The organism is Gracilibacillus timonensis, from assembly GCF_900086715.1.
GTDB lineage: Bacteria > Bacillota > Bacilli > Bacillales > Amphibacillaceae > Gracilibacillus > Gracilibacillus timonensis.
On the sequence record NZ_FLKH01000012.1, the window covers coordinates 2,018,501 to 2,076,171 of the forward strand.

The window sequence follows — 57,671 nt, forward strand, 5'->3', positions numbered from 1 at the left end:
TTTTCTGAAAAATCAGGATAATATTTAATTCATAAGAATTATTTAGGTGAATGGAATGAGAAAGGGGTTTGCTAAAAATGAAAAAAAATCTACTTTTCGTTTTTTTAGTAATGAGTATAAGTGTTCTTTTAGTTGCCTGTGGAGGAAATAGTGGGAGTAGCGCTAATGCTGTCGATTATTATTCAGACTTAGCCGATGATGGGCCAATTATTGAGCAAATATCCGAACAAATGGAAGAAAAAAATGATTTATCAATAAATTTCACGGGTTACTCCGATGGACAAGCTTATCAAACAGCTGCTTCCCAATCTTTAGGGAAAGAAGATTCACCAGGGATTTTCAAATGGTGGAGTGGTTATCGCTTAAATAATTTAGCGGCTACTGGTGAAATTGCTGATTTAACGGATGAATGGGAAGACTATTATATTGATGCAGGAATTAATCCAGAATTAGCTGAGGCATTCACAGTAGATGGGAAAATATATGGAGCCCCATTATCTGTTTTATATAATGTCGTTTTCTATAATAAGAATGTGTTTGATGAGTATAATCTATCACCACCAGAAACGTTTGATGATTTCTTAGAAATTTCCGAAACGTTAAAAAATGAAGGGGTCATTCCATTAGCCGTAAAAAATGATGGATGGGCTAGTTTTGTTTGGCTGCAACTATTCCTTGGTGCTTATGATCCTGACCTTTATACCGATTTAGTAGAGGGTAATGTGTCATATGAGGATGAGCAGGTTGTCGAGGCATTAAGTGTTTGGCAATCCATGATTGAAGCAGGATACTTCGGTGAACCGGTAAAAGCTGAAAACCAAACCAGACAGTTTGCAAAAGGTGATGCTGCCATGGCGTATGAACCGCCGATCTTCATCAAGGGATTAGAAGAGGATTATGATATGGAAGCAAATGAAGATTACGGCATGTTTGTTGTACCTTCGATGGACGGCTCTACGAAACCAGCCATTTTTTATGAAGCGTCTCCTTTAGTTGTTTCAGAAGCAAGTTCTCAAAAAGAAGATGCCAAGAAAGTATTGAGAGAAATAGAGACAAAAGACAGCTTTGAAATTTATGCCAAAGAATCTAAAGCAGCATTTGTAGAAGGTGTGCAAACAGGAAATGCCATAAGTGATGAAATTAATGAAGTGGCCAATAGTGATGACTATACTTTGAAATTACGATATTACGAAGCAACACCTTCGGATATTGTAGATACGGCGACGGAAAATTTATGGGAGTTTTTCTATAATCCAAGTGAACAGAGTCTTAGAAATGCATTAGAAAATATTCAGAAGGTAGCAGATGAAGCAGAGTTTTAAAACTATTGAATGAAATATCTTCTGAAGGCTTTGTAAACATTATCGCACGGGGCTAAAGCATTGGTTTATGTAAAACATATCAAGAAGAAAAAATGTAATCGAATTCAATGGTCCTAATCTTGACTAGTGTAAACCATTGTTCCGTGCGATTAAGTTTAACTATGGAATGATTCATCTTTATCGAGCTTGTATCCAATGATCCTTTTGATCAAATAAAAAGGGTTTCATCAACAAAGCGTAAATCTTAATAAAGAAATTTTCGACAACACCTTGCATAATGAAGGAGGCTTAAAGAATGGAAATCATAAAATCTAAACCTTCGTCCAAACTTTCCACGAAAAGAAAAATAGAAAAAATGACACCCTATTTATATTTACTTCCTGCTGTGATATTAGTTGTTATTTTTTGTATATATTCTGATTTCTTCTCGTTAATTGTAAGCTTTACAGAGTGGGATGGATTAAATGAGATGAGGTTTATTGGATTTCAAAATTACATTCAAATGTTCCAAGATCCCAATTTTTTATTATCATCTCTCAACACATTAATTTGGGTCATTGGTACCTTGCTCATCCCGGTCTCCATCGCTTTGATTTTTGCGATTGCGATTACACATGTCAAAACACAATCATTTTTTAAGATTGTATTTTATCTACCAAATGCGTTGTCTCAAACCATTGCGGGGATTATTTTAACCACCATCTTAAGCACGTATGGCTTACCGCATTTACTTGGGGTGATGGGTTTTGAGAGTTTAGCTAAAGACTGGCTCACTGTGCCTTATGTCAACACAGTGATTATGGTTGTTTCTAGTGGATGGCAAGGAATTGGGTTGAATTTAATCTTATTTATCGTAGGGTTAAATCAGATTCCAAAAGAACCGATCGAAGCGGCAATCATGGAAGGCGCGAAGGGTATTAGATTATATACAAGAGTAGTCCTCCCGTTATTAAAGCCTATTATGCTTATTGTACTACTCATGTCTTTAGTTAATAGCTTTAAATCATTCGATACCATTTGGGTAATGACAAATGGAGGCCCATTCAGAACGTCAGAGACATTGGCAGTAACTATGTATAAAGAGGCATTTGTGAATAATCAGTTAGGCTATGGGTCGGCAATTGCCATGTTGTTATCTGTCACTGTATTAATTATTTCATGGTTCTTATTGCGCGATACGTTTAAAGGGGAGGAGTGAGAGTACATTATGAAAACCTATACGGAGAATAGTAGATTAACTATTAACATACTACTTTCGTTTTTTGCTTTTTTATGGTTTCTCCCATTTTTGTTTGTCGTGGTAAACAGTGTAAAAACGAGGAAAGAATATAATTTGGGTGAGTTTTGGGACTTTCCGCAAGGTTTTTCGGTTTTGGAAAATTTTGAATATATCAATACTCGTATCGACTTTATGATGGGTTTTTTGAATAGTTTGTTATATGGTGCGATCGCAACGACATTGGCTATTTTATTTGCTTCTTTAGCAGCTTATGCTATTTCGGCATTAAAGATAAAGTGGAAAATGTTTTGGTTTATGTTGATATATAGCGGAACGATTTTTCCATTTCAAATGTATATTATTCCTATCTTTCGCATGTACTCAAATGTTGACCTGTATGACAGCAAAATAGGGCTTTTAGCCGTCTACACAGCGCTTTGTATCCCTTTTTGCTTATTTGTATTAAGAAACTATTTTTATTCGATTCCTAAAGAGCTAGTAGAGTCTGCCAAAATGGACGGTGCTACTGATTTTAAAATCTTTGTAAGTATCTTTATGAAAATGGCGAAAGCGCCGATTGCTGCATGTTTTTTATTTCAATTTACATGGGTGTGGAATGACCTTCTATTTGGTCTGACGCTGTCGAAATCAGCAGAGGCAAGGCCTATTATGAGTTCCTTGTCTTTACTAAATGGAGCTGCAGGAACCAATGATGTCCCTTCTGCTCTACTAGCGGCTATTCTGGCTTCCATACCAACTTTCTTTATCTTTTTAGTTTTAAATAAAAGTTTCAATTATGGTTTCCCAACCACATCGAAATAAAATAAGAAAAGGCAGGGATAATAATGCCAAAGAAAATGAAAATCTATGTTGTTCATCATTCTCATACCGATATAGGCTATACAGAACGTCAGGAAAAGATTGAACGCTACCATGTGGATTTTATCAAGCAAGCGATTGATATTTTGAATTTGATTCACCAAGGACGTGCTCCAGAGTGGGAAGGGTTTCGCTGGACGTGTGAGAATACGTGGCAAGTCGAAAATTTTATGAATTCGGCCAGTCAAGTCTATATAAACGATTTTAAAAAATATGTGCAGAGTGGAGAAATCGATGTATCTGGAAATTATTTAAATATGACAGAACTCGTTGATCAAGCAGTGTTGAATCAAAAATTGGAAGAAGGTTTAGAACGAACGGAGTCTTTAGGATACAGACCTACTAGCGCCATGACAGCAGATATTAATGGGTATGCCTGGGGCTATGCAGAATCATTGTATCAAAATGGAGTGGAAAATTTATTTTCATGCATCCATCCACACCACGGCTTATTTCCGCTGAATCAAAAGCAAACCCCATTTTATTGGGAATCGCCAGAAGGGAATAAGGTGTTAGTCTGGGTAGGAGAACACTATCATCTCGGAAATGAATTAGGAATCGTTCCGAATGGGGGTACCAGTTATACGATACGTGATGAACTGGCCTTGAACATGCATACAGAGCCTTTTCAAGTCGCAGAGAAAAGAATCTATCGATATATCGAAAATTTAATGAAAGAAGATTATCCATTTTCTTTTGTTCCCATCATGGCGTCAGGGGTTATTAGTGATAATGCCCCTCCAAACGCAAGGATCATCGAGTTTATTGAGGCATGGAATGAAAAACATCAAGCGAATATAGAGATCGAATTGGTAACGTTAAAACAATTTTTTGACGTTTTACGTGAAAGCAATGTTGATATTCCAACTTACAGAGGGGACTGGAATGACTGGTGGGCAGATGGTGTAGGTTCTACTCCACTTGGCGTGAAACAGTTCCGCGAAGCCCAAAGGAAATATAGATTAAGTCATAAATTAGATCCCCAGTGGAAGATAGATGACAATAAAAAAATGGCACAATATGTAGACAACAGTTTGAGATATGCAGAGCATACGTGGGGCTATTCCACCTCTGTTTCTGAACCTTGGGATAGTCTGGTGAATAGCTTACAGCAACGCAAAGCGGGCTATGCAACAAAAGCGGATGAAGCCATTTCGGAACATTTAGATGTCATCTTGGCTGAGAATGGAGAGGTCTCCCTTATTCCTGATCGTCCTAAGAAGTATAAGGTAATCAACCCTCATGTAGAGCAGGTCACAGATACAGCAACGGTATTCATTGGTCATTGGGAAAAATTTGATAAGATGCAGTTAAGAGACGAAGAGTTGAATACCCGTCTGGAAGTAATTGATTCAGCTACCAAGGAAGTACTGCCATATCAAATCGTCCCAACGGCAAGCAATGGCTACCATTGTGAATTTGTGATTACGCTGGAAGCAAAAGAAGAGAAAAATGTCGAGATACGTCTAAGAGAAAAGCCAGATTACTATACGATAAAAAACTATGCCCATATCGGCGCAGAAGGCATTCAAGATATTCAACCAGTAGATTTAGAAAAGCGCAAACATCATGTCTCTCCACATAATCTAGAAACAACTTATTATAAAATCACACTGGATGAAACAGTGGGAATCAAAAGTATCATTGACAAAAGTGATCATACGGAATTGCTTCGAAATGATTTGGAATATGCCCCTTTTATGGGAATTTACGAGCAAACGGAAATAAAAACAACCCCAACGGCAGAAAGAAGAGTAATGGGAAGAAACAGAAAAAATATATCCACCAAAAGATATGCAGCAAGTCTTAGCGATATACAATTGCACGAAACCGGGGATGTCTATTCCCTAGTGGAACTCTATTATGTATTGGAAGGAACCAAACATTATTCCGTTCAATTAAAAGTTTACCATGACTTACCAAAAATTGCGGTAACATTAAAAATTCATAAAGACAGCTATTGGGAACCGGAAAATCTATATGCCCCTCTTCCATTTACAACGGGACAGGAGGAGCAATTATATGTGGAGAAAACGGGCTGTATGGTCCGCCCAGGTATTGATCAGCTCCCTTATACCAATCAGGAATTTTATTTGTTACAAGATGGATTAGCCTATGTAGGTCAACATAAAGGTGTCGCTATTGCGTTACCAGATGTTCCTTTAATTAGTATGGGAAGCTTGAAACATCATTTAATGGAATTATCAGAGTCAGAAAATCATGAAAAAAATCAAGAACCAGTCTACAGCTGGATCATGAATAACTTTTGGGAAACTAATTTTAATGTTGATTTAGCAGGTTTCTATGAGTTTTCATACTATATTGCGACGTCCAACCGTTACAATCAAGCGGAGGAGGCCATTAACGCTTGCCGAGTGTTAAATGAAGGGTTGGTTGCCATTAATATTAGCGATGACACCACGAACATTCAACAAAAAGGGACCATTCTTCCATAAGAATTGATTTTGTATAAAAGATGAGTTAAAACTTGAGAGGGAACAAATATTTTCTCTCAAGTTTTTCCATTAAACAGGAGTGTGAGAAGTTGGAATGACAACATTTGATAAATACCCTACCGTAGTTGTTTCTGAGCATAAAAAAGGAGTATGGGAAGGGGCCAAATCGATTGTAAAACAGCTGGAAATGCTGGCCATGCAACATCGTCTTATTGCGATAGAATGTTATCCAGGAGTAGACATACAGAAACTATATCATGATATCATTCAACCTTTACCTGTAGATGAAGCGATTTGTACCGAGAATCTATTTTACAATGAGGAGACCATTACGGATATGATAAAAAATAATCTAACCGATGATGACGTATTTGGCAGCTTCTCCCCGCATTCACTGGAGGAATTTTTGGATAATAACAAAATAAAAGCGGTCCAAGAGAAAATTCGAAACAATCAGAAGAAAAGTATGATTATTTATGGCGTAGGAGCAAGCCTCCTTGCAGAAGAAGGCGTTCTTATTTATGCAGATATCACAAGATGGGAAATCGAGCAAAGATTCCGACGAGGTATGTCGAATTGGAAAGCAAATAATCAAGAGGACACGATGTCACGAAAACATAAACGTGCTTATTTTTTTGAATGGCCATTAGCCGATCGTCTGAAAAAAAAATGGTTACATAAAGTTGATTTTTGGATAGATGGGAACCAGATAGATCATCTTAAATTAATTTCTCAAGAAAAATATGTACAAGGATTAACCCAAGTAATTTCGCAGCCATTCCGACTCGTTCCTTTTTTTGCTCCAGGAGTGTGGGGAGGAGAATGGATGCGAGAGGCATTCGACTTGGATAAAGAGGAAGTGAACTTTGCGTGGAGTTTCAATGGCGTTCCTGAAGAGAATAGTGTCTATTTACAGTACGGCGATTGCACCATTGAGCTGCCTGCAAATAATCTAGTTTTTTATTATCCAACAGAATTGTTAGGAAACAAAGTGTACGGCCGCTTTGGCAGGGAATTTCCGATCCGCTTTAACTTTTTAGACACGGTCCAAGGACAAAATCTCAGTTTACAGGTACATCCAACGACAGAGTATGTTCATGAGGCATTCGGAGCGCATTATACGCAAGATGAAAGCTACTATGTCTTACAGGCAGAGAAAGAAGCCGTTGTTTACTTAGGGGTGAAAGAAAATGTAAAGAAGGATGAAATGATAGAGGATTTAAAAGAGGCAGAGGCAGGAAATAAGACATTTGATGATGAGAAATTTATTCATCGTATGGGCATCCAAAAGCATGACCATTATTCCATTCCGGGAGGGACCATTCACTCGCAAGGAAAAAATTCTGTCGTTTTAGAAATTAGTTCGACACCTAATATCTATACTTTTAAGCTATGGGACTGGGAAAGAGTCGATTTAGATGGAAAACCAAGGCCGATACATTTACATCATGGGTTAAATTCTATTCAATGGGCAAGAGATGAAAAATGGGTAAAAGACCATTTACGTTCTCCCAATCAATTAATAGCCAAGGGAGAAGGGTGGTATGAAGAGAAGACAGGCTTACATGAGCTAGAATTTATTGAAACGAGACGACACTGGTTTTCCACCACTGTATATCATGAGACACATGATAGCGTCAACGTGCTAAATCTAGTAGAGGGGGAAGAAGCTATTGTAGAAAGTATCAATGGTGAATTCGAGCCATTTACTGTTCATTATGCGGAGACGTTTATTGTACCTGAGCATATAAAGAACTATTCGATTAGACCGCATGGACCTTCAGAAGGGAAGACGATCGCTACGATTAAGGCGTTTGTCAGGGTGTAGGGATTACCAATATGGACGAGGAGAGTAGTGCTGAACATTTAGTGTGTTTGGCATATTTCCTCGTTTTTTTTTGTTTTAAAGAATAAATGGATTTATAAGATCAACTTTTGTGTTATATGTAAAATGTCACGCTCGGAATATATAAGTAATGTCATCTATTCATATAGTGCAGTTACTATATATTCCTTCTATTTTCAGAAGGTATTTCTGATTGGAAACAATATCTAAAGCAGTTGGAAGATAAGTATGGTATACGATACCTTATGATGGAATTTGTAAAAGGGGATAGTATAAGTCAATTACAGGAAGATGTACAAGCGCTGCGTGCTCTGAATGGAAGTTAAGATAACTAGGTTCATTATAGAAAAACATGGCATTAAAAAAAGGTATCATAAATCATAAAACTATGATATCATTATTTTTACAGCAACTTAATATATTAACTGGTTAACTGGTTAGGAGGTTATCTTATTTCTATCCCAAAGTATCAGCAAATAAAGCAAAGTCTTCTTTACAAGATTAATAGCGGACAATTTCTCCCAGGTGACAAATTTTATAGCGAAGCAGAACTAAAAAAGGAATATAACGTAAGCGGCATCACTGTCATTAAGGCCATACAGGAATTGAAGCAGGAAGGCTATTTAGTGCGCTATCAAGGTAAAGGGACCTACGTTTCGAAAGGGAAAAAGGCGAAGGTTGTGCGATTTTCAGATCAGGAAAAGTATCAAGGAATGCAGGAGTCTACTCGTGTATTAACGGTGGAACGAATGACGGATCCATCGATCGCCAAAGAATTAAATATTAGTGAAGAAGAGCCGTTTTATTTAATTAAACGTGTACGTATGATTGACAACATACCATTACTTGTACAGTATTCGTATGTTTTGGCTGAATTCATTAGAGAAGAGGATGTAGAGAATTTGGAAGCCTTTTCCTCTATCTATGAAAAGATCAAAGAAGATTTTCAAATTAATTTGTTCCAGGCGGATTCGACCGAAGTAACCGAGATTTGTTTCCCAATCCCGTCAGGAGAAAGTGATTTACTTGAGATTAAAAAGGATGAGCCTACTGCTTTTATCCGCAGACATACCTATCTACCGGGTAATAGAGTGGTTGAATATATCGAGACTTACAAGCGTTGGGAGTATTTCAGCAATAAAATAGAGCCTTTATAGGAGTGAGACCATGAATGTTTTATTAGTATCCCATCAAGGGGTAGCAAGTGGTATGAAAGAAGCAGTTCATATGATTACAGGAGAGCAGAAAAATCTCCATACGATCGAATTGACGGAAACGGGCGTTGGCGAATTTTCCACTGCGTTGACATCTTATTTAGAAGAAAGAAAACATACAGATCAAGCATTACTTGTTTTGGCGGACTTAAAGGGTGGAACGCCTTACAATCAAGCCGTTGCACTAGTTCATAAATTAGATTTGGAGCAATTTGTTCATGTTGTAAGCGGAGTCAACTTACCGTTAATTCTTGAAACGCTTTTTATGGACGACAGCAGCTTTACAATCTCTGACCTTGAGCGGGTCATTACGTCTTCTAAGGAAGCTATTTTTAAGGCCGGTCCATTAGAACAGAATAATAATGATTTAGATGAATAGGGGGCAATAAAGATGGATATCGCTTGGTGGCAAGTACTTTTGTTAACGTTGTACTCAGCGTTTGCAATTTACGATGGAAATAACACAACCATGGGATTTGTAAAACCGACCATGGCAGGTTTCTTTGCAGGATTGATTCTTGGAGATATTGAGACCGGTTTAATTGTCGGAGGTACATTAAACTTACTGGTATTAGGAGTTGGAAATTTCGGTGGGGCATCGATTCCTGATTATATGACAGGGGCCTTAATTGGTACCGCATTTGCCATTTTTTCAGGTGAAGGCGCTCAGTTTGGGATATCGTTGGCTATTCCGATTGGTTTATTGATGGTGCAACTGGATGTACTAGCCCGTTTTACCAATACGTATTTTCAAAATAGAGCAGAGCGGTTTATCAAGCAGGGTGATATCGACAGGGCCTCGAGGATGGGGCTTTGGGGCATAATGCCAACCTCCCTGTCCAGAATGATACCTGTAGCATTGGCGCTTATTTTCGGTTCGCAGTTTGTGGAAAGTATCGTTGGTTATATGCCGGATTGGTTGATGAGTGGTTTAGAAGTTGCCGGCGGGATGCTGCCTGCATTAGGTATAGCTATATTGTTACGATACTTACCGGTAAATGAGAATATTCCTTATTTAATCATTGGATTTGTAGTAGCAGCTTACTTAGATATAACCGTATTAGGAGCTGCACTGATTGGATTAGCCTTGGCCATTCTAGGTTATCAACGATTGACGAAAAACAATGATGATTCCAATGATCCCAATAACGCAGCAGTAGCGAATGGAGGGATGGGCGATGAGTAAAAATCGAAAACTGGATCGTGAATTAAGAAGTGTATTCTGGAGATGGTTTTTCTTTGGACAAGCCAGCTGGAACTATCAAAAATTTCAAGGTTTAGGTTACTATTTTAGTATTTTGCCGTTGTTAAAAAGCTTGTATAAAGATCCGGAAGAGCGCAAGACCGTGGCCATGACGCACATGCAATTTTTCAACACCAATAATACGATGGCGCCGTTGATATTAGGTGTGAATACGGCGCTGGAAAGAGAGAAAAGGATTCAGTCGATGGAAGCCGTGGCTTCATTAAAGACTGGTATGATGGGGCCATTGGCTGGAATTGGTGATACGCTATTCTTTGTTATTCCAACGACGATTGTCGGCTCCATTGCTTCTTATTTAGCACTGGAAGGGAATCCAATCGGTCTTGTTCTTTGGATTGTGTTTGGTCTAATCCGTCTTGGTGCGATGCGTTTCTTCGTTTGGTCAGGTTATCAAGAAGGTGTCAGATTGGTCACAGAGATTGGCGGCAGGTTAAAAAACTTAACGCAAGCTGCTAATATATTAGGGATTACCGTTGTTGGTGCATTGATACCGACCGTTGTTACAGCAACATTTGGATATGAGTTTCAGCAAGGAGAAGTAACGCTATCCATACAGGAACTGGCAGATCAAATTTTACCTTCATTAGGACCAGTGCTAGTGGTTGGGGTAACATACTGGATGCTTGGCAGAAAAAAATTAAACTCTACACGAGTGGTATTTATTCTTATGGCATTGGGGATCATTGCTTATAACTTACACATATTCACCAACTAAGCTTGATGTTTCAACGTTTAACAGGGTTGGGAGTCCATCAAAAGGGGCTCCCATGACCAATATATTATACGAGGAGAGATAGATATGGAAGGAATTGTACATGTAAGGGTGGATGACCGTTTAATTCACGGACAGGTAGCTACTCGTTGGGCTACTGGACTTCGCGTAAATCGAATTATGATCATAGATGATATTATTGCCGTAAATGATGATGAAAAAGCCGTATTACGAATGGCAGCACCAGCTGGTGTCAATACATCGATTCTGCCTTTCGAAAAAGCAGTTGCCAATATTAAGGCAGGCAATTACAAAGGACAGCGGGTATTGCTAGTTGTAAAATCACCGGAGATCTTGGTTCGACTGCAGGAAGAGGGATTGGAGCTGCCTCAAGTTAATGTAGGGAACCTTTCCAACCGGTTCGATACGATACAAATTAAGAAGTCGGTCAGCCTGACAAAAGAGGAAGAGCAGGCCATTCAAACACTAATGGATTCCGGCATAACCGTAACGGCTCAAATGGTGCCCGAAGATCCAGAAACGAGCATTGAAGTATTTTTGAAAAAAGCAAAGCGATAAATGAGGGGTGTATATAGTGAGTTATGTCGACCAATTCTACGCAAAAATTGATCGGATTTTACAACAAATAAGGGATGAACAACGAGAGAATATAGAAAAAGCTGCCGACATTCTTACAGAAACAGTAGAGCAAGGGGGAATCATTCAAGCTTTCGGTTCAGGTCATTCTTTCGCAGCGACCATTGAAGTCGCTGGCCGCGCAGGAGGATTCGTTAATTCCAAAGCGATTAAAGAATTTTATGGTACGAATGGCTGGTTTGAGGTAATTGAAGGGGTTGGTGATACGTTTATTCGATTAGTAGACCAACGAAAAGAGGACTGCTTTATCTTTATATCCAACTCTGGAAAAAATCCCTTGCATATAGATATGGCCAAATATATCAAAGAACAAGGCAATAAGCTTATTGTGGTGACCAACTTAACGGATTCTCAAAATGCTAAAAGCCTTCACTCAAGCGGTAAGAAGCTATATGAATTTGCTGATGTGACGTTAGATAATTGCGGCGATCCGGGAGATTGTGCGATAGACGTACCAGAGTATGGCATGAAGACCGGTGCTACTTCCTCTATCGCAGCAGCGTATTTATTGGATAGCGTGGTGTTACAGGCAATTGAGAATTTGGTGAATAAGGGAATAGAACCACCTATTATGAAAAGCGCTAATATCGAAGGCGGTAGAGAGTACAATGAATCGTTACTTGAAAAATATAATGACCGGCTGAATCGAGTATAATAAGGATGTTCAAAAAGCCCAACAAAAATGACGCATCGAATTTCTGCGTTGGCTTGCTTTTCCGTTCCTCACGTATTAAAAGCATACGTTCCGGTACTCAAAACTGCACCGCCTTGAACTTCTTGGTCCTTTTCGTCGAGCTTTTTGAACACGTATTATAATAAGCCTTAGGTGATTATATTTACAGAACATGTCTGATCGCTAAATTCATTATTCAAGGAGGCTTTCCATGATAACTAATTATTATCAAAACATACAAACGCAGTTAGCCAATGTCTTTGATAAAGAAACAAATACCATGCAGCAAGTTAGTGAAGTGATTGCGGACAAAATAAATAAAGGTGGCGTCGTCTATCTATTTGGATGCGGACACTCTCATATTTTAACGGAAGAAGTTTTTTACCGTGCAGGCGGGTTAGCTCCGATAGCTCCTATTTTGATTGAAGAATTGATGCTTCATCAAGGAGGCGCTGCTTCCTCACAAAAAGAGCGGAAGAATCATTATGTTCGTCCTTTCTTAGAGGAATATCCTATCACAGAAAACGATGTGTTGATTGTGATTTCCACGTCAGGTATCAATCCGGTTCCAGTGGATGTGGCCCTTTACGGGAAAGAACAGGGAGCCACAACGGTAGCATTAACGAGTACGGCATATACGCAGTCGCAATCTTCCAGACATGAAGATGGCTGGTATTTGAAAGATGCCTGTGATTATGTGATTAATAACCATGTGCCAGTGGGCGATGCGACATTATATGATTCCGCTTCAGGGGTTACATTTGCTCCATCATCGTCTGTAATTGGTATCTCCATTTTGCAGGCTATACTGGCAGAGGTCGTGTCTCTACTTCTTGAAACTGGAGAAACTCCTCCTGTGTTTTTAAGTGGAAATATTGCAGGTTCTGATCAACATAATAAAAAACTGCTTGCCACATACGAAGAAAAGGTGCCATTACTTACAAAAAATATGGAATAACAGAGCAACACCGTACAGGAAACGTCCAAACAGTTTTAATTCGTTGACGACGTTTCCTTTTTTACATACCTGCTAATCCATCGCGCAAAGATTGTATTTCCGAAATTGAGAATTTATTCTCTTAGCAATAAGACATTAAATAGAAAGCAGCGTATGCTAAACGTATGGAAAAATATCAAACATCACGAAAAACAACCATGATTCATTTTAGTCATCTAAAAATTTTTGGGAAGACGCATGTTCATCTGATTCAGTCTTACGGTTTGTTTTTACTAAGCCTTTTCAGTATGGGGCTGGGTATTAGCTTGGTTACTTTGGCGCACTTGGGAACGACGCCGATTACGAGTCCTCCTTATGTGCTCAGTCTATATCTGCCCATAAGTTTTGGCATGCTGACCATGTTATTTAATTTCCTGTTTGTCTTTGTGGAAATCCTATTATTAGGCAAAGACTTTCCCAAAAAGCAGTATTTGCAATTCATCGTAGGCCCAGTGTTGGGGCTAGCAATTGACTTTTGGTCTTATCTGATTCGCTTTTTTCCGCAGACCGACTATTGGCTGCAGCTAAGCATGGTGATCGTTGGCTGTGTCATTATCACACACAGTACGATTTTGCAGATCAAGGCACAGGTAATAAATAACCCGGCTGAAGGCATTGTAAAAGCCATTTCCAGTAAAGTTACCAAGGAGTTTGGTGAGGTTAAGCTTTATTTTGATGTTGGTTTAGTGGTTATGGCAGTGGTTATTTCAATACTAGCCTTCGGAACTGTCCAAGGTATTCGGGAAGGAACGATCATTTCTGCTTTGATGATTGGTCCATTGATTAAAATATGTCAAAAGCAACAAATAATGAAGAGAAATGGGTGAAAACATGAAAAAAGCTTTGTTTATCATGGATGATCAGTTATTTGAAACGGTGTATTCTCCTGCTGTACAAAAGGAGATTGCGCAATATGTGGATATCATCGGGCCCCCATTAACCAAACGTAACTGCCAAGAACATGTTGAGTTATTACAAGAGGTCGACGTCATTTTCTCAGGATGGGGAGCCCCGGTATTTGATCAAGCTTTTTTAGACAAAACCCCATCGTTGGAAGCCATTTTTTATGCGGCGGGAACGATGAAGAAGTTATTGTCTGAAGAGGTTTGGTCGAGAAGAATCAAGATTACGACAGCTAATCAAGCCAATGCGATTCCAGTCGCAGAATTCACGTTAAGCGAGATACTATTTTCCTTAAAAAATGGTTGGGAGCTATCCAGACAATTGAAAGAAAAGAATTATGTAAATGGCATGTATCAGTCTCTTGTTGGCGCTTATCAATCGACAGTTGGCATTATTTCTTTGAGCCAAATTGGCAGGAAAGTCATCGAGTTGCTGCAGCATTTTGACTTAAAAGTATTGGCTTATGATCCATTTGTCAGTGCGGAGGAAGCCGAGCGGTTAGATGTCGAATTATGTTCCGTGGAGGATATGTTTAAAAGGTCAGATGTTGTCTCATTGCATAGCCCACTGTTGCCTGATACAAAGGGAATGATCAAGAGAGAACATTTCCAATCGATGAAACAACAGGCAACCTTTATTAATACAGCCAGGGGAGCGATTGTGAGAGAAGAGGAATTGATAGAGGTATTGCAAAAGCGTCCAGATATAACAGCTGTTTTAGATGTGACGTATCCAGAGCCGCCAGTTGAAGGATCGCCATTATATTCTCTGCCGAATGTGGTGTTGACTCCTCATATTGCAGGGAGTGCAGGTAACGAAAGAGCTCGGTTAGGTGCATTTATGCTGGAAGAGATCAAGCGATATACATCTGGTGAAGAGCTTCAGTATGAGATTACCGAAGCATTATATCGGAATATGGCGTGATAGGATGATTTCACTATCATAAAAAATAGCGGATAACGTCATTGCTTGATGACGTTATCCGCTATTATCTGTAGCTTTATTATACTCTCATGTCAGGATAACCAGTTACTTCCCAGCCACCGTCTATTACAAGAGAAGTTCCGTTAATGTAACTAGCGTCATCCGACACTAGAAATACGGCTGGCTTCGCTATTTCACTAGGTTCACCTGCCCTTTTTGCAGGAATTCTTTCCATGAATCTTCGATTGATTTCTTCATTATCTGTCATATCTTTGGTTAAAGGTGTGGCTACCAATCCAGGTAGGATAGCATTCACATTAATGTGATAGTCGCTTAATTCCAAAGCTGCATTCCTTGTTAAATTTTCAACGGCTGCTTTGGCAGACGAATAGGCAGCTCCATAAAACATCGGTACATGTGCATTTAAAGAAGAGACGTTTACCATTTTACCATGTTTTTGCTCCTTCATTTTTCTACCCACATGTTTGGTAAATAAAAAAACACCGTTGAGCACTAGGTTGACGGTAAAGTTCCAATCTTCTAATGTTTGATCAATAATAAGATCTGATTTATTGGCACCAGCAACGTGAAAAGAATAGTCGATGCTGCCATATTTATCAGCTACATGGTTCACAAAGGTTTCCACTTGTTCTTCATTGGTAACATCGACCACTTCGCCTTCATATAATTCATTTTCCTTCGTATTGGTATCAATCGCTTCTTTATTAATGTCTGCTACAACGACTTGAATACCATTTTCCATTAATTCTTTTGATATGGCTAATCCAATACCACTTGCCCCGCCAGTAATAATGGCTGTTTTTCCACTAAATTTCGTCATTTTTATTCCTCCTTACTTATATATTGTAACGCTACGTGAAAAAAATGTATAAGAAATGAATTGGATGAACGTTTTTTTGAAAATAGATAGGGCAGGGTGAAAAGTCACGCCTAAATATGTTATGTTAACAGAAGAAAACAATCGACCATGTAGGAAAGGGAGCGGATGAACATGAAGGCCTCCATTTTAACCAGCGCAAAAACGAATAAAATAATGGAAGTACCTCGCCCGGAAATCACGAATAATCAGGTGCTAATCAAGGTGAAATACTGTGGTGTCTGTGCTTCTGAACTACATCCCTGGCAACAAGGGGCAATCGAGCAGGAACAAACAATTCTTGGTCATGAAGGAATGGGAATCATTGAAGAGGTAGGAAGTAATGTAGAAGGTTTCTGTAAAGGAGATCGGGTAACAGGGCTGTTTAATCAAGCCTTTGCAGAATACGCAGTAGCCGAATATCAGGATGTGATAAAAATTCCTGATGAATTAGAAGGCATGGTCGCTATCGGTGAACCACTTTCTTGTTTATGGAGTGGTGCCAATCGTACGCCAGTGAATTTGGGTGATACAGTAGCTGTTGTTGGTTTAGGTTTTATGGGTTTAGGCTTTATGCAGCTTATGAAGCATAAGGGAGCTGGTAAAATAATTGCTATTGATATCCGGCAAGAAAGCTTAGATCATGCCAAACGCTTTGGGGCGGATGAGGTATATCTTGCTCATGAAGTTCCAGATACATACAAAGTGACAGACTGGGATGAAATCGGCCAAGGAATAGATGTAAGTGTGGATACCACCGGCTCACCGCAAGGGTTAGCATTGGCTGGGGAATTGGCAGCGGTTCATGGTGTGTTATCCATTGTCGGTTATCATCAAAGTCATCAAGGGATAAGAAATGTGAACATGCAGCTTTGGAATTGGAAGGCACTTACCGTGATTAATGCGCATGAACGCAGAAACCAAGTACATGTTGAAGCAATGAAAGCAATGATGACTTTGATGGACAATGGGCGATTTCATATGAAGGATATGATTACCCATGTCCATTCGTTAGATGAAGTGGATCAAGCCTATGAGCATATTGTTACGAAACCAGATGATTTTATTAAAAGTGTGATTGAAATTGGTTGATCGTGTAAAACGCTTGCCATGAAAAAACTTATTATATATATAATAAGTTTTTATCCTTTTCTTTCATATTTTTTCCACCTCTTATAGTTATAGATAAGTTCAGTAAAAAAAGAAATAAGTAATATTAAGGAGGCGATTAAGCTTAATAAGGGGCTCAAATCAAAAGAAAGGTAAATAATAAAAAATGTCACGATGATTAATGGATAAGCTACTAAATTTATAATCATTCTTTTTCTATAAGGTAGTCTAAAATAATTTTTTGAAAAACCTTTATCCACATCTTCTCCTGCAGCGTCTTTTTTTATAAAAACAATTCCAATGATACCTGTTAATAGACCAGCTAAAATTGGAGCAAAAGTGAAAAAGTTTATTCCGTCCAATTAATTCACCTCCTATACAAACTATGATAAAAGTATGATAGTTTCTATTATAACACCGCGTCCGCCTATATAAATTTTACCTTTTACTCGAGGGGGATTTATTTTGATTCTAAATTTTACCTAATCTCCTGCACCTATACTTTTGGAAAAGTAATCACTCTCGGTGCCAGCTTTTCGTGGTGGTGGCACACTCCCTTCATAATTCCACCTTTCCATCGTAGCAAGAAAGGGGGCGTCGCCTTATGACAGTTTATGAATCTCTCATGTTTGCTTTGCTGTGGCATTTGCTACACTAATGATCATCCTGTCACCTGAACAAAAAAATAACCACCTAAGCCTGGCAAAGCAAACAGTGGTTATTTCTTATGGGTTTGTGTAGCCGCCCCCTTGAAGGGCTATTACACTAACGTTCGGTGCACCACCACCGAGAGTTTTTATTATATACTGATTTAACTTTATTATACATCAGAATTGAAATGGATGCATATTTCAATTTTTTTCATCATTTAGCTCATCTGGTATAACCTACAACTTCTCGTATTCCCTCACGATTCTCTCCACCGCTTCTTTGACTAACTTAGGATGAGTAGCCAAATTCAAGCGAATATACCCCTTATAAGCGGCACCAAACCACTCCCCATAATCAACAGCAAGCCTGCATTTGTCCTGGACGAATTCCTTTACATCGTTAGGATCTAGAAATCCTTTCAAATCAATCAGCGGCAGATAAGTGCCTTCCAAATCACATACTCTAATTTCCGGTATATGAGTAGTTAGTTCTTTTTTAACATAATCGTAGTTCGCTTCAATCACATGGCGAAGTCCATCGAGCCATTCTTTGCCCGTTCGGTAGGCTGCTTCTGTAGCAATATGGCCGAGCAGGTTTTTCTCGCTCATGATATGTTGATTGGCATAGTCATCAAACTTTTGCCGCAGTGCCGGGTTTTCTATTACAATATTGGCATGGACTAGCCCTGGCAGATTGAATGTTTTAGAAGCGGCATTCACGAGCAGGATACGGTCTCTATATTTACCATCTGCTATGAGTGGTGCCGGGATATGCTTGTGATGATGCAAGGCAAAATCTTGGTGAATCTCATCCGCGATCACGAGGACATCGTGTTTGTCACAGATGGCTAGCATCTTCTCTAGCTCGTCTTCGGTCCAGACTCTTCCTGCCGGGTTGTGCGGTGAGCAGAGCAGGAAGAGTTTAACATTATTGTCGACGATGGCTTGTTCCAACTGATCGAAATCCAACTCAAAACGACCATCATTATCCGTCATATCAACGGTGACGAGTGTACGGTTCAGGTCATTGACCACGCTGAAAAAAGGATAGTAGACAGGCGGTGTAATCAGCACGGCGTCCTTTTCCGCCGTAAAGCAGTTCATAAACCAGTACAATGCCGATACCACACCAGTAGCTGGTCTGCACCATTCTTTGTCCACCTTGTAGCCGAAATACTTCTCCATCCAATCGGAAAAGGCTTGATAGTAAGAGTCAGGTACAAAGGAATAACCGTAAGCACCATGCTGGATACGTTCCGTCAGCGCCTCAAACACACCATCTGGTGCCTTGAATTCCATATCTGCCACCCACATGGGTAGGAGATCGGCGTCACCAAAGCGTTCTTCAAGTAAGTCCCATTTTAAGGAGTCTGTATTTTTTCTCTCTACATAATAATTCTCGACAAAAGTCTCTACATTCATATGGATCACCTTTCTGATTTGTTCTACTTATTTACTATAAAGGAAGTAGTGGATGTTAACAATTGATTCAAGCAAAATGAGTGGAGATTTTTTTACTGAGATGTAGCGGAACTTTCGTTATAATAAAGTGAGACTTATCAGGATGTTTAGGGATCGTTGTTTTCCAAAACCACTACGGGATACCACTCCTATAGTCGGAAAACTTACGAACCCTTAACGCGGTGATAAAGCGTGTATCCGCTGAATGAAAAAGAGGTGATGTCATGAGGAAGCAACATCAGGTAACTTATCGCTATAGAAACGAAGACGAACATGCAACAGAACTGTGGTTATCAATTCCGGAACAGGCAGAGTTATTGGAAACCAACCTTTCGCCATCTCAGCAAACATCTAGCTGTTATAACGAGTTGCATTACTTTGTGATTCAGCCACAGTCTGAACTCACGGTGACGTATCAAATAAATCCGAGTTCAGCAAAAAAAGTAAGTCTAAGCTCAGATGAAAAGCAATTTTATGTCAGGTCATCCCATTTATGTTATTGGGATGAGGAGACAAGGGCGTTAGCGCAGTCGATCATTGCGAATCAGACAGACCCACGTGCGCAAGCGGAAGCCATTTTTGTATATGTGGTTGATCATTTTAAATATGTTTATCCACCCAAGGCACGAGGAGTGCAGAGCTTTTGCGAATTGGGAAAAGGGGATTGTGGTGAATTCTCGCAACTATATGCAGCTCTCTGCCGCTCGATCGGCATCCCATGCAGAGTTATTTATGGGTGCTGGGCACTGGGAAAAATGAATGGACATGCTTGGAATGAAGTATATATAGAAGGAGACGGTTGGGTCGAGGTGGATTCTAGTATGGCTCGCCTGCAAAAATATAGTAAATGGCAGTTTCTTTTTTCTAGTCTACGAACCTATCATTGGAAGGATTATTTTGGAGCGGCGGAAGGACAGAAGATCAACTTTTCCTATGATGGCGATATTAAATTGGAACCGCCATTTGAACAGGAGACGGCGGCAAAAGCTATTATCAGCAGTTTTCCGTTGTGTGGCAGGGATTTTCATTGGGGGATTGATTCGCTGAATGGAAATGCGCCATATTTACAGCCAGCTTATGTGCGATTTAATGAGAACAGAGAGAAGCCGGTGAAGGCGAAGGAGTTATTAGGTACCTGGGCAGTCCGAGAGCCTTTGCCATGGAACCTGTTGTTTTGGACAAAAAGGGTAGCAGTTGGTTTATTGGTTTGCTTTTTCTTGTTGGATCTATTGACGGCTTTTGCTGTGCCTTCGCTTGTAACAGGGGCAGTGCTGTTGTCGGTTTGTCTTGCTTTTGTTTTAAGAGGAGAAAGGAAGGTGCTGTTTTCCGTCTTATCCTGTCTGGTACTTGGTATTATGATTAACTCGGCTATATGAAAGCACGCTTATTTAGGGAAAGGCAGGCGATTGTCTTTCCCAATGATGTATTCCGATGTTGAATTTATAAAAAAAAGAACGTATAATGATACTACCATACTAGTATGAAATAGGAGGTATAAGCATGGCTTATCCAAGACAGAGAGAAAAGGGTTCATCACGGGATTATGTCTATCGGTCAACCAAAGAACAGATTATGATTGGGGAGATTGCCCCAGGAATGAAGCTGTCTGAAAAAGAAATCGCCGATAAATTAGAGGTGAGTCGTACGCCGGTTCGTGAGGCTTTTTTACAACTAAATCAAGAAGGTCTGCTGGAAATATTGCCACAGATTGGGACCATTGTAGCCAAAATTGATTTGAACTCCGTAGAAGAAGGTCGATTTGTGCGTGAAAATATTGAAAAGGCGATTGTGGCAGAGGCGGCAAGGAACATGGGTGAAGAGGCGCTGCTGCAAGTGGAGACGAATTTGACGCTACAGGAGTTTTCCTTAGAGAAGGGTTCTTTTCAACGTTTATTTGAGTTGGATGATGAATTTCACCGATTGCTATATAAGGGGTGTGGTAAACTTCGCACATGGGATATGGTGAAGCGGATGAATATTCAGTTTGACCGGCTCCGGTTACTACGCCTGGCCGTTAATCATGACTGGAAGATTGTTGTGTCCCAGCACCGCCGTATTTTCGAAGCGATATCAAACAAGGATGTCGATTTGGCAGAAGAAACAACGATCGAACATCTCCGATTAGTCGATGTAGAAAAAGGGGCATTAAAAGAAGCCAATCCAGACTTTTTTGCTTAATTTGAAAAGGAGAGTGAAGGTGTTATGCGAACCAAACTTGATTATCGTATGTGGCTGCAGTATCGGCCAATAGAAGGAAAGAATCTGCCCAAGTTCCAGCAAATAGCTATTTGGAATACATCGCCCATTGCTTCCTCTATTTCCGCAGAGCTGATACGTGGGCTGAAAGGTATGTTTGGCATACAACCAAGGTTCACGAATAATATGGAAGAGAGTATGGTAGTCGGTACCATTGATCGGATAGCAGTATTATTAGATGATCAACAAATAGAAACCATTCAACAAGCTTCTGACGAGGGGTTTCTGATCGTTTTCCGTAATGAACAGCTGATTATTACGGGGGAGACGGATAAAGCTTTATTATACGGTATCTTTTATCTATTACGTCAACTCCAATTGGGTTATGATGTATCGCAATTAAATAATCTAGAAGATCCTAAAAATAGCTTGCGAATGTTAAATCAGTGGGATAACTTGGATGGCAGTGTAGAAAGGGGATACGCAGGGAAATCTATTTTTTACCATAATGGTGCGATAGTCAAAGATAAAACGAGAATAAGAGATTATGCTAGATATTTAGCTTCCGTGGGGATCAATGCAATCGCTATCAATAACGTAAATGTGTGGAAAGAGGAGACCTACTTTATTACAGATAAATATTTACCGGAAATAAAAGAAATCACGGATATCTTTGAGGCGTATGGTCTCTCGCTATATTTGAGTATAAACTTTGCCAGTCCGATGGCTATCGATGGTTTAGCAACAGCGGACCCTATGGCGAAGCAAGTGCAGCAGTGGTGGCAACAGAAGGTAAAGGAAATCTATGATTATATTCCTGGTTTTGGTGGCTTTGTGGTGAAGGCAGACTCGGAGCATCGACCGGGGCCATTTACATATGATCGAGATCATGCGGATGGGGCAAACATGCTGGCAGAAGCGCTGGCACCTTTTCAAGGGAAGGTGATTTGGCGTTGTTTTGTGTATAACTGTGTGCAGGACTGGCGTGACCGCAGTACCGATCGGGCAAAAGCAGCATATGATCATTTTAAGCCGTTGGATGGCAGGTTTCGAGAAAATGTGATCTTACAAATTAAGAACGGACCGATGGATTTTCAAGTTCGGGAGCCGGTTTCTCCTTTGATTGGGGCGATGGAACAGACGAATCAACTAGTAGAGTTTCAGATTGCCCAAGAGTATACAGGACAGCAGCGAGACCTTTGTTACCTGACTCCCCAATGGAAGGAGGTATTGCAGTTTGATACCTATATCAGGGGGAAGGGGTCCACTATCACAGAAATGATGGCTGGGAAGATACAGCCATACAAATATAGCGGATTGGCTGCAGTAGCTAATATCGGTGATGATGAGAACTGGACGGGACATACATTGGCTCAAGTTAATCTGTATGGGTATGGCCGGTTGGCTTGGAATCCGGAATTATCTGCAGGGGCGATTGCGGAAGAATGGATCGTACAGACCTTTGGCAGTCAAACGCTACTTATAGAGACGTTAGCCAGCATACTTCTGGATTCGTGGAGGATTTATGAAAATTATACGGCACCGCTAGGCGTAGGCTGGATGGTCAATCCAGGACACCATTATGGGCCAAATGTCGATGGTTATGAATATTCCAGGTGGGGCACCTACCATCTTGCTGATCGTGATGGGGTGGGAGTGGATAGAACGAGAGAGACAGGAACGGGTTATACAGCCCAATATCAGGAACCCAATCAGTCGATATTTAATCAGCTAACGTCTTGTCCAGAGGAGGTCTTATTATTTTTTCATCATGTACCATACAAGTATACATTAAAAAGTGGCAAAACGGTTATTCAGCATATTTATGATACCCATTTTGCAGGTGTAGAACAGGTAGAGCAGTTAATCATGAAGTGGGAGTCACTCCATAGTGTAATAGATGACACACGGCATGCCAAGGTACATGAACGTTTTGAATGGCAGAGAAGGAATGCAAGAGAGTGGTGCGATCAAGTAAATACGTATTTTTATCGTAAATCAGGAGTGCCTGATGAGAAGGGAAGGACAATTTACTGAGATGAAGGAGATTACAAGATGAAGATGGTGTTTAGGTGGTTTGGGGAAGACAATGATAGTGTGACAATACCCCAAATAAAACAAATTCCTGGTGTGGAAGGTTTAGTATGGGCCTTGCATGATATTCCGGCGGGCGATGTTTGGCCGTTGGAACGCATGCAAGAAATAAAACAGGCAGGCGAGAGGGCTGGGTTTCATTTAGAAGTGGTAGAAAGTGTAAATATTCATGAATCCATTAAACTGGGAAATGCCGATCGGGATGTCTATATCGATAACTATATTCAAACGATCCGGCATTTGGCGATGGTCGGAGTAAAGGTAATTTGTTATAATTTTATGCCAGTATTTGATTGGATAAGAACCAATTTACATGGCAGACTGCCTGATGGTTCCACCGCCTTATTTTATGAGAAGACCAAGGTCGATAACATTGATCCGATGGAATTGGTGGACATGATCGCGGGTAATCCAGATTATACGATGCCAGGTTGGGAGCCGGAGCGTTTAGGCATTCTAAAAGAATTATTTGCCGCTTATCAAACGGTATCGGCAGATGATTTAAGGGGCAATCTCCGTTATTTTTTAGAGCGAGTGATTCCTGTTTGTGAAGAGCATGATGTGAAATTGGCGATCCATCCGGATGATCCGCCATGGGAAGTCTTTGGTTTACCACGGATAGTTACGTCAAAAGAAGATTTGCTGCAAATCGTCGATTTAGTCGATAGCCGTTATCACGGTATTACGTTGTGTAGTGGGGCACTAGGGGTGAATCCAAGTAATCATCTGGTTGAGATTATTCATGAACTGCAGGATCGCATCCACTTTGCTCATATACGTAACATCAGGTTATTTGACAATGGGGATTTTATTGAAACCTCTCATCTGACCAAAGACGGGTCCCTGCCCATTGATCAGATCGTTAGGGCCTTGTATGATATCGATTATCAGGGATATGTCAGACCGGATCATGGCAGGCATATCTGGGAGGAGGAATGCCGCCCAGGTTATGGCCTTTATGATCGAGCGCTTGGTGTGATGTACTTACAAGGATTATGGGATGCCAATCAATTAAATAGCGAAAGGAGCAGATAAGCAATGTTGCCAACACATTCGAATTTAACCGATCAAGTAGCCGTCGTAACGGGCGGAGGCGGGGTGCTTTGTGGCGCCATGGCCAAAGAACTAGCTCGACAGGGAATGAAAGTGGCTGTATTGAATCGCACGCTTGAGAAAGCAGAGCGAGTAGTGGTTGAGATTAAGGATAACGGTGGAGAGGCTGTTGCGATTGCTTGTGATGTATTAGAACGCGATCATGTAATCGCGGCAGAAGAAAAGGTATTCCAGCTGTACGGACCGTGTGATGTGTTGATTAATGGTGCTGGTGGCAATCATCCCAATGGCACGACCAGCCATGAAGTTTTTCAAAAAAATGCTCAGGGAGATGAAGTGATTCGTTCCTTTTTTGATATGACAACAGAAGGATTTTCTTCGGTATTCAATTTGAATTTCATCGGTTCTTTGATTCCGACGCAAATTTTTGCCAAACGGATGGTGGAAAGGACTACGACGATTATTAATATTTCGTCGATGAGTTCGGTCAGTCCGATGACCAAGGTGCCTGCTTATAGTGCTGCCAAAGCGGCAATCAATAATTTCACCCAATGGTTGGCGGTATATATGGCAGAAGCGAATATACGTGTCAATGCGATTGCCCCTGGTTTTTTCCTAACCGATCAGAATCGCGGACTGCTAACGAACGAGGATGGCACCCCAACCGCAAGAATGCAAAAAATACTCGCTCATACACCGATGCAAAAGCTGGGCTCACCAGATGATTTACTTGGGACCTTGTTATGGCTAGCGGATGATGAAGCGAGCGGGTTTGTGACAGGAGCGTGTATTCCGGTGGATGGCGGGTTTATGGCATATGCGGGGGTTTAGGTAATGTGTCATATTTACCTCCAATTCTTCATTGTGGATAACTAAAATAGAGGGTTTTTGTATAAAGAAAGAAGTTGGAGATTAGTCCAACTTCTTTTTCATCAGTAAGATTACGAATCATATTTAAATTGTTCTTTTAAAGGAACTGCCCAATTAGGTAAATGATCGGTCTCAAAGGTAATTTTACCACTATTAATTTCTAACACAGTTTCTCCATTTTCTTTACTGTTGTCAATTAGAATAAGATTATCGATAATAGGAGCATACTCATAAAGGTGTTTAAATGAAGCTTCATTTCTTCGGAGAATATCTGCAGTTTGAATATGATGCCCGCCATTTTTTACTCTCATTGCAACTCGTTCGATGTTTTGTTTAACGTTACTTGGTCGTTGCGAGTACATTAAACGTCAGCCTTTTTGTGAAAAGGAATAATGGTACCGTCAGGGAATTCTTTTACAAGTTTCCCCTCTTTCTCATAGATAATATATGTTTTATTTGCTTTAGCATCGATTCTTGCCCGTTCGCCAGTCATCTTTACCCATTTGTCAATCCAACCGTATTTGCGTTTAAATTCCTTGTTTTGCTGTTCTGGCATAAGAAACACCACCTCATTGTTTACTAACCCCATTATACCATTAGAATGAATCATTTCTATCCATCCAAGTGAAAAACTTATTTTTCTAATGGAGTGTTAGGGTTTCCTATTATAAATGATTTTATAACATTTGTTATATGCTGAAAAAAGTTTGACCATCACAATCATCATCTAATTTATATATCGTCCCGCTCTCATCGATTTTATCCAAAACAACTTTGCGGTCTTCATTCAGTCTGACATACATGCTCAATGCCAGCATGCGCTGTTCATAAAAAAGGTATCATCTTCAGAATAAATGAGTATGCCTGATGAAAATATTTGAGCCTTAAACACTGTTGATGCTTCGTTTAGATTAATTATATCCACATCTGCTTTCAACAAATCTGCCAGTTCTTGAGCAATTAAAAATGTCGGATAGGCGGAAGGGGTATCTTTTTTTACAGAGAAAGGCCATATCAAGATCGCTATCGGAGCGCTGGTGCCCTTTTGCATAGGAGCCAAATAATAAAATAAAGGCAGGATGCAATGTTGGAACTAAGAAATCCTGAACCTGTTGCTGCAGTTCGGTATTCATTGGCTAATTCCTCCCACCATTTGTTACTTATAAGTATGGCAAAAAGAGTCGGTTCGTAACATTAGAAATGGTAATTTCCATAGTAGAAAGCGTTTTATGATTTTTCATTATAAGCGATTTAAAGTAAAATAGAAAGAGAACGTAGATTATCTGACAAACGAGGAGGAAAACAATATGAGTAATAAGATAAGACTAGGAATAGTAGGCTATGGTAATCTAGGTAAAGGTGCGGAGAAAGCGATCAGGCAAACTCCTGATATGGAATTAGTGGCAGTGTTCACCAGAAGGGATCCAGCAAGCCTTGTGCTTGGTCAAACTGGAGTGAAGGCATTACATATATCAGCGGCAAGCGATTATCAAAATGAGATTGATGTGATGTTGCTTTGCGGCGGATCAGCTACAGACTTGCCGGAGCAAACGCCGCACTTTGCAAGCATGTTCCATACTGTAGATAGTTATGATACCCATGCCAAGATCCCTGAATTCTATCAATCTGTCAATGAAGCTGCCACAAAACATGACAAAACGGCGATTATCTCGGTAGGCTGGGATCCAGGTTTATTCTCGATTAACCGGGTAATGGCGGATGCGATTCTACCAAACGGAGAGAACTACACATTTTGGGGTAAAGGTTTAAGTCAAGGCCACTCGGACGCTGTCAGAAGAGTAGATGGGGTGAAAAATGGTGTTCAGTATACCATTCCTTCCGAACCAGCGATTGAAAAAGTGCGCGACGGCAACAATCCGGAACTAGCTACTTCTGAAAAACACCGTCGTGTCTGTTATGTGGTTGCAGAGGAACAAGCAGATCCAGCAGCAATTGAAAAAGAAATCAAAACGATGCCACATTATTTTGCCGATTATGAAACAGAGGTTCACTTTATTACAGAAGAAGAATTAAAGCAAAATCACTCCAAGGCACCACATGGTGGGTTTGTCATCCGTGGTGGTAATACAGGGGAAGGTAACAAACAAATCTATGAATTTTCCCTTCAATTAGATAGTAATCCTGAATTTACGGCCAGTGTAGTTGTTGCCTATGCTAGAGCAGCTTATCGGTTAAGTCAAGAAAAGCAATTCGGTGCGAAAACGGTGTACGATGTGACATTAGGTCACCTTTCGCCACGTTCTGGTGAGGAACTGAGAAGAGACTTTTTGTAAATGAAGATGATGTATGAGAAGAACCGAGCCATCACGCTCGGTTCTTTTATAAGCAAAACGATATAATGTCGACCCCTTAAAAGGCTTTGACCTGAAATAAACGTCACGTCGAACAACAAAGCTTTTGAGATTATGAAACGTTTCTGATTAAGAACCAAGCTTCCTTCTGTTTTTTTCTTATTTCGGCTGATACATAAAATAATCAAAATCGGCAGCTTGGTTCTGACCAGATGTATCCTGACATTGCATACCGATAAAGGCACCAGTGAAGAATCCGCCGCCTTTGATATAATCATCGGACAGCTTATAGGATGCAAACGTTTCTGGAAGTTCATGCCAGTGATCGCCATCAAGGGAATAAGAATATCGATAGGTGTTTGTTGTAATATCGGCACGCAAATAAACATATTCCACTTCTTCTGGGATGATCACTTCTTGACCTTGCAGCGGCTGAGAAAATTGAAAGTCATCACAACACATGATCTCTAGTATTCTTCCTTTTTCCTCGTGCCAGGTAATTTGCAGCGAGGTCCAATGCTCTGTATTATAATAATTGACTAAACCTGCAGATTGTTGGAAATCGGTAGGACGAAAAGCCACTTTGGTTTCAGCACGAAACTGAAAATGTTGCCAGCGACGAGCGATAAACGACTGAGTAAATCGTGAAGTAAGCGACTCTTTGCCATATAATCGTAAATGTCCTGGCCTGTCTGTCAACGAAGCAGACGCATCAAGTAACGGAATGCGCAAGCTTTGAAAATGTAAATTCAATGTTGGAGAATCAAAATTATCCTTTATCGGATAGTCAGCGTCCCATTTTACTTCTGGCAGATCTGGCCCTTCAATTTCCAAGCTGGGTTGATTCCCGCCAACGACATAAGGCCAATCCTTTTTCCATTCTAAACGTTGGATGGCTGTTTCCCGGCCTAATGGACAAAAGCCGCGCGGATCTAGAATCGGCTGCCCATCCTTTGGCAATATCCTTCCCGTTAAATGGACTAGAAACCATTCCCCAGTCTGCGTCTCCACAATGGAGGAATGTCCGGCCTTTTGTAACGGATTGTTTGGATAAGGCCAAGAGGTGATTAATGGATTATCTGGGTGTACCTCATATGGTCCATGAAGATTTTTCGACCGAGCCAACGTGGAACAATGCTCAAATTTGGTGCCGCCCTCTGCTGTTAATAAATAATAATAGCCATTCCATTTGTAGAGATGTGGAGCCTCCGTTAACATCACATTCGTTCCTTTAAAAATAATGTGCGGCTGGCCAATTAGCTTACGTTGCGTGTGATCGTATTCTTGTAATACGATACCATAAAAGTTATGGTGGTTTACACGGTGATCCCATTTCATATTCACCAAATATTTCTTACCATCTTCATCATGAAATAAAGAGGGATCAAAACCAGAGCTATTTAAATAAATCGGTTCCGACCATTCACCATCTATTTCAGTAGCTGTCACCAAATAATTATGTCCATCTTTCCAGTTGCCGTTCACTACTTTTACATCGGAATAAATTAAATAAAACTGTCCATCGGTATAGGATAATTGCGGCGCCCAGACACCCCCAGAATTTGGATTACCTTTCATATCAAGCTGACTGCGTCTGTTTAAGGGACGAGAGACCAGTCGCCAATTTTTTAAGTCTTTCGAATGATAAATGCCTACACCTGGAAACCATTCGAAGGTGGATACTGCAATATAATAGTCTTCACCTACTCTGCAAATGCTTGGATCGGGGTTAAATCCTGTTAAAATAGGGTTTGTAATCGTTGCCATTTTTCCACTCCTTTTCATTTTCTAATGTATTTGTTAAACTTACATACTAGTATAGCATAAAAAACTTAGATTGTGTAATCAACAAACTAAGTTTTTAAAAAATAGGATTGACGATTATTCCACTATCTTTTTTAGTTAGTTTATATTATTTTTGGGTTTTTCCATAGTATAATAGGACCATAACTTAAGTTATTGATTAAACAAAGAGGGTAATAGAGGTGATATATATTGAATCTATTAAAAAAATGGAATACATTACGCAATCAATTGCTGGTTGTATATCTAATGGTTATGTTTATTATTCTTATTGTCGTAAGCGCTATCACTTACGTGCTAGTCGCTGATTTGTTGCAGGACAATGCCGAAGAGCAGATTAGACAGACAGCGATCGAGTCCAGCGGAAGATATGATTCATTAATGGAGCAGGTAAACACGGTGACCAGACAAGTCATCACGAATGAAGAACTCCAGTCTATTTTATATCGTGAATCGAATGGCATCCAGGCTACCTTTAATGAAAGACAATCATTGATGAGTACGATTAATTTTATTCAGGCAAATGCAGATGGCATATACTCTGTTGAAATTTATGGGGAGGATTATCGACGTGTGATTCCAATTGATTCGACTCATTTAATGGAGAGAGTAGAGCCGCAATGGATTGATAAAGCTGATGAAGCGATGGGACAACTTGTCTGGATGGGAGAAGATCCTTTAGATGCCAATTATTTTTTGGTAGGCAAAAGAATCAATTTAATGGATGATAATTTCAAGCATGCTGGCTATAATATCGCAAGGGTTAATCGTAATTATTTTCAATTAAATGAGACGCATAATGAAAAAGCATCTGGTGATTATGCCATCATCGTAGATGAGCATAATCAGATAGTCACCTCGGATTTTCCATATTCAGTAGATCGAGTATTGGGAGCGGAGTCGGAATCACTATCTTTTGCTGGTGAGGAATTTATGCTGGTTCAGCATACTTCGCAAGATACAGGATGGACCGTTTATCTTTTAACACCAGTTGGTCAATTAACGGATGGGATGTCTAGTGTTCAAGCTGGTATTATTTTTGCTGGAATTATAGGACTCATCATTTTCTTTATTGCTTCTTTCTTCTTGTCTACGTTCATCACACGTCCGATTACGAGGCTGACACAAACCATGCGTGAGGCAGGAAAAGGAGTAATGGCACCGAATCCAGAGACACCTTCCACCAATGAAATTAATGAATTGAATCAAACCTACAATCAATTAGCTGCCGAAACCAATTATTTGGTGCAAATGGTTTACGAAAAAGAGATCATGAAGAATCGCACCGAGCTGAAGGCCTTACAAGCTCAAATTCATCCCCATTTTCTATTTAATACATTAGATGCTTTATATTGGTCGCTGGATGAGCGAGAGGAAGAAGATTTGGCCGATGTTGTATTAGCGATGTCACACTTATTCCGTTATACGATTACAAGAGAGAATCAAGATGAATGGGTGACGATTAAAGAGGAATTAGATCATATTGATCAATATATGCAAATTATGAAAATGCGGTTTGGCGAGCGTTTGAGATGGGAGAAAAAGGTGGATGCCGCTTCTTTACAGGTGAGAATCCCGAAACTAATGCTACAGCCGATGGTTGAAAATGCGATTCTGCATGGCGCTGGTAACATGGTGAGTGATTGTAACGTGACGATTTGGATAGAGGAAGTGGAACAACGCGATAGCCTTCGGATCAAAGTGATCGATAATGGCCCAGGAATGGATGATCAGCAGCTGGCATATGTTCGACGACTGATAGACGGGGATGTTAACAAGCAGAAAGGATTAGGCATGGCACTTCAGAATGTACAAAAGCGTCTGGAGTTATTTTATGGAGAAAAGGAAAATAAGCTTCATATACACAGTCAAGAAAACAAAGGTACCATAGTAAGCTTTGACATTCCACGAAAAGGAGCGAATGATACATGGCACGAAAAGTAATTCTAGTGGTTGATGACGAGCCCAGAAGTAGAAATGGCATCAAGAAAACGGTGGAAAAAGCAGCCATTGATTCGTTTGAGGTAATAACCGCAGCCAATGCACAAGAAGCAATCAATCTCATGAGCGAGCAGAAGGTACACATTTTGATTACCGATATCAGAATGCCGGAAATCTCTGGATTAGAGCTATTGCAACAATTAAGAGAGAAAACGCAGGAACCCGTTGTCATTATTATATCGGCTTATTCTGAATTTGATTATGCCCATCAAGCGTTACAGTTTGGGGTGGTTAACTACTTGCTCAAACCGATATCGAAAGACAAGCTTATGGAAGCCATCCATAAGGCAGCCTTTATAGAAGAAGAAAGGGAACAAACAGGGGTAACAGAACGAATTGTCGACAAAAAATGGATGGAAACAAGAAAAGACAATCAATATAATCGAGCTGTGAAAGAGGCACTGGATTATATTGAAGTGCATTACAGCGAGGAACTAACATTGAAAAAAGTGGCGCAAGAGGTACATTTAAATGCCAGTTATTTAAGTGGATTGTTTAAAGAAGAGATCAATATGACATTTAGCGAGTATGTCACGCGGAGAAGGATACAGGAGGCCAAAAAATTATTGTTATTGACCGATTTAACGAATACAGAAATCGCGGAGCAGATAGGATATCAGACGTCGAAATACTTTATTAAGCTGTTTAAACAATACGAAAATGTAACTCCTCATGTTTATCGCAAACAGAATGAAAGCGATTCCTAAAATGTGTGGTATTTTACCCAATCATTGTTACCTTACGTAGAAAAGCCTATGGTGCTAGACTTATGAGTGAACATACTACTAACCATTTAGGGGGGTTACCATGAAAGGAATAAAAAGCAAGGCTTTGTATTTATTAACCGTTATATGTTTATTTGTACTCGCTGCTTGTGGAGGGAATATTGATTCGGACAACGCAGCTAATGGCAGTAATGAAAGCGATTCAGAACAGAAGACGATTGAGTTTATGCATTTGTGGCCGGAAGGAAGTTCCAAGCAGCATTATGAAATTGTAAATGGTATTATTGATGAATTTGAGAGTGAGAATCCAGATGTGACCGTAGATGTAGAAATATTAGGAAATGAGCAATATAAAGAGAAATTAAAGGTATTATCTACTTCCAATGAATTACCAGATGTAGGTATGGCATGGCCAGCTGGATTTCTGGAGCCTTATGTAAGCGGTGATAAATTTGCTGAGTTAGACGATTTGTTAGATGGGCCTTTGAATGATTCCTTTGTTGCTGGGACGGCAGAAGCGTATGAGATAGATGGGACCACTTACAGCTTACCACTTGAGTTGAACATCACACCTATCTATTATAATCAACGAATTTTTGATGAGAATGGCATTGAAGTTCCCACTACGTTTGAGGAACTAAAGGGAGCTATTCAAACGTTAATTGATCAGGGTATTACACCGATTGCATTAGGGAATAAAGATCGCTGGACAGGTTCGATGTGGTATATGTACCTAGCAGATCGAATTGGTGGTCCAGAGGTGTTAAATAGTGCGATTGATCGCAGTGGCAGTTTTGGAGACGAAGCGTTGGTTCAAGCAGCAGAAGAAGTGAAAGAATTGGTAGACATGGGCGCTTTTATTAATGGTTTTAATGGATTAGGTAATGATGAAGCGAAGGGATATTTTATTAATGAACAAGCAGCAATGTATCTAATGGCAACGTGGGATTTACCGGAATGGACAACGAATGAGGATAACCCACAGGAGCTTAGAGACGCCGTAGAATATATGAAGTTTCCAACCGTAGAAGGTGGAGAAGGAGACACAAACAGTTATGTTGGTGGTCCTGGTGTCGGTCTGTTTGTAGCAGAAAATTCGGATGTGAAAGATGAAGCAAAAGATTTTGTAGCCTTTTTTGTTGAAAAATGGGGCGAAAAATCTGTTACAGACGCTGGTGTAATACCTGCTACCAAAGTAGATACCGATGGAATTGAATTACCACAAATGTATATTGATATCTTAAATGACTTAAATGAAGCTTCCAATTTAACGCTTTATGCTGATGTGCAAATGAGTCCTGGTGTGGCTGAAGTACATTTGGATATGATTCAAGCGCTGTTTGGTGGGGCGGTGACACCAGAAGAGTTTACCCAGCAGCAAGAAGAAGCCTTGGCTGCGGAAGAATAAAGCATAGATTCAATAGAAAAAGGGCATATTTTCATGCCATCGAATATGTCCTTTTCTAATAAGATAAGAAATCACATTCTTAATATTATAGGAAGTGGAACGATTTTGACCTTGATCGAACCGAGGTGTCGATAAGAGGGATGATGTAAAGTAGCGCAACTATTCCATATAGTAAAGTAGAGTGTTTGTCCGTGCTAATAGACGCTGCGGAAATAGGTTGCGCTTCGATGCATAGGACATGCAAGTGCAGGCGTGGCGATTGTCGTCGTGATCTTAGCCTGCTCGTCAGCAAAGACCGCTTCCTGCGGGGTCTTCACATTGCGCTATTCTAAGGCTTTCTACAGGAGTCTACACCTATTTCCTTCGATGGTAGTAGTACAACAATCGAATAGACTGCTAACATGAAGATGAAGAGCTCCAGGCACAAACAAACCTGAGACTCTTTTGCGGAACGATTTAGCTGTTATTATTCTTATAGATGGAAGAACTATTTTGTAGCATGGATCCATCACGATGCGGAATAATCGGCTGACAGTTTGTTTCTTTTTTATTGCCATACTATCTATGTACTTAGAACCCTTCATCCTTGCAGTGATAACCATTGTCGAACCATTTTCTAGCGGAGGAAATATGCGGAGACTCCTGTGGGACTAGGTCGAGCTGAAGATCCACTAAAAAGTGCTCTTCTTTTTAGTTAGCTGAAGCCGGCCCCGTGGAAAGCGCAGCATATTCCCGCAGCGCTTGCTTCGCACAGATAAAACGATCAAACTCACCACTCAGAAAAGTGGGCTACTTTACATAAGCCGTCTTATCGATAGACTTATCTAGTTTCGATCGTATAAAGGAAAGGATCGGGCGGAATTTGCAAGGTATTTCTAAAGCTATAAAGAAACTATTTCAGAAGCTTTCAAACAACAGCAACGTTGATGTAAGAAATTTTTGTTCGTTACATAACTCATTATAAAAGGGAGACATACAAAATGGATAAGGTCATGTCCAATAAATGGATTATTTCATTATATACATTGCCAGCTTTAATACTTATTTTCGTCATCGTTTATGGTCCGATGTTACTCACCGGTTATTATGGACTGATGGAGTGGAATGGTGTAGGACCAATGACGTTTCTTGGTTTGGATAATTATGTGCAGCTCGTTCAGGATCCAAAGTTTTGGGAAAGTGCAAGACATTCTTTCTTATTAGCCCTGTTTTCCACGCTGAGTCTGATTGGATATTTGATTGTATCCCTTGTGTTGGCAGATAAAATCAGAGGTTCCAATCTTTTTCGGAAGATATATTTAATTCCTATGCTATTATCGTCTGTAGCGATTGCCCAGCTGTGGATTAAAATCTATGATCCTAATAATGGGATGTTAAATAGTTTGTTAATGGGACTAGGAATAGAGAGTCCACCCGCATGGCTGGCAGGTCCCAATTATGTGCTATATGCCATTTTTGTGGCTATATTATGGCAATATGCCGGTTTCTATATCATTATTTATTATGCAGCTTTAAGAGGTATCCCAGATTCATTGATCGAAGCAGCCAAAATCGATGGAGCTAATCCTGTACAGATCGCCTATAAAATCAAAGTCCCTCTAATAGCTGGAGTTATTAAAGTAACTGTCGTCCTAGCTATCGTTGGTTCATTAAAATACTTTGATCTGATTTATGTGATGACTGGTGGTGGACCAAATGGTGCAAGTGAGGTTATCGCTTCTTATATGTATAAGAAAGCCTTTGGAAGTTATGAATTTGGTTATGGAAGTGCGATAGCTTTCTTTTTATTGCTGATAACACTTGTCGTGACATGGTTGACAAGAAAATTAACAGCCTCCAAAGAAGAAGTGCAATATTAAGCAGGAGAGGATGAAGAACATGAAGCAGCAAGCTGGCAAAGAAAAACGGACGATCCGGGTAAAGTTCGGAATCATTAGTCTTTATATCGCATTAATCACAGTTGCCATTTTTCAAATCTATCCGTTAATTTGGTTATTCTTCTTTTCATTGAAAAGTAATGCAGAAGTATTCGGCCTCTCGCCATTTGCTCTGCCCCAAGAATGGCGCTGGGATAATTATGCGAGAGTGTGGACGGATGGAAATATTGATTTATATTTTTTTAATAGTGTGTGGATCACTATTGTTTCGGTGGCCCTAACGGTTCTATTGGCAAGCTTTGTAACCTTTGCTATTACGCGAATGAAGTGGAAGTTAAGCAAACTGGTGTTAGGCTTAATTATGGTTGGTTTAATGGTTCCCATCCATTCAGCCTTAATTCCTTTGTTTGATTTCTTTTTACAACTCAACCTCATTGATCACCCTTTGGCTATTATATTATCGTATACGGCATTTAATCTGCCATTGACCATTATGATTTTACTAGGCTTTTATTATACATTGCCGCGTGAGGTAGAGGAAGCGGCTGTAGTGGATGGCTGTTCAGTTCATCGAATATTTTTCCAAATTACCTTGCCGATGACCACTCCTGTATTGGCAACAACGGCCATAATTAATATGATTTATAATTGGAACGAGTTTGTCTTCGTTAATACGTTTATCAGTTCGGATCAATATAAAACGTTAACCGTTGGCATCCAAAATTTCATTGGTCAATATTTAACCGACTGGGGTGCAATCGGTGCTACACTGATTATTAGTATTATCCCTATTTTGATTGCTTTTCTTATTTTAAGTGATCGTATTGTCGAAGGAATCGCTGCTGGTTCGGTAAAGGGGTGATTTATCTGAAATAACAATGGAAAACGAATAAAGTCGTTTTCCATTGTAAAAATAGTAAGGTTCTTGATTCCATCGTCTGAAACCTCATTTTGATCTAGTCAAATAAGTTTCGTTAAATAACAGGATTCCCCTGTTATCTGTTCAAAAAAACACTTTCAGAATATAAATTAACCAAAATAAGCAGTCCTAGTTATTTAAAGTTCCAAACTTATAAAATATAATAAAACTAGGTGGTGAAGGTAGATGAAAGAATTATTTTCAGTGGAGTATAGAACTTCTTCCAAACCTGACCAGCAACATATGCACTCCCATGATGCCTTTGAAATATATATGTTCCATCATGGTAAGTGCCGGTATGCCATTCATTATGAATGTTATGAGTTAGCTCCCGGGGATATTTTATTAATGAATGGTTTAACCCTGCATAAAGCAAATGTACCTTCTGGGTGTGAGTATGTAAGAAGTCATTTGCATTTTTCACCTGAGTTGGTTAAAGACATGCTAGATACGATTCAGGCTAAAGAAGTGTTAGAGGCATTTGGTTCACGCAGCCATTACTTAATCCGAACTGGTGATGACATAGGATTGCATAGAGTGGAAGAGATATTGAAAAAAATCCATGAATTAAACAGATCGGAAGAACCGGATGCTAAGAATAGGATCTGGGAAATGAAATTATTAATCGGACAGCTGCTAGTGAACGTGAATGGATTGATGGAAAAGATTTCTCCTCCGTTAAAAAGCAGAGGAAAAACAAATCATGTCGAGAGAATCATAAACTATGTGCAAACCCATTTCCATGAGCCAATAACCATCGGTTTGCTCGCTAACAAGTTGAGTCTTAATAAATCCTATGTTTCGCATGTGTTTAAGGAGATTACGGGATTTACCGTCATGGAATACGTGATGATCTGCCGCTTAAAGCATGCCAAGTATTTATTAGAGAATGACGGGGATAAGACGATTAAACAGATCGCCTATGAAAGTGGTTTTGAGAATCCTGCCCATTTTAGTCGCTATTTTAAGTTGAAAGAGTCGTTATCGCCCAAAGAATATCGCAAGCAGCAACTATCCTTTTATCAATAAATGATTTTACTAAGTTTGTTGATTAGGTAAACTAAGCTAAAGAAAAATGAAAGCGTTTGTATCAGATGGAAAAGCAAGTGAAATATTGTAAGGATGTTGAATGGCTGTTTGGAGCATAGACTTGTCCTACAGATTATTTTTTTCATTACATTAGTATACTAGTATTACTAGTGTAAAAATGTTGAACGGGAGGGACCAGAATGAATCGTGTGAACCATTCAGAAAATGGCGTTGCGGCTATGTCCGAGCCAAGATACAAAAACATTAGATCTGTTTTGAAAAGGGATTGGCAATTATATTCTTTGATCACATTACCCATCATCTACTTAATTATTTTTAAGTATGGCCCGATGTTCGGTAATATTATTGCCTTTCGAAGGTTTGTCCCTGGTGGAAGCATCATTGGTGAAAATTGGGTCGGACTTCAATATTTTCAAATGTTCTTAAATGACCCTGTGTTTTATAAAGTCTTTGCTAATACATTTATTTTGGCATTCTTGCTACTGGTGATTACTTTTCCAGCACCGATTATTTTTGCCTTATTATTAAATGAATTAAAGAATCAATTGTTTAAACGTTTTGTGCAAACAGCGTCTTACTTGCCTCATTTCTTCTCAGTTGTGGTGGTTGCAGGTATGGTCTTTGAAGTATTATCACTAAGTGGTCCGTTAAATGCATTGATCGCTAACCTAGGTTTCGAAAGAATAAGCTTTATGCAGCTTCCCGAATGGTTTCGAACGGTTTTTGTCAGTGTAGATTTATGGCAGTCGCTTGGATGGGGAGCTATTCTCTACTTAGCAGCTTTGACTGGCATCAATGATGAGTTATATGAGGCAGCTAGAATTGATGGTGCGAATCGCTGGAAACAAACGATTCATATCACCATACCAGGTATTCTACCCACCATTGTTGTACTGTTAATACTGAATATTGGTAATTTCCTTCAAATTGGCTTTGAAAAGGTCTTATTACTCTATAATCCATTGACCTATGAAACGGCAGACGTTATAGCGACCTATGTATATCGTGTAGGTTTGCAATCAGGCAGCTTTAGTTATGGTGCGGCTATTGGGTTATTTGAATCGATCATTGGATTAATACTAGTATTGGGGGCTAATTATGTTTCCAAACGAATTACCGACAATAGCTTGTGGTAATAAAGGGATCAATGGTGAGGAGGAAAAGGGATGAAAGAGACATGGCAATATAAGGTTTTTAAGTATTTTAACATAAGTATCTTGATATTCATCGTATTTGTAACATTATTTCCATTTTTCAACATTGTGGCTCAGTCATTTAGTTCAGAATCTTATATTAACTCCGGGCAAGTGAGTTTATGGCCAAGAGGGTTTAACACGGAAACATATAAGGTGATTATGTCGGATAACATGTTTTGGACCAATTATAAAAACACAGTGATATATACGGTGGTCGGCACAGTCATTTCTTTAGTGCTGTCCACAATGATTGCGTATCCATTATCCAAAAAACGTTTAAAAGGAAGAAGATTTCTAACCCTGTTTTTTGTCTTCACCATGTTTTTTAATGGAGGGTTGATTCCTAATTATATCCTGGTAACCTCGCTTGGATTTGGCAACAGTATGTGGGCGATTGTTATTCCGAATGCGATAAGTGTGTTTAATATGTTGATTATGCGTACTTTCTTTCAAAATATACCGGAAGAACTAGAGGAAGCGGCTATTATGGATGGTTCCAGCACCTTTGGCATTCTATTTAGAATTGTGCTGCCTCTATCCAAACCAATCTTGGCAACCATGATGTTGTTTTATGCAGTAGCACATTGGAATTCATGGTTCCCTGCCTTTATTTTCTTCACAGAAAAGGATTTATTCCCTGTATCTATTTATTTGAGGAATATGATCAAAGGGGCCGAGACGGCTGTAGGGGCTGGAGCAACCAGTGCTGATAATATGGTGCAAATATCGTCTAATATTAAATCCGTCACCATGGTATTAACCGTTTTGCCGATATTAATGGTTTATCCTTATATCCAAAAATACTTTGTTTCTGGTGTTATGTTAGGTTCCGTTAAGGGCTAAAGACGCTAGAGGAGGTGAAATAAAAGACACTTGTCGAAATGCAAAGAAATCAATGTACAAAAAATCAGGAGGGGTTAAAATTATGGAAAAAAGCATGAAGAGGTTAGGTAGTTGGTTAATTATCGCCTTATTTGCCATCATGTTAGCAGCTTGTAATGATTCGGATTCATCTGGTGAGAACGCGGATCCTGCCGATGAAGTAACTTCTGGAGAAGGAGCAGCGATGGAAGACTTTGAAGCAGGGGATTCATTTCAATCGACAGAGCCACTGACCATATCTACTTTGTTTAGCGATCATCCGAATTATCCTTTAGAAGACGATTGGTTATTTTTTGAGGCATTAGAAGAGAAAGCAAACGTAACACTTGATATTACCAGTGTGCCAATGAGTGATTATACGGAAAAAAGGAGCCTGCTTATCAGCAGTGGGGATGCGCCGTATGTTATTCCCAAGACATATCCAGGTGAAGAAACGCAATTTGTGGCTTCTGGAGCAATCCTGCCGATTAGCGACTATGTGGAATTAATGCCAAACTATCAGAAGAGAGTAGCAGAATGGGAGATTGATCCTTTCTTAGAGAATTTGCGACAACAAGATGGGAAGTATTATGTGTTACCAGGTGTTCATGAAAATGTATGGCCGGATTATAGTTTAGCCGTTAGAACAGACATACTGGAAGAACTGAACTTGGAGGAACCAACTACCTGGGAAGAAGTGGAGGAGATGCTGGTAGCGATGAAGGAAGCCTACCCAAATATTTATCCTTTCAATGATCGTTTTCAGTTCAACAGTACCTTAAATATTGCTGCTAGCGGTTTTGATACCATGGCAGGCTGGGGATTAGGTTCTATGCTTAGCTATCAGGAAGATACCGATGAGTTTATTTTTGCGCCTGCGACGGAGGAATATCGTCAATTAGTGGAATACTTTAGTGGATTAATAGAACAAGACTTATTAGACCCGGAGAGTGTCACACAAGAGGATGAACCAGCGATTGAAAAATTTACGAGCGGCGAGTCTTTTGTCATTAATACGAATGCACAAACGTTGGAACAATACCGTACGACTATGAATGAAACCTTAGGAGAAGACAATTATTCAATTAAGAAAATCATGGTACCTGGTGGGCCAGCTGGCCAGTTAATGGCTGGATCGAAACTAGAGAATGGTATTATGTTCTCTGCTCAAATGGCGGATGATCCAAATTTTGAAGCAATTTTACAATTTATCGATTGGCTGTTATATAGTGATGAAGGTTCTGAATTTGCTAAGTGGGGTGTAGAGGGTGAGACATATTCTAAGGATGATGCTGGCGACTACCAATTAGCTGACCATATCACCTTTAGAGGAATGAACCCTGACGGAGAGGAAGATCTCCAGATTGACTATGGTTTCTCACAAGGAAACTGGGCTTATGGAGGTCCAACGGAATTATTGCATTCCATGTTTACGGAAGAAGAGGTGGAGTTTCAAAATCAGATGGTAGACACGAAAGAATTAGTTCTTCCTGACCCGCCGATTCCATATGACGCAACACAATTGGAGCAGTCGTCCTTATTGAGCACACCTTTAAAGGATACCGTAGAACAAAACACATTAAGGTTTATAGTGGGAGACAGAAGCATGGAAGAGTGGGATGCTTATGTCGAACAATTAGAATCCCAAAACATGCAAGGCTATGTAGATCTTGCGAATCAAGTGTATCAAGACAGTAAGTAAACAATTACTAGCGGAGGACGTTTATTTTGTACTCCGCTAGCTAATTTTTAGCAGAGGAGTGAAGATAATGAACGGTAACTCACAGCATTTCGGCGGTTTTTATTCATTTTCACGATATGCTTTTTGGCTTATAACACTTAATTTTCTATTTATTGTTAGTAATATCATAGCTTTACTTGCTTTCATGGTGTTCATACCTAGTATTTCAAACGCTTTATTTTATTTTTTGTCACTGATTCCGACTGGGGCGGCTTGCAGTACCACCTTTTATCTCCTTTCCTTGTCTCCTGATCAAACGGATAAGTCGTTGATTAAAACATTTATGAAGGTCTATAGACGAAATTTTGTGGATGTAAGCAAGGTGTGGCTTCCTATTTTAATCGTATTTTTTCTTTTTATCATAGATATTCAATATTTTCAGCAGGAGTACACGGTATTTAATCAGGCAATGAATGGATTGTTTCTTGTCTTATTAGTGTTATTATCCATCTTTTCCTTGTATGCATTAATGATTACGGCACATTTTCATTTTAGGGTTCGAGATGTATATCGTTTAGCTGTTTATTATATGTTTACCAAGATAAAGGTCACTACAGGAAATATGGCGATTGGTTTTTTGACGCTTGTTGGTATGTTTTTCATTTCCGATTTTATTATCTTGTTTATAGCAAGTCTTGTTGCCTGGTTCCTGACAATTAATTCAGCCCCTGTTTTAGAGGATATAAAGAATCATTTTATGGAAAAGAAGGCCATAAATGGAGATGAACCAGAAGTAGAGAAAGGAATCAAAACGCTTTCTTCAGAAGTGTAGCAGTAGCTGTTCTTAAAATTAGATTGGGAACGATTGGATCCTGAACGAATCAGAGTACCTTATAGGTAGGTCGGTGTTTATTTTAAGTGAGCGGTATAGGACGGAGTGGATTCCATAAGCGTTCGTATGAAATAAAGAAAGGAGTATACAAAATGAATCAAAAGCAGCTGTTCAATGATCAATGGTATTTTGCCAAAAGTGACTTGGGAGTAGTAAGCGATAAAGAATTGGTCTATCAGCCCGTTGATATACCGCATGATTGGCAAATCTATAATACGACTAATCTTTATGAGAATAGTATTGGCTGGTATCGGAAGGTGTATCACGTTTCAAAAGCGGAAGCAGACCAATTTTTGCTTTATTTTGATGGGGTCTATATGGATTCTACTTTATTTGTAAACGGCCAGTGGGTAGGAGAATGGAAATACGGATATTCAGCCTTTGAGCATGATATAACAGCGTTTTTACGTGATGGAGAGAATGAAATCAAAATGAAAGTCGTGTTTCAAAGCCCGAATAGCCGGTGGTATCCAGGGGCGGGGATTTATCGGAATGTGTGGTTAAAGAAAAGAGATAGAAACTATATTGAAACAGATGGGATCTATATTTCTACATGTAAGCAGCAGGAAGCGTGGCAGGTGGAGATAGAAACATCTCTGGTAATGGAAGAAGACGCGGTGTTAGCTCACCGGTTATCTGATGGTGAGGAATGGATCAGTTACCACCAAGCCAATCTGTCTATGGGTTATCAAACGGGTAAGCAATCATTGCGAGTAAAAGACCCACAGCTCTGGTCCCCTGCCCACCCGCATCTTTATCAGTTAGAAACATGTCTTATGGTAAATGGAGAGATCGCGGAGAAAGTCACGCAGGATATTGGTTTTAGATCCTTTTCCATGGATCCAGATCAGGGATTTTTCCTCAATGACCGTCAGCTAAAATTAAATGGGATATGTGAACATCATGACCTTGGTGCGTTAGGGTCTGCCTTTAACAGAGAAGCAGTAACCAGAAGATTATCGCTGTTAAAAGAAATGGGAGTCAATGCTATTCGTACAGCACATAATATGCCAGCAAAGGAGCTCATGAAATTAGCAGACGAGATGGGTTTTCTAATTGTGAGTGAGGCTTTTGATATGTGGGAAAGGCCCAAAACTCCGTATGATTATGCTCGTTTTTTTAAAGAATGGTCTTACAAGGATGTAGCAAGCTGGGTGAAAAGAGATCGTAATCATCCAAGTCTGATGATGTGGAGTATAGGGAATGAAATTTATGATACGCATGCTGATCAACGTGGACAGAAAATAACCAGACAGTTGATGGAGTACGTCCAGCAATTTGACCCCAAGCAAAATGGCGTGGTTACGATAGGATCAAATTATATGGCGTGGGAAAATGCCCAGAAATGTGCCGATATAGTGAAGGTTGCTGGCTATAATTATTCCGAGAAATATTATCATCAACACCATCAAGCACATCCGGACTGGGTGATATATGGAAGCGAAACAGCCTCCACGGCTCAAAGCAGGGGTATTTATCATTTTCCTTTTCAGGCTAGTATCTTAGCAGATGATGATGAGCAATGCTCTGCCTTGGGAAACAGTGCTACCAGCTGGGGAGCTGATTCGGTGGAATCTTGTATTCTGGCAGAGCGAGATGCACTATTCTCACTTGGACAGTTTATATGGACCGGCTTTGATTACATCGGAGAGCCGACTCCTTATCATACCAAGAATGCTTACTTAGGACAGATAGATACCGCTACATTTCCGAAAGATTCTTATTATATATACCAAGCGGCATGGACTGATTATCGAGAGAAGCCGATGATTCATATCTTTCCGTATTGGGATTTTAACCAAGGACAACTGATTGATGTTCGAGTGGCTTCCAACGCCCCGCTTATTGAATTAGAACATAACGGAAAATCGCTTGGAACGTTTTCCACCAATTACCAACAGGGATCGCAGTTAACGGGATGGTGGCAGATTCCCTATGAACCTGGCGAACTAAAAGCAACGGCTTATAATGAAACTGGACAGATTATTGCCACAGAGGTCAAAAGGTCATTTGGTGACGCACAGGAGATTCGATTAAAACCAAACAAACTATCATTAACTGCCAATGCAACGGATCTTATTTTTGTAGAAATTGGCATGGATGATCAGGAAGGGAATCCTGTTGAAAATGCGAATAATCGCGTAGACGTTTCTGTGACGGGAGCAGGTAGGTTGGTGGGGCTGGATAATGGTGATAGTACTGACTATGACCAATATAAGGGTACCAGCAGGCGATTGTTTAGCGGGAAGCTCATGGCGATTATTGCTGCCACATTAAAATCTGGTCCTATTCATCTGGAAGTTCGCTCGAAGGGAATGGCGAATGCCGCATTAGCACTTCAAGCGGAACCAGCTACTGATGAGGTAATCGGTGTGCAAGCATTGGAAGAGAATCAAGCTACCCCGATTTTAATGGGAGAAAAAGAAGAGATACCGGTTCGGAAATTAGAAATAGCGAGTAAAAATGGACAACAATTTGATCAAGACAGGCATGAAATTTATTTTGAAGTATCCTTATTTCCCAAAAATACATTTTATCGTGACGTGGAATGGAGTCTCGTTACCGATACGGGCATCGAATCGAAACTGGCGAAGATAGAAGCAGATGGTCATACGGCAAAGGTCACCGCACTAGGAGATGGTGAATTTCGTGTGCGTTGTACCAGTAAGAATGGTACGGACAAAGTCAAATTGATTTCCGAATTGGAATGTTCAGCCCAGAATTTAGGTAAGGCTTATCATAACCCATATCAATTTATTTCAGCAGGATTTTTTGATTATAGCAAAGGAGGGGTAACAAATGGCAATGAACGCGGGGTGGCAACTAGCCGTGATGGAGAGACACAAGTAGGGTTTCATGATATCGACTTTGGTGCAACTGGTGCCGATGTCATAACAATCCCTATTTTTGCGTTAACCAATGACCCGTATAAGCTACAAATATGGGAAGGAGTGCCGGGGGAGAAAGGAAGTGAGTTATTAGCCGATGTCGTATATCAAAAAGAATCGAAGTGGAATGTGTATCAATCAGCAACCTACCAGCTTGCCAAAAAGCTAACAGGTATCACGTCGATTTGTGTTGTCCTACAGCAAAAAGTACATATCAAGGGTTTTGTGTTTGAAAAGATAAACCGTGCCTTTCAAAAGAATCAAGCAGCCGACTGTGATCATATTTATGGCGACACGTTTGTCATGGACGAAGAGAGGGTGGAGCAAATTGGGAATAATGTGTCATTAGTATTCGATGACTTCAACTTTACCCAGCAAGGCACTAGCAAGCTAGAGATAAACGGACACTCACCCATCGATAAAAATACCATCCATGTTCAATTTTTTGATGGGGAGGAAACAAGCACGCAATTAATTGAATTTATTCAAACCGATGATTATCAAACCAAGACCTTTGATATTGATAAAATTAGTGGTGTGCAGCAGGTAACTTTTCTCTTTCTGCCAGGTTCGAATTTTAATTTTGGTTTTTTTCGTTTTCAAACATGAGGGGAATAGGTTAAAAGGTAGTGACATAGATTCTATCTAACAATTGGGAAGTTTCCTGAAAGAAGGTTCTCAAACAAAAGGAGAGGTTCACATGTTAAACATAGCCGTAGTAGGCACAGGGGCGATTTGCCCTTCTCATCTTCAAGGGTATTTAACGTTTCCAGATCAATGCGAGATTGTCGCCTTGTGCGATATCTATCCGGAAAAAGCGGAGAAAGTAAAAAAGGAATTTTCTTTATCTTCCACGGTGTATAGCAATATGACGGATTTGCTGGCTCAGGAAGAGGTGGATTTAATTTCCGTTTGTACACCGCCATACACCCATGCTTCCTTAGCGGTTGAAGCTTTGGATGCAGGGAAACATGTGCTGGTCGAAAAACCAATGGCCTCTTCACTAGAGGAATGTGACGCCATGAATGAAGCTGCGAAACGAAATGATAAGATCCTATCAATTGTGGCGCAGAATCGCTTTACGACGCCGATGATGCGGATGAAACATCTCTTGGAAAAAGACCTGATTGGGGATGTGTTACACACACAGGTCGATTCTTTTTGGTGGCGCGGACATAGCTACTACGATTTATGGTGGCGTGGGACATGGGAGAAAGAAGGTGGTGGCTGCACGCTAAACCATGCTGTTCATCATATCGATATTTTTCAATGGATGCGCGGACTGCCAGATGAGATTACCGCAGTGACAAGCAATACAGCCCATGATAATGCGGAGGTAGAGGATATTTCCATAGCTATAGGCCGTTATAAAAGTGGTAGTCTGGCTCAAATCACTAGTTCCGTTGTTCACCATGGGGAGGAGCAGCAATTGATTTTCCAGGGAGAAAAGGCGCGCGTTTCTGTTCCTTGGCAGGTCAAGGCGTCGCTTGCGCAAGAGAATGGCTTTCCTAAAGAGAATCAGCCACTAGAAGAGACCTTAACGGAGGCATACGAAAACGATCCTGCCCTTACCTATGAGGGCCACGCAGGTCAAATTCAAAATGTGCTGGAAGCCATTCAACATAATGGTCAAGTGTTGGTTGATGGTGTGCAGGGGCGCCAAACCTTGGAGTTGATTACCGCCATTTACGAATCGGCTAATTATCAACGTACCGTAAAGTTACCCTTAACGGAAGCCAGCCCATTCTATACCAGTGAAGGGATTTTAGAGAATGTCAAACACTTTTATGAAAAAGGAAAATCGATTGAGAATTTTGAGGATAATGAGATTACGACTTGAAGGAAAGGTGAATGGGGTCAAAGAACATTTTTATTTGTTCTTTGATCCCATTTTTTCTATGCATTTATAACTTGTAATGATTATTTCGATTAATTGTTGGCACAGGCCCTGTGGATTCCCGTTCAATAAGGTGGGTATTTAACAGAATTTCCTGAAGCTCTTCCTTAGGGTGATCCATACGCCATATCAACTGTTCAACGGCCTTCTTTCCATATAAAGTTAAATCGGTATTCACCGTTGTTGTTTTGGGAGTTGTTAAGCGGGACAACTCTCCATTATCAAAGCTGCAAATAGATATGTTATATGGTACTTGGTACCCCTTCATTTGTAAGATTGATAATACAAAGAAGCCGTATCCATCATTTACACAGAACCATGCCGTTGGTTGCTGTATTTGGCATAACCTCTCATTAATAGCTTCTCTAGATTCATGAACGTTTAACACCATAAATTCTTCCTTAAACTGCAGTCCATTTTCTCGAAGTGCTAACAAATAACCTTCCCAACGTTCTTGGTAACTTGGCGAAAACTCTACATTACCAATAAAGCCGATATTGGTATGCCCCAAATCTATGAGATGTTGAACGGCTTTATAGGCTGCAAATCTATTATTTAAGAGAATAGCGTCTGCAGCATTTGAGGGATGGTGATGATCAACCATTACTGTTGTAATTCCTGTGTCAATAATGCGGTTAATATATTCCGAGCTGATATGTGAAATGATTAACATCCCTGACACAGACTGATCTTGTAAAAATGAAGGTAATAGCAAATTGTCTCGTGTATGGTGATCAATGGACTGAATCTTTAATTGCATATTCCTTTTCTTTAATTCTCGTTCAATTGATAGATAAATCTCTCCAAAAAAATTTTTTTGTGAGAAAGCAAAATCTGAAGCTATTAATCCAATCACTTTTTGTTCATTCATTTTTGTTGATTTTTTAGTAGGAACGTATTGATACCCCATTTTGTTAGCCGTTTCTTTAATCAATGCTCTAGTAGAATCACTGACACCAGGTTTACCAGAAAGAGCTTGTGAGATTGCATTTTTTGAAATATTTAATTTGTCTGCTATATCTTGCATCGTAACCTTTTTTGGCATAATTGTTTCTCCTATATTTAAGATTTAAAAGTGTATTATCAGAATCCCTCTTTATTCTATACTAACAAATAGTAGATTACAAAAAACAAACTCCATTTGTAACTTTACAAAATCAATTAATACCTGAAAATAATGTGTATGAAATATGTAGTTGAAGAAAAATAAAAAAGGATAATTGCTACTCTTACTTTCTTTGTAACAAATTATCACCATTTTGTCGAGAAGACTGTGTATAAATTATTCTTGATTATTTAAATGGCTATTAAGATCATTATTTGAAATGAAATCATTCAACATTATAAAAATTTCTATATAATCTATTGACTATTTATTTTGGTAGCATTATAATTAATTTTGTAAAGTTATTTAAGCGGTTTCTTTTCATTATTATAATTTTGTAAAGTTATTGTAAAGTTGAAGAGGTATGATGTTGCCAGTGTTTTAAAAAATATCATATCTAACCCATCATTTCTTTATCTACTAAATTATATATGTTGTGTAGGTAGCAGTTATTTTAATGAAGAGAACTCATGTTAAGTTTCTCAAAAAATAATAAACGGAGGTCAAAGAAATGAGAAAAGCAGCATCTTTATTATTAACTGCAATATTAGCATTGTCAACGTTAGCGGCTTGTCAGAATAACACGGGAAATCAAGACTCGGAAAGTGGTACGCCAGGTGTAACAGAAATTGATTTTTGGGCAGCGACTAACCCACCGCAAGAAGCGTTTTGGAAAAAAGTTGCGGATGAATTTAATGAAGAAAATGATGATATTCATGTGAATGTGAGTCAAATGCAAGAATCTCCGACTTCTGAAGCATCTGTTCAGTCTGCTATTGCGGGTGGAGAAGCACCGACATTTTCGGAAAATATTAACCGTGGTTTCGCTGCTCAATTAGCAAATAGTCAAGCGCTTGTTCCGTTAAATGAGGTAGAAGGGTTTGATGAATTGATAGAAAGTCGTAATATGGCTGAAACGATTGAATCATGGGAATTTTCAGATGGAAGCCAGTATGTATTGCCTATTTATTCTAATGCTATGTTATTTGCCTGGAGAACTGATATATTACAGGATTTAGGTTTTGATGATATCCCTGAAAATTACAGTGATGTCTTAGAAGTGGTAGAAGCATTAAAGGCTTCTGACAATGAGAAATTTCTCTGGGCTAAACCTGATTTAGGATCACCTGAAGGTTGGACTAGATGGTTTGATTTCTTTATGTTGTACAACGGAGCTTCTGACGGTAATAACTTCGTGGAAGGAAACGAACTAATTGCTGATGACGAAGCGGGTAAGGCAGTATTGGAATTTATGTCTCAACTAGAAGGTGAAAATGCTTTACTAACTAGTGAAGCAAGTGACCCATTTGAAACGGGGTTAGGTATTTTTTCTGACCTTGGACCTTGGTCTTTCCCTTATTGGAGTGAACAGTTTCCAGAAATGGTTTATGGGGAAACCTTTGAACTTTCAGGACCACCAGTACCAGATGGTATGAGTACAGATAATGTAAAAACATTCGCCGATGCGAAGGGGATTGTATTTTATGCGTCTGCCACAGAAGAGGAGCAAGCGGCCGCCATGGAATTTTTGACGTGGGTATATTCGGATCCAGAGAGGGATCTGCAATGGTTTGAGGAAACAAATATGCCGCCAGCACGTGATGATTTGACATCTAATGAATCATTTAATGCCTTCTTAGAAGAGAATCCAGCATTAATTCCATATGCAGAGGCAGTTCCTAATGGAGTACCACCCATTGATAATCCTAACTACAATGATATACAAACACAAATAGGGGAGCAAGCGTTTAATCCAGTTGTTAGAGGGGAGAAAGACCCTGAACAGGCTTGGAAGGATATGAAACAAGCTATTGAGGGGGAACTCCAAAATGAATAACAAAAGTGACAACAGGTTGGGCTGGCTATTTGCTAGCCCTTACCTATTATACACATTTATTTTTTTCTTAATTCCGTTAGTCTGGTCTGTCTATTTAGCATTTACAAATTGGGATCTTATTTCTCCAACATATGACTTTATAGGGTTAAATAATTTTATCCAAGCGTTAAAGCATCCGGGAGTTCAATCAGCTTTTTTTGTAACGTTTAGGTTTCTTGCTGTTTACGTACCAATGGTTATTTTTCTATCGCTAGTGGTAGCTCTAACAGTCCAAGGGTTGCCAAGGTTAAAAGGAATATTTTTGGTAGGTTTCTTCTTACCATACTTAGCCTCTGGAGTTGTTTCGGCGTTTATCGTTAAAGGGATTTTATCCTATAATAGTCCGTTAAATGAGTTTTTAAGAGGAATAGGTTTGGATATTGATTGGTTAGGAACCCCATTTTCGGCCCTTGTAATTGTAGCGTTTATGATCGCCTGGAAATTTTCTGGTTATTATGCATTGATTTTAACTGCAGGTTTGGAAAGTATTAATGGTGAAGTCTATGAGGCTGCTGCAATTGATGGTGTATCAGGATGGCAAAAGTTTTGGAAAATTACTTTACCTTTATTGTATCCATCGCTTTATACAGTCATTATTTTAGCTGTAGGAGTTACTTTTGGGATTTTTACAGAGGTATACCAGTTAACCGGTGGAGGTCCTAATTATGCAACGAATACGTGGCAGATGGAAATTTATAACCAAGCTTTTTCTAACATGGATGCAGGTTATGCCTCTGCCGTTGCGTTAATTGCTTCAATTGTGACATTTGCCTCTATTTATGTATTTAAAAAATTACTAGAACTGTGGGGGAAACGAAATGGTATGGTCTAAAAAAAATAAATGGCAGACTTTTAAGTATGTGTTTGCATTAGCTTTACTAACGTTAATGATTTTTCCCTATATTTATATGGTATTAATGTCGTTTGCAACATGGGATCAGATTGATAGAGTGCTAATACCTACAGAATTCACACTGCGTTCTTATGAGTGGTTGTTTAATCCTCAAGAAGCTGTCGTTCCTAGGCCTTGGCTGCGTTCCTTTTTTAATACGGTCATTGTTTCTGGTGCATCGACTTTTCTTATGATGATAACGGGTATCGTTGTCGCATATACCTTAGCGAAAATAAAATTCAAGGGTGGTATATTTCTCAATAATGTGATCTTATTTCAAATGTTCTTTCCGGCTGTGATCTTGCTTGTGCCCCTGTTTTTACTTGTACAAAATGTTGGTTTATTTGATACGTATTGGGCGATGATTATTCCTAAAGCGTTGAGTTTATGGGCTGTTTTTATGTATACAAACTTTTTTCGTTCAATTCCAGATACATTTATTGAATCGGCTAAATTAGATGGGGCATCTACTTTACAAATTATGTTCAAGATTGCCGTTCCTATGTCTAAATCTATTACGACAGTTATTTTCTTATTTCTATTTATGGAAAGATGGACGGAATTACTATGGGATATGATTGTTGTTCGAAGTGACCAAATGTTGACGCTCAACGTTTTAATTTCTCAAATGTTCGGTCCTTATGGAGGGTATCCAGGCCCAATGTATGCTGCCTCCGTTTTATTGACGTTACCTATTGTTATTTTGTTCCTTTTCTTTGCCAAACGATTTAAAGAGGGTATGCAATTTACGTTGAAATAGATTATAAGATAATGGTTTTCTTATGGTTTTTTAGTTTAAGAAAGGTGTACATGATAAAGTGAGCTTCTGTTGAGTTTTTTATAAGATATTCATTGTGAAAAGGATGAGAAATAAATGATAAAACTAATAAAGAACGATTTAAAAACGTGCGATGTGTTAGTAGATGAATTTAAACAAACTATCCAGCCAACAAATCCGGAAAAATTATTATTTTCTGGAGTGGACGGCCGTGATGTTTATAATATCACTGCTCCTTTTTTGGATGAAGGAGATTTCATTATTGCCGGTCGAGTAGAGGAAAGAGATAGTGAAGATTCTCAAGTGTACTTTTTTGTAGAACATAATGGAAGGTGGATACCACGGGAAGGAGCACCAATCTTTGATTTGCAAGATCCTTTTGTTACTAGAATAGATGGTGAGCTTGTTCTAGGTGGTGTGGAAACCTTTCCTTCACCAACCATTGAAGGAGCATTAGGATGGCGTACGATTTTTTATAAAGGAAAATCTCTCGCATCTTTGAAGCGTTTTGCACAAGGTCCAGATGGAATGAAAGATTTGCGCCTTGTAGAGTTACAAAATGGTTCCATTGGTGTTCTTACTCGTCCTCAAGGTAAGAAAGGAGGAAAGGGTAAAATTGGCTTTTCGAAAATTTCTTCTCTAGATCAGTTAACTCTAGAGGTGATCGAAGTAGCACCACTTTTGACGGGCCAGTTCAAAGATGAAGAATGGGGTGGAGGAAATGAAATGCATGTCTTGTCTAACGGATTATTAGGAATATTAGGACATATAGCTTCCTTTGATAAAGTGGGAAAGCGTAAATATTTCCCTATGGTTTTTGTACTGAATCCTGAAACTTTAGAATACTCTGATTTACAAATTATTGCACTTCGTTCCAATTTTATCGATGGACCGGCGAAAAGAACTGATTTAGTGGATGTGGTTTTTAGTGGCGGGCTGGTTCGAAAATCAAACGGAACAGCAGTTTTATATGCGGGAATTAGTGATGTTGAGGCACAAACAGTTACTATACAAGATCCCTTTATACAATATGAGAATGAGGAGAATAAGTAATGAAAATATATCGATACGAAGAAAATCCAGTTATTACCCCAAAGGATGTGAGACCGCACCGTGAAGATTTTGAAGTTATAGGGGCGTTTAATGCTGGTATAACGGAGTACGATGGAGAAATAATTATGTTACTACGAGTAGCGGAACGTCCTATTAATAAAAATCCAAATTTAGTAAAAGTACCAATTTATAATATAGAACAAGGCAGTCTAGAAATTATGGAGTTGAATGCTGATAACAAAGATTATGATTTTACTGATCCAAGATCTATTTTAAAGCATAACAAATATAAGTATTTAACATCGATTTCTTATCTTCGTATTGCAAGAAGTAAGGATGGTCGTAATTTTACAGTGGACAATGATCCATTCCTATATCCATCGAATGAATTGGATATGTTTGGTGTGGAGGATCCTCGTATAACTAAAATTGGTGATACGTATTATATCTATTTTAGTGCCGTTTCTTCTATGGGAGTTGGTGAATCATTAGTTTCTACAAAGGATTGGATTCAGATTGAACGTCATGGAATGATTTTTGCTCCTGAAAACAAAGATGTACTTATTTTTCCAGAAAGAATCAATGGGAAATATTACGCTCTTCATCGCCCGGTGCCTAAGTCGTTTGGTGCACCAGAGATTTGGATAGCAGAATCTGGAAATCTATTATACTGGGGAAATCATAAGCCTCTACTAGGTTTGCGTGAAGGGCAATGGGATGACGGTCGAATCGGTGGTGGAGCCGTTCCGATTAAAACAGATAAAGGATGGCTTGAACTTTATCATGGTGCTTCAAAAGATAATCGATATTGCATGGGAGCTGTCTTGCTTGATTTGCAGGATCCGACTAAGGTAATTGCTCGCTCGCGACAGCCATTCTTAGAGCCAGAAACAGATTATGAAACCAAAGGCTTCTTTGGAGATGTGGTTTTTTCTTGTGGTGCGTTAGTAGAAGGTGATGTAGTAAGGATGTACTATGGTGTGGCAGATACATCCATGGCTTGCGCAGAATTAAGCCTTCAAGAAATACTAGACTCATTAGTGTGAAAAATCATAGACAAGAAGATGTAAAGAAAGAATTAAGGGTTGATCCAACGAAGTAAGGGGACTAGTGATGGAGTGGCAGAGACAATATAATAAATGGAAACATTGTGAACGATTAGATGAAGAATTAAGGGTAAGACTTATTGAGCTAGAAAGTAATTCTATGATATTAGAAGATAGCTTCTATAAAGCATTAGCATTTGGTACTGGAGGAATGCGGGGGGAGATAGGTCCTGGTACAAACCGCATTAATATGTACACGATTCGTAAAGCAGCAGAAGGCTTGGCAAGTTACATTATAGAAAGTGGTGATCAAGCTAAAAAGCGAGGAGTTGTGCTAGCCTATGATTCCCGTTTTAAATCGTCGGAATTTGCTATGGAAGCAGCAAAAACATTAGGAAAACATGGTATTTTAACTTATGTGTTTCAATCTTTACGTCCAACACCAGAGCTATCTTTTGCTGTTCGTTATTTAAATGCATACAGCGGTATTGTGATTACAGCGAGTCATAATCCGCCTGAATATAATGGATTTAAAGTATATGGTGCGGATGGAGGACAGATTCCGCCGTCTGTTGCTGAAGAAATAATGGTAAAAATAAATCAAGTAGGAAATGAATTGGATGTTGAAGTAGCGCAAGAAGAAAAGTTAAAAGCAGCTGGTTTATTGAAGATAATAGGTGATAAAATAGATAAAGCGTATCAGAAGCAATTGCAAACGATTGTAATCAGTCAAGACATTATCCATGAAACTGCCTCAGCTTTGAAGATTGTCTATACTCCATTACATGGGTCAGGTAATATACCCGTGAGGGAATGTTTAAAAGCTATTGGATTTCAGCATATAAAAATAGTCCCAGAGCAAGAACTGCCAGATCCAAACTTTTCAACCGTGGAAGCGCCCAATCCAGAAGAGCATGCAGCCTTTAAATTAGCAATTCAATATGGTGAAAAATTAGACGCAGACATATTGCTGGGAACGGATCCAGATGCTGATCGTGTAGGTGTAGCAGTAAAAAATAATCAAGGGATATATCAAGTATTGACGGGAAATCAAATTGGAGCAATCCTACTTCACTATTTAATCACACAAAAGAAAGCGAGTCACACGTTAAAGGATAATAGTATCGTGCTAAAAACGATTGTGACCTCAGAAATTGGACGAAAAATTGGGGATGCTTATGGTATAAAGACTCTTGATACCCTAACAGGCTTCAAATTTATAGGTGAGAAAATAAAAGAATTGGAAGAAGATGAGGACAGGCAATTTTTATTTGGCTATGAAGAAAGTTGCGGATATCTGATTGGTGACTTTGTTCGTGATAAAGATGCTGTTCAATCATGTTTAATGATTGCAGAAGTAGCAGCTTTTTATAAATCAAAAGGAAGAACACTTTATCAAGGGTTAATCGATATTTTTGAGGAGTATGGTTACTATCTGGAAACGATGAAATCTTTAACACTGAAAGGAAAAAATGGGAACGAACAAATAAAGAAAATAATGGACGCATTTCGTAGCAAACCCCTTCTTAGTGTTGCTGGTAAGGAGGTAGTTCTTATAGAGGATTATCAGTCTAGGATAAGGACAGACAGTGCTACGAAGAGACAAGAGACCATTCATCTTCCGAAATCTAATGTATTAAAGTTTTATTTGGAAGATGACTCATGGTTCTGTCTAAGGCCATCTGGTACGGAACCAAAGATTAAGTTTTATTTTGGGGTTAGAGAGGAAACGATGGCTACTAGTGAACAATTACTTGATTCTATTAAAACAGTAGTACTGCTCCATATAAGACAGTTGATAAGTGGTTAATGAAAAAAGCAACAAACAAGTGCTATTTGCTAATTTGTTTTAATGAATGAAAACCATCCTGGCAAATCTTATAGTCAGGATGGTCATTGTTAAATATTATACTGTTGCTGCTAGACGGTTAAGAAGTATAAATGAGAAATAATGTGCAAGTGTTTTAAAAATGACTATTCATTTCACATTATTCCCACTTCACCTTAAACGTCTTAATCTCAAACGGCTGAAAACGAATAGGTTGACCCAAATCAATGGCCTGCTTAGGTTCTTCTAACAAATTCGTCTCGATGATTTCTTCTACATCGATATTTAAAAGCAACTGCACTTGTGAATGACTGCCTGATGTTTCATACAATCGAATAATAATATCATTATCGTTTTCTGCCTTTTTCAATGTCGCCAGCATCACATGATTTCCTTCTATTTGTACAAAAGAAGAGGTGTTGTTATTTTGTTGTGCGCCCTCAAGCTCTGTAGAACGAACAGGAACATTTAATTCATACCCCTCTTTGTACACATCTCCAGCAATAAAGTCTCCTTGATGCGGATAGAAGCTATAAGTAAATGCATGCTCGGCTCGATCGGCATCTGGATCAGGGCTGCCTGAACTTCGTAATAGATTTATATCCAGCTCATTTCCTTCGGCGCGATGTCCGTATTTACAATCATTCAATAAGGCAACACCATAGTTTGGCTCAGACATATCGATCCATTGATGGGCGCTGATTTCGTCCTTAGCAAAGTCCCAGGAAGTATTGCGATGTGTCGGGCGCTCCATATAGCCAAATTGAATATCGCAATGCACATGAGTACTTCTTATGTGGAGTGGAAAAGAAGTTCTCAACATCTTATTAGACTCCTGCCAGTTTGCTTTTGTCTTAAAATCAAGACGGCGGCTGTTTAGTGTTAAACAGATGGATTGCTCGATGGTCGAGTTCCCATATTGATAGATGTGATTAATACTCGCCGTTGGCCCCTCGGTATGGCATTGAACCGTTAGTAACTCAGGCTGCATATGGATGGTTGATCGATAATCGGATGGGAAGTCCCAGCCATCGCCGTGGTCGTGATAAATAGTTAGCTGATTAGCAGAGCTGCCTGCTGCGATCGTCTCTCGTTGATTTTCTTTATCATAAATAGAACGAATCGTACCATCTGGTTGAAAAGAGACACTTAGAATATCATTTTCCAACAACTCAGGCTCTGCTCGCAATGGGGATTTTGCTAGATCATCCATGTTTGCTGCTTCTCCTAGCGAGTGGTATCCCATCGGTGGAAGGGTGATTTTCTTCCAGTTGTCATGATTGGATACCCACTTCTCTCTGGACCAAGGCAATGAGTTGAAAAAGGTAACCCCAGATAGTCCTAAATGCCGGCTTAGTGCTTGATAATGTTCTTCTATCCATCTCTCTACTTGATTTAACATCTTGTGGTATCGCTCTAATGATTCTTCATAGACACGTCCAATCGAGGAGCCGGGCAGAATATCATGAAATTGGTAAAGCATCACTTCTTTCCAGATGGTATCCAGCTCGTTGGCGGGATATGGCTTGATTCCTTTGATCATCGTGAGCGTAGCGGCAAATTCTAGCTCGCGTAAGGCGATTTCCAGCAAACGATTGAATCGCTTATTACGTGCTTGAGATGTGAGTGTTCCCTGGTGTTTCTCTAAATAAAGCTCTCCCACCCAAGTTTTATATTGATCAGCGGAGACTGCTAGCTTATCAAAAAATTCGATCGATGTTTCTTGCACTACTGGCGATAGCCCTAACAAATTTTTCTCGCGTTCCAGGCGTTCTAAGTGTTCTTCACCAGGCCCGCCGCCGCCATCGCCAATACCAAATAACATAAGACTGTGTTCCGAAATATTCTTGTCGTAATATTCACGCTCTATTTTCTTAATCGATCTGGGAGCGGCAGGGCTGTTATACGTATCCTCTGGCGGTAGATGAGTCAAGATCTTACTGCCATCTATCCCTTGCCAATAAAAGGTGTGGTGCGGATGATCATTATATTCACTCCAAGAGAGCTTTTGCGTCATGACATAGTCAATATTTGCTTGCTGCAGGATTTGTGGCAAAGTAGGGGAGTAACCGAATATATCAGGCACCCACAATGTGCGCACATCCTTACCGAATTCGTCCGCAAAGAACCTTTTTCCATGTATGACCTGGCGAACGAGAGATTCTCCGCTAGGGATATTCGAATCAGGTTCAACCCACATACCACC

The 57,671-nt window shown here is 39.5% G+C and carries 47 protein-coding genes and 1 pseudogene (1 of these 48 cut by a window edge); 39 read left to right on the plus strand and 9 right to left on the minus strand.

From position 1 onward, the window contains the following. Window positions 1–77 precede the first annotated feature (77 nt). The 14 genes from BN6556_RS20600 to BN6556_RS20665 all read left to right on the plus strand — a co-directional run bounded on the left by BN6556_RS20600 (window position 78) and on the right by BN6556_RS20665 (window position 15,066). Window positions 78–1,322 carry an ABC transporter substrate-binding protein gene (locus tag BN6556_RS20600; RefSeq protein ID WP_066195831.1) on the plus strand — a complete coding sequence of 415 codons (1,245 nt, stop codon included), beginning with the start codon at window positions 78–80 and terminating at the stop codon, window positions 1,320–1,322. A 295-nt stretch (window positions 1,323–1,617) separates the two neighbouring features. Further along, the gene (locus tag BN6556_RS20605) at window positions 1,618–2,520 is read left to right on the plus strand and encodes a carbohydrate ABC transporter permease (protein WP_066195833.1); all 903 of its coding nucleotides are present in this window, start codon (window positions 1,618–1,620) and stop codon (window positions 2,518–2,520) included. 9 nt (window positions 2,521–2,529) lie between these two features. Continuing rightward, window positions 2,530–3,363, plus strand: a complete 834-nt coding sequence (locus tag BN6556_RS20610; RefSeq protein ID WP_066195835.1) for a carbohydrate ABC transporter permease — start codon at window positions 2,530–2,532, stop codon at window positions 3,361–3,363. A gap of 23 nt (window positions 3,364–3,386) precedes the next feature. After that, entirely contained in the window at window positions 3,387–5,876 is a 2,490-nt protein-coding gene (locus tag BN6556_RS20615) for a glycoside hydrolase family 38 N-terminal domain-containing protein (protein WP_235817562.1), read from the plus strand. A 94-nt stretch (window positions 5,877–5,970) separates the two neighbouring features. Next, complete coding sequence (locus BN6556_RS20620; RefSeq protein WP_066195842.1) at window positions 5,971–7,704, plus strand: class I mannose-6-phosphate isomerase; 1,734 nt, start codon at window positions 5,971–5,973, stop codon at window positions 7,702–7,704. A gap of 494 nt (window positions 7,705–8,198) precedes the next feature. Further along, a complete protein-coding gene (locus tag BN6556_RS20625; protein ID WP_262361342.1) occupies window positions 8,199–8,879 on the plus strand; it encodes a GntR family transcriptional regulator in 681 nt (226 codons plus the stop codon). 10 nt (window positions 8,880–8,889) lie between these two features. Further along, a complete protein-coding gene (locus tag BN6556_RS20630; protein ID WP_066195851.1) occupies window positions 8,890–9,315 on the plus strand; it encodes a PTS sugar transporter subunit IIA in 426 nt (141 codons plus the stop codon). Window positions 9,316–9,327: 12 nt separating this feature from the next. After that, on the plus strand, window positions 9,328–10,122 hold the full coding sequence (locus tag BN6556_RS20635) for a PTS mannose/fructose/sorbose/N-acetylgalactosamine transporter subunit IIC (protein WP_066195854.1): 795 nt from the start codon (window positions 9,328–9,330) through the stop codon (window positions 10,120–10,122). Beyond that, a complete protein-coding gene (locus BN6556_RS20640; RefSeq protein ID WP_066195856.1) occupies window positions 10,115–10,915 on the plus strand; it encodes a PTS system mannose/fructose/sorbose family transporter subunit IID in 801 nt (266 codons plus the stop codon). The genes BN6556_RS20635 and BN6556_RS20640 overlap by 8 nt, the downstream gene beginning before the upstream one ends. 78 nt (window positions 10,916–10,993) lie before the next feature. After that, window positions 10,994–11,491 (plus strand): PTS sugar transporter subunit IIB, encoded by a 498-nt coding sequence (locus BN6556_RS20645; RefSeq protein ID WP_316245348.1) that lies wholly within the window; start codon window positions 10,994–10,996, stop codon window positions 11,489–11,491. Between the two features lie 16 nt (window positions 11,492–11,507). Then, the gene (locus BN6556_RS20650) at window positions 11,508–12,224 is read left to right on the plus strand and encodes an SIS domain-containing protein (RefSeq protein WP_161485732.1); all 717 of its coding nucleotides are present in this window, start codon (window positions 11,508–11,510) and stop codon (window positions 12,222–12,224) included. A 229-nt stretch (window positions 12,225–12,453) separates the two neighbouring features. Next, window positions 12,454–13,200 carry an SIS domain-containing protein gene (locus BN6556_RS20655; protein WP_066195860.1) on the plus strand — a complete coding sequence of 249 codons (747 nt, stop codon included), beginning with the start codon at window positions 12,454–12,456 and terminating at the stop codon, window positions 13,198–13,200. A 164-nt stretch (window positions 13,201–13,364) separates the two neighbouring features. Beyond that, a complete protein-coding gene (locus tag BN6556_RS20660) occupies window positions 13,365–14,066 on the plus strand; it encodes a YczE/YyaS/YitT family protein (protein ID WP_235817563.1) in 702 nt (233 codons plus the stop codon). 4 nt (window positions 14,067–14,070) lie between these two features. After that, window positions 14,071–15,066, plus strand: coding sequence for a hydroxyacid dehydrogenase (locus BN6556_RS20665; RefSeq protein ID WP_078060246.1), 996 nt, complete (start codon window positions 14,071–14,073; stop codon window positions 15,064–15,066). Between the two features lie 79 nt (window positions 15,067–15,145). Here BN6556_RS20665 and BN6556_RS20670 read toward each other — a convergent pair whose 3' ends face one another. Continuing rightward, window positions 15,146–15,907 carry an SDR family NAD(P)-dependent oxidoreductase gene (locus tag BN6556_RS20670; RefSeq protein WP_066195866.1) on the minus strand — a complete coding sequence of 254 codons (762 nt, stop codon included), beginning with the start codon at window positions 15,905–15,907 and terminating at the stop codon, window positions 15,146–15,148. A 171-nt stretch (window positions 15,908–16,078) separates the two neighbouring features. Between BN6556_RS20670 and BN6556_RS20675 the strand changes: the two genes are divergently transcribed. Continuing rightward, a complete protein-coding gene (locus BN6556_RS20675) occupies window positions 16,079–17,035 on the plus strand; it encodes an alcohol dehydrogenase catalytic domain-containing protein (protein WP_066195870.1) in 957 nt (318 codons plus the stop codon). 50 nt (window positions 17,036–17,085) lie between these two features. Here BN6556_RS20675 and BN6556_RS20680 read toward each other — a convergent pair whose 3' ends face one another. Together BN6556_RS20680 and BN6556_RS20685 are read right to left on the minus strand one after the other, a co-directional pair. Then, on the minus strand, window positions 17,086–17,415 hold the full coding sequence (locus BN6556_RS20680; protein WP_066195874.1) for a hypothetical protein: 330 nt from the start codon (window positions 17,413–17,415) through the stop codon (window positions 17,086–17,088). A 525-nt stretch (window positions 17,416–17,940) separates the two neighbouring features. Beyond that, a complete protein-coding gene (locus tag BN6556_RS20685; RefSeq protein WP_066195877.1) occupies window positions 17,941–19,125 on the minus strand; it encodes a MalY/PatB family protein in 1,185 nt (394 codons plus the stop codon). Window positions 19,126–19,388: 263 nt separating this feature from the next. Between BN6556_RS20685 and BN6556_RS20690 the strand changes: the two genes are divergently transcribed. The 5 genes from BN6556_RS20690 (at window position 19,389) to BN6556_RS20710 (ending at window position 25,338) form a co-directional block, all read left to right on the plus strand. After that, window positions 19,389–20,540 carry a transglutaminase-like domain-containing protein gene (locus BN6556_RS20690; protein WP_066195880.1) on the plus strand — a complete coding sequence of 384 codons (1,152 nt, stop codon included), beginning with the start codon at window positions 19,389–19,391 and terminating at the stop codon, window positions 20,538–20,540. 124 nt (window positions 20,541–20,664) lie between these two features. After that, the gene (locus BN6556_RS20695) at window positions 20,665–21,342 is read left to right on the plus strand and encodes a GntR family transcriptional regulator (protein ID WP_066195883.1); all 678 of its coding nucleotides are present in this window, start codon (window positions 20,665–20,667) and stop codon (window positions 21,340–21,342) included. Window positions 21,343–21,366: 24 nt separating this feature from the next. Beyond that, window positions 21,367–23,397: an alpha-glucuronidase family glycosyl hydrolase gene (locus tag BN6556_RS20700; protein ID WP_066195887.1), complete on the plus strand. Its 2,031-nt coding sequence runs from the start codon at window positions 21,367–21,369 to the stop codon at window positions 23,395–23,397. A gap of 18 nt (window positions 23,398–23,415) precedes the next feature. Further along, the gene (gene uxuA, locus BN6556_RS20705) at window positions 23,416–24,489 is read left to right on the plus strand and encodes a mannonate dehydratase (RefSeq protein WP_066195889.1); all 1,074 of its coding nucleotides are present in this window, start codon (window positions 23,416–23,418) and stop codon (window positions 24,487–24,489) included. Between the two features lie 3 nt (window positions 24,490–24,492). Next, complete coding sequence (locus BN6556_RS20710; RefSeq protein WP_066195892.1) at window positions 24,493–25,338, plus strand: SDR family oxidoreductase; 846 nt, start codon at window positions 24,493–24,495, stop codon at window positions 25,336–25,338. A 110-nt stretch (window positions 25,339–25,448) separates the two neighbouring features. Here the strand turns inward: BN6556_RS20710 and BN6556_RS20715 are convergent, their stop codons facing one another. The 3 genes and pseudogenes from BN6556_RS20715 to mntA all read right to left on the minus strand — a co-directional run bounded on the left by BN6556_RS20715 (window position 25,449) and on the right by mntA (window position 26,510). Continuing rightward, window positions 25,449–25,739, minus strand: coding sequence for a hypothetical protein (locus BN6556_RS20715; RefSeq protein WP_066195895.1), 291 nt, complete (start codon window positions 25,737–25,739; stop codon window positions 25,449–25,451). Then, window positions 25,739–25,933, minus strand: coding sequence for a hypothetical protein (locus BN6556_RS20720; RefSeq protein ID WP_066196706.1), 195 nt, complete (start codon window positions 25,931–25,933; stop codon window positions 25,739–25,741). Before BN6556_RS20720 ends, BN6556_RS20715 begins: the two co-directional genes overlap by 1 nt. A gap of 249 nt (window positions 25,934–26,182) precedes the next feature. Next, a pseudogene (mntA, locus tag BN6556_RS22580) lies at window positions 26,183–26,510 on the minus strand (type VII toxin-antitoxin system MntA family adenylyltransferase antitoxin). Between the two features lie 174 nt (window positions 26,511–26,684). On the opposite strand from mntA, the gene BN6556_RS20730 reads away from it, so the two are divergent. Beyond that, window positions 26,685–27,671 carry a diaminopimelate dehydrogenase gene (locus BN6556_RS20730; protein ID WP_066195897.1) on the plus strand — a complete coding sequence of 329 codons (987 nt, stop codon included), beginning with the start codon at window positions 26,685–26,687 and terminating at the stop codon, window positions 27,669–27,671. Between the two features lie 177 nt (window positions 27,672–27,848). Here the strand turns inward: BN6556_RS20730 and BN6556_RS20735 are convergent, their stop codons facing one another. Then, window positions 27,849–29,456, minus strand: a complete 1,608-nt coding sequence (locus BN6556_RS20735) for a glycoside hydrolase family 43 protein (RefSeq protein WP_066195899.1) — start codon at window positions 29,454–29,456, stop codon at window positions 27,849–27,851. Window positions 29,457–29,684: 228 nt separating this feature from the next. Between BN6556_RS20735 and BN6556_RS20740 the strand changes: the two genes are divergently transcribed. From BN6556_RS20740 to BN6556_RS20795, 12 genes are all read left to right on the plus strand, one after another. Next, on the plus strand, window positions 29,685–31,436 hold the full coding sequence (locus tag BN6556_RS20740; RefSeq protein WP_235817566.1) for a sensor histidine kinase: 1,752 nt from the start codon (window positions 29,685–29,687) through the stop codon (window positions 31,434–31,436). Then, window positions 31,421–32,200, plus strand: coding sequence for a response regulator transcription factor (locus tag BN6556_RS20745; RefSeq protein WP_066195904.1), 780 nt, complete (start codon window positions 31,421–31,423; stop codon window positions 32,198–32,200). Before BN6556_RS20740 ends, BN6556_RS20745 begins: the two co-directional genes overlap by 16 nt. Before the next feature lie 100 nt (window positions 32,201–32,300). Then, window positions 32,301–33,626 (plus strand): extracellular solute-binding protein, encoded by a 1,326-nt coding sequence (locus BN6556_RS20750; protein WP_066195907.1) that lies wholly within the window; start codon window positions 32,301–32,303, stop codon window positions 33,624–33,626. Between the two features lie 980 nt (window positions 33,627–34,606). After that, window positions 34,607–35,485: a carbohydrate ABC transporter permease gene (locus tag BN6556_RS20755; RefSeq protein ID WP_066195910.1), complete on the plus strand. Its 879-nt coding sequence runs from the start codon at window positions 34,607–34,609 to the stop codon at window positions 35,483–35,485. Between the two features lie 10 nt (window positions 35,486–35,495). Then, complete coding sequence (locus BN6556_RS20760; RefSeq protein ID WP_066195912.1) at window positions 35,496–36,365, plus strand: carbohydrate ABC transporter permease; 870 nt, start codon at window positions 35,496–35,498, stop codon at window positions 36,363–36,365. A 243-nt stretch (window positions 36,366–36,608) separates the two neighbouring features. Continuing rightward, window positions 36,609–37,451 carry an AraC family transcriptional regulator gene (locus BN6556_RS20765; protein ID WP_066195914.1) on the plus strand — a complete coding sequence of 281 codons (843 nt, stop codon included), beginning with the start codon at window positions 36,609–36,611 and terminating at the stop codon, window positions 37,449–37,451. Between the two features lie 200 nt (window positions 37,452–37,651). Continuing rightward, the gene (locus BN6556_RS20770) at window positions 37,652–38,608 is read left to right on the plus strand and encodes an ABC transporter permease (RefSeq protein WP_066195917.1); all 957 of its coding nucleotides are present in this window, start codon (window positions 37,652–37,654) and stop codon (window positions 38,606–38,608) included. Window positions 38,609–38,638: 30 nt separating this feature from the next. Beyond that, on the plus strand, window positions 38,639–39,511 hold the full coding sequence (locus BN6556_RS20775; RefSeq protein ID WP_066195920.1) for a carbohydrate ABC transporter permease: 873 nt from the start codon (window positions 38,639–38,641) through the stop codon (window positions 39,509–39,511). Between the two features lie 82 nt (window positions 39,512–39,593). Beyond that, the gene (locus BN6556_RS20780; RefSeq protein WP_066195923.1) at window positions 39,594–41,231 is read left to right on the plus strand and encodes an ABC transporter substrate-binding protein; all 1,638 of its coding nucleotides are present in this window, start codon (window positions 39,594–39,596) and stop codon (window positions 41,229–41,231) included. 67 nt (window positions 41,232–41,298) lie between these two features. After that, on the plus strand, window positions 41,299–42,042 hold the full coding sequence (locus tag BN6556_RS20785) for a DUF624 domain-containing protein (protein WP_066195925.1): 744 nt from the start codon (window positions 41,299–41,301) through the stop codon (window positions 42,040–42,042). Between the two features lie 152 nt (window positions 42,043–42,194). Continuing rightward, on the plus strand, window positions 42,195–45,599 hold the full coding sequence (locus BN6556_RS20790; RefSeq protein ID WP_066195928.1) for a glycoside hydrolase family 2 TIM barrel-domain containing protein: 3,405 nt from the start codon (window positions 42,195–42,197) through the stop codon (window positions 45,597–45,599). A 91-nt stretch (window positions 45,600–45,690) separates the two neighbouring features. Then, a complete protein-coding gene (locus BN6556_RS20795) occupies window positions 45,691–46,830 on the plus strand; it encodes a Gfo/Idh/MocA family protein (protein ID WP_066195931.1) in 1,140 nt (379 codons plus the stop codon). A gap of 64 nt (window positions 46,831–46,894) precedes the next feature. Here BN6556_RS20795 and BN6556_RS20800 read toward each other — a convergent pair whose 3' ends face one another. Continuing rightward, window positions 46,895–47,932: a LacI family DNA-binding transcriptional regulator gene (locus BN6556_RS20800; RefSeq protein WP_066195935.1), complete on the minus strand. Its 1,038-nt coding sequence runs from the start codon at window positions 47,930–47,932 to the stop codon at window positions 46,895–46,897. Between the two features lie 571 nt (window positions 47,933–48,503). Between BN6556_RS20800 and BN6556_RS20805 the strand changes: the two genes are divergently transcribed. The 6 genes from BN6556_RS20805 to BN6556_RS20830 all read left to right on the plus strand — a co-directional run bounded on the left by BN6556_RS20805 (window position 48,504) and on the right by BN6556_RS20830 (window position 55,447). Beyond that, window positions 48,504–49,829 carry an extracellular solute-binding protein gene (locus BN6556_RS20805; RefSeq protein ID WP_066195937.1) on the plus strand — a complete coding sequence of 442 codons (1,326 nt, stop codon included), beginning with the start codon at window positions 48,504–48,506 and terminating at the stop codon, window positions 49,827–49,829. Beyond that, on the plus strand, window positions 49,822–50,700 hold the full coding sequence (locus tag BN6556_RS20810) for a carbohydrate ABC transporter permease (RefSeq protein ID WP_066195939.1): 879 nt from the start codon (window positions 49,822–49,824) through the stop codon (window positions 50,698–50,700). The genes BN6556_RS20805 and BN6556_RS20810 overlap by 8 nt, the downstream gene beginning before the upstream one ends. Next, complete coding sequence (locus tag BN6556_RS20815) at window positions 50,687–51,520, plus strand: carbohydrate ABC transporter permease (protein ID WP_066195941.1); 834 nt, start codon at window positions 50,687–50,689, stop codon at window positions 51,518–51,520. Before BN6556_RS20810 ends, BN6556_RS20815 begins: the two co-directional genes overlap by 14 nt. A 114-nt stretch (window positions 51,521–51,634) precedes the next feature. Beyond that, on the plus strand, window positions 51,635–52,591 hold the full coding sequence (locus tag BN6556_RS20820) for a DUF1861 family protein (RefSeq protein ID WP_066195944.1): 957 nt from the start codon (window positions 51,635–51,637) through the stop codon (window positions 52,589–52,591). After that, window positions 52,591–53,637, plus strand: coding sequence for a BtaManbiosPhlase (locus tag BN6556_RS20825; RefSeq protein WP_066195946.1), 1,047 nt, complete (start codon window positions 52,591–52,593; stop codon window positions 53,635–53,637). The genes BN6556_RS20820 and BN6556_RS20825 overlap by 1 nt, the downstream gene beginning before the upstream one ends. Window positions 53,638–53,704: 67 nt before the next feature. After that, entirely contained in the window at window positions 53,705–55,447 is a 1,743-nt protein-coding gene (locus BN6556_RS20830; protein WP_066195949.1) for a phospho-sugar mutase, read from the plus strand. A 178-nt stretch (window positions 55,448–55,625) separates the two neighbouring features. Here BN6556_RS20830 and BN6556_RS20835 read toward each other — a convergent pair whose 3' ends face one another. Continuing rightward, window positions 55,626–57,671 carry the 3' portion of an alpha-mannosidase gene (locus tag BN6556_RS20835; protein ID WP_066195954.1) on the minus strand. Its footprint extends 939 nt past the window's final position, so 2,046 of the gene's 2,985 nt are visible here — the last part of the coding sequence; the start codon falls outside the window, past its right edge — the gene reads right to left on this strand; it ends in the stop codon at window positions 55,626–55,628.

Coding starts and splice junctions, on each gene's coding strand:
- BN6556_RS20600 (WP_066195831.1), top strand. CDS start 78: ATGAAAAAAAATCTACTTTTCGTTTTTTTAGTAATGAGTATAAGTGTT.
- BN6556_RS20605 (WP_066195833.1), top strand. CDS start 1,618: ATGGAAATCATAAAATCTAAACCTTCGTCCAAACTTTCCACGAAAAGA.
- BN6556_RS20610 (WP_066195835.1), top strand. CDS start 2,530: ATGAAAACCTATACGGAGAATAGTAGATTAACTATTAACATACTACTT.
- BN6556_RS20615 (WP_235817562.1), top strand. CDS start 3,387: ATGCCAAAGAAAATGAAAATCTATGTTGTTCATCATTCTCATACCGAT.
- BN6556_RS20620 (WP_066195842.1), top strand. CDS start 5,971: ATGACAACATTTGATAAATACCCTACCGTAGTTGTTTCTGAGCATAAA.
- BN6556_RS20630 (WP_066195851.1), top strand. CDS start 8,890: ATGAATGTTTTATTAGTATCCCATCAAGGGGTAGCAAGTGGTATGAAA.
- BN6556_RS20635 (WP_066195854.1), top strand. CDS start 9,328: ATGGATATCGCTTGGTGGCAAGTACTTTTGTTAACGTTGTACTCAGCG.
- BN6556_RS20640 (WP_066195856.1), top strand. CDS start 10,115: ATGAGTAAAAATCGAAAACTGGATCGTGAATTAAGAAGTGTATTCTGG.
- BN6556_RS20655 (WP_066195860.1), top strand. CDS start 12,454: ATGATAACTAATTATTATCAAAACATACAAACGCAGTTAGCCAATGTC.
- BN6556_RS20660 (WP_235817563.1), top strand. CDS start 13,365: ATGGAAAAATATCAAACATCACGAAAAACAACCATGATTCATTTTAGT.
- BN6556_RS20665 (WP_078060246.1), top strand. CDS start 14,071: ATGAAAAAAGCTTTGTTTATCATGGATGATCAGTTATTTGAAACGGTG.
- BN6556_RS20670 (WP_066195866.1), bottom strand. CDS start 15,907: ATGACGAAATTTAGTGGAAAAACAGCCATTATTACTGGCGGGGCAAGT.
- BN6556_RS20675 (WP_066195870.1), top strand. CDS start 16,079: ATGAAGGCCTCCATTTTAACCAGCGCAAAAACGAATAAAATAATGGAA.
- BN6556_RS20685 (WP_066195877.1), bottom strand. CDS start 19,125: ATGAATGTAGAGACTTTTGTCGAGAATTATTATGTAGAGAGAAAAAAT.
- BN6556_RS20690 (WP_066195880.1), top strand. CDS start 19,389: ATGAGGAAGCAACATCAGGTAACTTATCGCTATAGAAACGAAGACGAA.
- BN6556_RS20695 (WP_066195883.1), top strand. CDS start 20,665: ATGGCTTATCCAAGACAGAGAGAAAAGGGTTCATCACGGGATTATGTC.
- BN6556_RS20700 (WP_066195887.1), top strand. CDS start 21,367: ATGCGAACCAAACTTGATTATCGTATGTGGCTGCAGTATCGGCCAATA.
- uxuA (WP_066195889.1), top strand. CDS start 23,416: ATGAAGATGGTGTTTAGGTGGTTTGGGGAAGACAATGATAGTGTGACA.
- BN6556_RS20710 (WP_066195892.1), top strand. CDS start 24,493: ATGTTGCCAACACATTCGAATTTAACCGATCAAGTAGCCGTCGTAACG.
- BN6556_RS20715 (WP_066195895.1), bottom strand. CDS start 25,739: ATGTACTCGCAACGACCAAGTAACGTTAAACAAAACATCGAACGAGTT.
- BN6556_RS20720 (WP_066196706.1), bottom strand. CDS start 25,933: ATGCCAGAACAGCAAAACAAGGAATTTAAACGCAAATACGGTTGGATT.
- BN6556_RS20730 (WP_066195897.1), top strand. CDS start 26,685: ATGAGTAATAAGATAAGACTAGGAATAGTAGGCTATGGTAATCTAGGT.
- BN6556_RS20735 (WP_066195899.1), bottom strand. CDS start 29,456: ATGGCAACGATTACAAACCCTATTTTAACAGGATTTAACCCCGATCCA.
- BN6556_RS20745 (WP_066195904.1), top strand. CDS start 31,421: ATGGCACGAAAAGTAATTCTAGTGGTTGATGACGAGCCCAGAAGTAGA.
- BN6556_RS20750 (WP_066195907.1), top strand. CDS start 32,301: ATGAAAGGAATAAAAAGCAAGGCTTTGTATTTATTAACCGTTATATGT.
- BN6556_RS20755 (WP_066195910.1), top strand. CDS start 34,607: ATGGATAAGGTCATGTCCAATAAATGGATTATTTCATTATATACATTG.
- BN6556_RS20760 (WP_066195912.1), top strand. CDS start 35,496: ATGAAGAACATGAAGCAGCAAGCTGGCAAAGAAAAACGGACGATCCGG.
- BN6556_RS20765 (WP_066195914.1), top strand. CDS start 36,609: ATGAAAGAATTATTTTCAGTGGAGTATAGAACTTCTTCCAAACCTGAC.
- BN6556_RS20770 (WP_066195917.1), top strand. CDS start 37,652: ATGAATCGTGTGAACCATTCAGAAAATGGCGTTGCGGCTATGTCCGAG.
- BN6556_RS20775 (WP_066195920.1), top strand. CDS start 38,639: ATGAAAGAGACATGGCAATATAAGGTTTTTAAGTATTTTAACATAAGT.
- BN6556_RS20780 (WP_066195923.1), top strand. CDS start 39,594: ATGGAAAAAAGCATGAAGAGGTTAGGTAGTTGGTTAATTATCGCCTTA.
- BN6556_RS20785 (WP_066195925.1), top strand. CDS start 41,299: ATGAACGGTAACTCACAGCATTTCGGCGGTTTTTATTCATTTTCACGA.
- BN6556_RS20790 (WP_066195928.1), top strand. CDS start 42,195: ATGAATCAAAAGCAGCTGTTCAATGATCAATGGTATTTTGCCAAAAGT.
- BN6556_RS20795 (WP_066195931.1), top strand. CDS start 45,691: ATGTTAAACATAGCCGTAGTAGGCACAGGGGCGATTTGCCCTTCTCAT.
- BN6556_RS20800 (WP_066195935.1), bottom strand. CDS start 47,932: ATGCCAAAAAAGGTTACGATGCAAGATATAGCAGACAAATTAAATATT.
- BN6556_RS20805 (WP_066195937.1), top strand. CDS start 48,504: ATGAGAAAAGCAGCATCTTTATTATTAACTGCAATATTAGCATTGTCA.
- BN6556_RS20810 (WP_066195939.1), top strand. CDS start 49,822: ATGAATAACAAAAGTGACAACAGGTTGGGCTGGCTATTTGCTAGCCCT.
- BN6556_RS20815 (WP_066195941.1), top strand. CDS start 50,687: ATGGTATGGTCTAAAAAAAATAAATGGCAGACTTTTAAGTATGTGTTT.
- BN6556_RS20820 (WP_066195944.1), top strand. CDS start 51,635: ATGATAAAACTAATAAAGAACGATTTAAAAACGTGCGATGTGTTAGTA.
- BN6556_RS20825 (WP_066195946.1), top strand. CDS start 52,591: ATGAAAATATATCGATACGAAGAAAATCCAGTTATTACCCCAAAGGAT.
- BN6556_RS20830 (WP_066195949.1), top strand. CDS start 53,705: ATGGAGTGGCAGAGACAATATAATAAATGGAAACATTGTGAACGATTA.